Raw genomic sequence first — 56,747 nt, forward strand, 5'->3', positions numbered from 1 at the left:
GTCATCCTGTCTGGCCTCATGCTCATCGCTGGCGGACTTGCCATCGCGCTTGGCGTCTACCCACTGGTCGGAGCAGCGGTTATCGCGCTATTCTTCCTGGGCGTGACGCCGGTCATGCACGACTTCTGGACGGTCGATGACCCCGAACAGCGGCAGTCTGAGATGACGAACTTCCTGAAGAACGCCACGCTCTTCGGCGCTGCGCTCGTTCTCGCAGCATTCAGTAGCACCGCCTGGCCGTACGCGCTCAACATCGGGCTCTGAGATGTCTCCCATGACAACGCAAACAAATCCAGACGTACTCCCCCAGGAGGCACACATCGGGCGGACCGCGCTTCGCGTCAACGACCTCGAAGAGCTGACCGGGTTCTACCAGGATGTCGTCGGCCTCAGCGTGCTTCGCCGAACCGACACCGAGTCAGTACTGGGTGTCGATGACACGCCGCTCCTCGTCTTAGAGGGTGATGCAGACGCACTCGGACGACACCAATCGGCAGCGGGTCTCTTTCACAACGCATTCAGAGTCCCCTCGCGTGCGGCATTAGGTGACGCGTTAGCCCGCATTCAGGAACACTGGCAGCTCGGCGGCGCGTCCGACCACGGCGTCAGTGAGGCGCTGTACCTGACCGACCCAGAAGGCAACGGCATCGAGATCTACCGCGATTACCCCCGTGAAGACTGGCCCCGCGCTGACAACGGGCGCATCCGTATGGGTACGTATCCTCTCGATCTCGGCCCATTGGAAACCGCAGCCGCAGAAGCGTCAGGACTTCCTGCCGGAACGGACGTGGGGCACGTTCATCTCGAAGTGTCCTCGCTGGAGGCGTTCCGCGATTTCTACGTGGACACACTCGGGTTCGAGATCCAAACAGAAGTGCCAGCCGCCCTCTTCGTCGGGGCTGGCGGCTACCACCACCATCTCGGGGCGAACACGTGGCACCACAGAACGGGACCGGTCAGCGGACGCGGACTGTCGTGGTTCGAAGTGCTCCTGCCAGACGACGACTCACTCGAAGCAGTTCGGGAGCGGCTCGTAGCCGGTGATATTCCATCCACCGAAACGGATGAGGGAGTCGTTGTTCACGATCCTGATGAGATCGAGATCCGCATTCGAGCGGACTCATCGAACCAGTAGCGTAGACGCAGGCAGTATTCGACGATCGAGAACCACTCTGTAGCACGTACAGGCCGCTTGGAGCGGTGCTATAATTTAAACCGGAAGACGAGCCAAATTCTCGGCAGATCGAACTATGGACGGCCACTACGCTGATTTCAAGGAACTCCGACCGACCGGCGAAGCCTCCCACATCCCAGACGATACCCTAGACGACGGCGGAGGGGAAGAAGCCCATCAACAGCGAGTAGCATCGAGCAGTAGAGGATATCCCAACCAGGCAGCTACGGAGAACGAATGCCGGTCCTGTGGGTCATCCATTCCGGCGACGCAGACGAAGTGCCGATTTTGCCTCACCAACCACGTTGACGGCACTTCCTCAGTCAACGCGAACGACGCTCCAGAACAGACCCTCGTCGGCATCGTCCACCTGGTCGTCGAGTCGACCACGTTCTACGGCGCCGTGGCGAAGGGCGGCGCCGCGGCGACCCTCCTCTCCGCCAACGAGGCGGAGCCGGCCGTCGACGACTACACCCTCATCTACGATCTCGACGAAGCACCGGCGCGCCAGCTGGTCGAGCAATGGCCCTCACTCCCCGACGCAGTACAGGTGGCCTCAGAGGATGGAGAGCGGCTTCTCAGTGCCGCCCGTGACCGGGCTGGGTGGCACAGGCAGGGAGCGTCGGAGCGTCAGAAGCAGGCCCCGACGCGGCTCTACGACCAGCGAGGGGACGGCATCCGCGACGCGTCGCGTCTCGACGCGGCCTTCGACGACGCCGACGACGCGGTGTGGCTGGTTCCAGCGATGGCGCTAACCGAGTCCACTGGCGAGGCTGCGGCTGATCGCCAGGTGTCGTCGGTACCGACGACGCAGGAACTCGACTGTGAAACCTGTGGACGGGCGACCGACCATCGGTTCAAGACCCACGAGTCGGTCCCGGATGCGGCGTGGACGGGCCAACCGATCTGGGAGTGCCGGGTGTGTGGCTCGGCTCGCTACGGATCCAGTCTCGAGTAGCGCCAGTGCTGGGCGTCGATTAACCAACACCCTGCGAGTAGCGTCGGGGTTCGTTGGTTAAGGCCGCGGGCTCCTGCAAGCCCGACGCCAGTCTCGGTGGGGAGTCTTTTCGCGCCGGCGAGTGGTGAGGCGCTTCCGATGGAGCAAGAGTTCAAACAGGGCTACCGGATGCATCGTATACTCAGCAATCTCAACCGACTCGACGTCGACCGATTAGACGACGCGGATCGAGAGCGAGTCGAGACCGCGAGAGACCTTCTGGAAGAGGTGAGCCTTCTCACGCGGCCGGGCGACGGAGCCGGGGCGGACGCCCACGCAGACTCCTAACTGGCGTCGCCGGCCACGCCTCGGGAGGCACCTCTCACGTCGGTTTATCGCCCCCGACAGGGGTGCGGGGGCGACCTCGTGAAGTCCAGATATGGCCACACTGCAAGCTGCGACGACGTCGACCGGCGCGATCGTATCGGATCCACAGGCAGTCCGCGAGCTCTGTGAGAGCTACTGCTTCGGGACGCTCGACTGGGAGGTCACCGAAGAGGGAGAGCTCACTATCTGGGGGTACGATGACTTCGAGGTGTACGCGGCGCGGGAGAACGGCCTCCCGGACTACGAGGGCGGCATCGTAACCCACGAGTTCTTGCGAGAACTTGCCGACCACCTCGAAACCGACGAAGAGTTCGATATCCAGACGGCGGGGTTCACCAAGTGCCGCTTCCCAGTCCTGGCGAAGCGGTACGTCGTTCGCGACGGCGAAGTCCTCCACGCGGACCTCAGTTCCCCTGACCCGATCGACGAGTAGCGTTGTTCGTCCCCCGGGAGGGGTGCGGGGCGATCCAGTCGTGGGTCGTCCTGCGAGGTGATTGTTCAATGGGCCACCGCGCACTCGTTGCGTACGAACGAACTGACGGACAGTACACGCTCCACTACTCTCATTGGGGTGCAGCGAATCTCAAGCTCAAGCACCGAATCTCGGCTGAGTCGCCGTTCGGTGGCGAGGACACCGACTCCAAGTGGGCGAAACAGCTGCTGGCGGAGCTGGCCGATGGCCTCGAGGCAGATGCCGCCGACGGCTACCTCGCCGGCGAAGACCGCCCGTCGACGGTCGTCGAGCCGAAGCCCCGCGCCACCGGGCTCACCCTCGACGAGATCGTCGCGGACCACCTCGACTACCTCCATCACGAGGCGTTCTTCGTGGTGTCGACGACGTTCGAGGTGACCGCCTATCGGACGCTGTGGTTCGGGCTCCAGTACGACTCGGAGACGGTTGAACAGGGAGAGACGGTCGGGAACGGCGCGCTCGCGACGGTGCGCTGGTACGACGGCGAGCCGGTCGGCGACGGCCACCTCCAGGGACAGTTCGCGGCCCTCAAAGACGTCGTCGGCGATATGCTGGACAAGGGCGTCTTCACGCCGTCGACGGCGAGACAGTACCTGAAACGGAAGCTGGCCGAGCGAGTCGGAGACCGACAGGAGCTGCTCATTCCGACCGGAGAGTCACCCTTCGAGACAGCGAGTCTCGGCAAGTCGTAACACCAATCCCTTAGTGGATATCGGGGGACGTCTAAGTATGTCAAATCAGTCTGAAGATGACGTTCGTGTTTGGCTTGTCGAACGGACGTACTCCGATGACGAGCAGAATCTGATCATCCTCACCTACGCAACGCCCGATGGAGAACAGTACTATCGGAAGGAACGCGCACTCACGTCCTTCACCGACGTCCGAGATACGACAGCAGCAGTCGATGCTGAACCCGGCAATCTTGGCATGGTCGATGACCCCGACCTCCAGGAGCAATACGCGGCCGAAGCACAGCGAATGCAGGAAGTTCACGACCCTGACGACGTAATCTGAGATCTACTGGTCGACAACGCTGCAGGCCATGGGTTATGTCGTAGCAGGCCTTAGACGGGGTATGCGCGAACTCGTCTTCGCTCTCGAATACGAGCCCGGCTGCAACAGGGTGGCGGACGCCCTCGCCGACCACCCCGACGCTCGCGTTCGCTCGCTCTCGCTGCACGCCACTGCCGAGCGTCTCTGGCGGGTCGACCATGCCACCGGTACGCCTGAGGCGCTCAACGCCATCGAGGACGCCTTTCTCAACGGCGACTACTACGCTGACTGTCTCGCCACCGAGGACTGCAACGCCACACAGACCACCCGCGTCCTCGACCGCACGGACGACGCGCTCATCCTCTACTCAGATTGGGAGCGCACTCCGACCTGCGCCTCAGTCCCCCACATCGCTCGCGACCACCTCGGCGACGGCGTGCTGTTCGAGACTCGTCACGAGGGCCGCCACTACACGTGGCGACTCATCCACTCCGGCGATGGCGACGTGGCGGCGTTCTTCGACGCTCTCAAAGTCGCCGTCGGGGAGTGCGCCCAGATGGAGATGCTCCGCACAGCGGACACAACATCAGCTAGGGGAAGCGACGGAACACCAAGTGGATTGCCTCCAGCCCAAGAGGCTGCTCTCCAGGCCGCCGTCGAACACGGCTACTACGAATCACCCCGCGAGGTCGATGTTGGAGAACTCGCAGAGCATCTCGACGTGCCACGGTCAACACTCACCTACCGACTCCGTCGGGCGGAAGAACATTTGGCGAAGCAACATGTCGCCGGCGAGCGGGTAGCGGAAGAACGGCTGGCATCCCACTGAGGGCCGTAGTTGGAATATTCCAACAAAGACATATCGAACTCCCGCTCCTACCGTGACGTGATGACAGAGAATCCGGACGCAGCAGGAGGAACGAGCGGCGGCGGACAGCGACGTGAGCTGACCGCCCGCCTCGCCGTTCCCGAGATGGACTGTCCCTCTTGCGCCCAAAAGGTGAACAAGAGCCTCCAGCGTGTCGACGGCATTACTGACGTCACGCTCCAGCCGACCACCGGCACGGCCAACGTCACGTACGACCCTGATCGAACTAGCGAAGCCGACGTAATCAAGGCGATTGAAGGCGCCGGCTACGAGGTCGTCGGGGGCTCGGACGCCGAGGGCGATGATGAGGACAACCAGGCGGCCGATGGCGTCGACATCGCGCCACCATCGGAGGTCTGGACGAGTCCTCGCGCGAAGAAGACGTGGCTCGGCGCGGCGTTCGTCACGCTCGGCCTCCTCTTTGAGTTCCTCCTCACCGGACAGAACGCCACGGTGGCGAGCGTCCTCGAGTACCCGCTCCACATCGCAGATGTCCTGTTCCTCGGCGCCGTCGCCGCCAGCGGCATCCCGGTCGTCCGTAGCGGGTACTACTCCGCGAAGAACCGAAGCCTCGACATCGACCTGCTGATGGGGACGGCGATCATCGCGGCGACCGGTATCGGCTACTTCGTCGAGGCCGCCACGCTGGCCGTCCTATTCAGCATCGCCGAGCTGCTCGAGGACTACGCGATGGACAGGGCACGGGACTCCCTGCGCGAGCTGATGGAACTCTCGCCCGACGAGGCGACCGCCCTTCGCGATGGTGAGGAAGTGACCGTTCCCGCCGAGGAGGTCGACGTTGGCGAGACCGTCGTCGTCCGCCCCGGCGACAAGATTCCGCTCGACGGAACGGTCATCGACGGCGAGAGTGCAGTCGACCAGTCGCCGATCACGGGCGAGAGCGTCCCCGTCGACAAGACTGCCGGCGACGAGGTCTACGCCGGCGCGATCAACGAAGAGGGGTACCTCGAGGTAGAGGTCACCTCGACCGCTGGCGATTCGACGCTCTCGCGCATCATCGAGATGGTACAGGGCGCACAGGCGAAGAAGACCGAGTCTGAGCAGTTCGTCGACCGCTTCTCCGGCTACTACACACCCCTCGTCGTCGTGCTGGCAATCCTGACCGCCGCAATCCCGCCGCTGGTCATCGCCGACCCCATCTCGGTCGACCTGGCCGGGTACGGGTTCACCTTCGCGAGCGACTGGCAGACGTGGTTCATCCGGGGGCTCACCCTGCTGGTGATCGCCTGTCCCTGTGCGTTCGTCATCTCGACGCCCGTCTCGGTGGTGTCGGGAATTACGAGCGCCGCGAAGAACGGCGTCCTGATCAAGGGCGGCAACTACCTCGAGGCGATGGGCGAAGTCGATGCCGTCGCGCTCGACAAGACGGGGACGCTCACGAAGGGCGAACTCGCCGTCACCGATGTCGTCCCGGTCGGTGACACCACGGAGGACGATCTGCTCCGTCGCGCCGCCGGACTGGAGCGTCGCAGTGAGCACCCCATCGCTGCGGCCATTCTCGCCCGTGCTGAGGAGACGGGCGTGGGTAATCTGCCCGATGCGACGAGTTTCGAGAGCCTCACGGGGAAGGGCATCCGGGGCGAGATCGACGGCAAGACGTACTATGCGGGCAAGCCCGCGCTCTTCGAGGAGCTGGGCTTCGACCTCGCTCGGGCACGCCGCGAGACGGACGGCGGCGTCGTAGCGGAAGAGTCGTCAGAGTCCGACGACGGGGCGTTTGCCGAGAATGCACTCTCCGCGCTGGAGCGGGAGGGCAAGACGGTCGTCATCGTCGGGACGGAGTCGGAACTGCTGGGTGCGATCGCCATCGCCGACGAGGTTCGCCCGGCCTCGAAGCGGGCTGTCGAACGCCTACACGAGCTGGGCGTCGAGCGCGTGGTGATGCTGACCGGCGACAACGAGGGCACCGCCCGCGCCATCGCCGAGCAGGTCGGTGTCGATGAGTATCGCGCCGAACTCCTGCCCGACGAGAAGGTCGACGCAGTCGAAGAGTTACAGGCGGAGTACGGGGAGGTTGCGATGGTCGGCGACGGCATCAATGACGCCCCCGCGCTCGCCACTGCGGAGGTCGGCATCGCGATGGGCGCGGCGGGCACCGACACCGCCCTCGAAACGGCTGATATTGCGTTGATGGGCGACGACATCGGGAAACTCCCGTACCTGTACGATCTGTCGCATACGGCCAACGGTGTGATCCGGCAAAACATCTGGGCGAGCCTCGGCGTAAAGCTCCTGCTGGCGCTGGGCGTGCCGCTGGGTCTGGTCAGCGTTGCGTTGGCGGTCGTTGTCGGTGATATGGGGATGAGCCTCGGTGTCACCGGGAACGCGATGCGGTTGTCGCGAATCGCGCCTGAACGCATGGACGGTAAGACTGGCCAAGAAATGGGTGTATGAACCCATGAAGACTAGCGAGAAAGACAGTGCCACCTTATGCAGAACTGTGTCACTCGTCGAACACGAGAGCAACGAGCTCTCTGAACCCCTTCGGGCAGGTCCAACGAACACGTCGAACTGCTCGAATCCCGTCTCCCGAGAACGGGAACAAGAATAAGGTTACTCCGTTTGAAATCTTCCACAATAATGAACCCTTTCAATGCGATCCGCGAGTTCGAAGCCGATGGAACGACCTACAAAATGGCCGACCTCACCGTCCTCGAAGAGGAAGGCCTCTGTGAACTTGACAAACTCCCGGTCAGTATCCGTGTTATGCTTGAATCCGTCCTCCGTAACGCCGACGGGGAGGACATTACCGAGGACGACATCCGGGCCCTCGCTGGCTGGCAACCGGACGTTCCCGACGCCGACATCCCGTTCCAGCCGTCCCGGGTTATCCTCCAGGACCTCACCGGCGTCCCCGCCGTTGTAGACCTCGCGGCACTCCGATCGGCCGTCGAACGCAAGGACCGCGACCCAACCCTCGTCGAACCCGAAGTCCCCATCGACCTGGTCATCGACCACAGCGTCCAAGTGGACTACTTCGGCAACGAGGACGCCTACGAGAAGAACGTCGAACTCGAATACGAGCGCAACAGCGAACGGTACCGGGCGCTGAAGTGGGCGCAAAACGCCTTCGACGACTTCAGTGTCGTGCCGCCAGGGACGGGTATCGTCCACCAGGTGAATCTGGAGTATCTCGGGCAAGTCGTCCACGAACGCGAGCAGAACGGCGAGAACTGGCTGTTCCCAGACACCCTCGTCGGGACCGACAGCCACACGCCGATGATTGGTGGCATCGGCGTCGTCGGCTGGGGCGTCGGCGGTATTGAAGCCGAAGCCGCGATGCTCGGCCAGCCCATCACGATGAACCTCCCCGAGGTTGTCGGCGTGAAACTCACAGGTGAACTCCCCGAGGGTGCGACGGCGACTGACCTCGTACTGCACGTCACCGAACTGCTGCGGGATGTCGGTGTTGTCGATCGATTCGTTGAGTTCTATGGGCCCGCCGTGGAGACGCTGACTGTTCCTGATCGGGCGACAATCGCGAATATGGCGCCCGAGCAGGGCTCGACCATCAGCATGTTCCCCGTCGACGAGGCCACCTTGGACTACCTCGAACTGACGGGCCGCGACGAGGACCACATCGAGCTCGTCCGAAAGTATCTGGACGCCCAGGGGCTGTTCGGTGAGCAGAACCCCGAGTACACCGAGACGGTCGAACTGGACCTCTCGACCGTGACGCCGAGTCTCGCCGGCCCCAAGAAACCCCAGTCCCGCGTCGAGATGGGTGACATGCGAACCCACTTCCGGGAATTACTCCACGGCGAGTTCGAGGACGAACTCGACGACGCTGACGAGGAGGCGCTGGCCCGGTGGCTCGGTGAGAGCGACCAATCGATGGGGCAGACCGACGGCGGCAAGGCGGTCGTGGACACCGGTCGAGACCGCCCCGACCTCGACCCTCTCACGAAGCGCGCCTCCGTGAATATCGACGGCAACGACGTCGAAATCGGGCACGGGAGCGTCGTCGTTAGCGCCATCACCAGCTGTACCAACACGTCGAATCCCTCCGTGATGCTGGCAGCCGGGCTCCTGGCGAAAAACGCCGTCGAGCGTGGCCTCGACGTCCCGGACTACGTTAAAACAAGCCTCGCGCCCGGCAGCCGCGTCGTCACCCAGTACCTCGAAGCATCGGGGCTGTTGCCATACCTCGAAGACCTGGGTTACAACGTCGTGGGCTACGGCTGTACGACCTGCATCGGGAACGCAGGGCCGCTCCCGGAGCCGATCGAGACCGCTATCGACGAACACGACCTCTGGACGACGAGCGTACTCTCCGGGAATCGGAACTTCGAGGCGCGCATCCATCCAAAAGTGCGCGCGAACTACCTCGCCAGCCCGCCGCTGGTGGTGGCGTACGGGCTCGCTGGGCGGATGGACATCGATCTGGAGCACGACCCGCTGGGGTACGATGACGACGGAAACCCAGTCTATCTGGCGGACCTCTGGCCAGACAGCGACGAGATCCACGAAGCCGTCCACGACTTCGTCGACCCGTCGATGTTCGAGGAGAAGTACGCCGAAGTGTTCGAAGGCGACGAGCGATGGGACGCGCTGGAGGCCCCGACCGGCGAGGTCTACGAGTGGGACGAGGACTCGACATACATCCGGGAGCCGCCGTTCTTCAAAGATTTCCCGCTGGAGAAACCCGGCGTCTCTAACGTCGAGGATGCACGGTGTCTGCTAACGCTGGGTGACACGGTTACGACTGACCACATCAGTCCTGCCGGGCCGTTCGGGACGGATCAGCCGGCCGGCCAGTGGCTGATGGACCACGGTGTCGAGCCCCACGAGTTCAACACGTACGGTGCCCGCCGGGGTAACCACGAGGTGATGATGCGGGGCACGTTCGCCAACGTCCGCATCGAGAATCAGATGCTCGACGACGTCGAGGGCGGGTACACCATCCACCATCCGACTGGTGAGCAGACGACCGTGTTCGAGGCCAGCCAGCGGTACCGCGAGGAGGGAACTCCACTCGTCGTGATGGCGGGCGAGGAGTTCGGGACTGGGTCGAGCCGTGACTGGGCGGCGAAGGGGACCGACCTTCTCGGTGTTCGTGCGACCATCGCGGAAAGCTACGAGCGCATCTATCGGGACAATCTCGTCGGAATGGGTGTGTTGCCGTTGCAGTTCCAGGACGGTGACTCCTGGGAGGCGCTTGGATTGGACGGGTCAGAGGTCTACACGATCTACGGGTTGGACGACGAGTTGGAGCCGATGGCCGAGTTGACGGTGACTGCGGAGCGGTCGGACGGGTCGTCGGTTGAGTTCCCGGTGACGGCCCAGGTGGGCACACCTGCCGGGGTGCGATACATCGAACACGGCGGCATCCTACACTACGTCCTTCGACAGCTGCTAACCGAATCGTGACGCTTTCAAAGTGTCTCCTCGACCAGTAAGATCGCGAATTTCCGATTCCGTCGCTCGGAATTAGCGTAGCCCTCTGAAACGGCACACCGTGTTTTGTGCGTGAATACATATCAAGAGTGTTTCCAGTTCAATCAACGGTAAAATGACCATCGTAGCTTTCACACCCGATGCCGTAGCGATCACCGTCGAGTGGGCGAACAATATCCTGTGATCGAGTGAGGCCAGAGTTGTTTATTCCGCGCCGGTGATGGGTGCCGGCGCAGCTGGAGCGACCAACGACACCCGTGCGTCGGCGTTTCGAGGTGTCCAAGATGCATATGGTGATATACGCACTCGTAGAGGCATCGACGCACGACGACGCGCTGTCCACCGGAAAGTCGGTGTTCGACCGCCTGGTCGGCGCGGACCCACACGCCGGCGCCGTCTTCGATTACTATGTGACCTTCGACGAGGAGGACACGTCCGTTGCGGGGAAGGCACGATGGGGGGGGTTGCCGACGGCAGCCCCCGTCGACTCCGATGACGGCCAAGACCTGCTCGAGTGTGGCTGGGAGGCGACGAAGGAGGAATTCGAGCGTAATCTCGACCGGGTGAAGGAGGCCATCGACGAGCTCTCCGACGAGGAGATCATGCGCGACGAGGACCTCGCCCGGCACGCCTTCCACCAGGTCGGTGCGTACGACGGCCCGACGATCTTCCTGTACACCGAACACGGAACCGGCATTCGCCACCGTGGACAGTTGGACCGACTCCTCGAGGAGAATGAAGAGCTCTGGATCGTGCCCGCTGACGTCCACTTCTAACCAATGCCTCGCATCACCAACTGGCGACGCGAGAGCCGCTCGCCGACGCTTGCGTATCGGAACACCGAGACCGGGGCGCGAGCCGTCCTGCATCGAGCCCCGGACTCCTACCGGTACAAATGGCGTGGGGCAATCCTCATCGACGGCTACCCGGTCTGGTCGCGGGGATACGAGACGAAGGATGCGACATCGTTCCGTGACGAGCTCCGGGAGCGGCCCGCACCGGACCTCAGCTGCCCGGAGTGTCCGAACGACGACGTTCGCGTCGGCGAGAAGGCGGCAGACGGGGCGAAAGTCCAGCGGTGGTATGACTGCCCCGATTGTGGGTACGAAGCCCCCTCACGCATCGTCTACGGCGCCGAACGGTGAGTGAGCGCTGGGCGCTGTTTTTCGGCCGGGCACGAGGTAGTGGCCCGGTACGACCGGGTGAGTTAACAAATGAGTCTCGAAGTACTTGACCGACACAGCGAGGCACTGTTCGAGTTCCTCTGGTGTCCCGTCTGCGGACAGGAGGTCTTCACTCACATCCCCTTCGAGGGGGTGTTCTGCAAGAACTGCAACACCCAGGTCGAACTCCAAGAATCCCGAGAGACGCGCGGCTACGAGGAGGCCGTGCTCGCCTGCTTCGATACAACCACGACCTGGAACCTCCACGTCGACGAGAAACTGCGCCGCGACCTGCCTGATGGGTCGGCGCGCGTGAAAATCTTCGGCGCACCGGGCGCCTACAAGGTCGACTGGTGGAGTCCAGAGCCGGGTGAAGACTGGGAACCTGTGGAGCGCGGGGAGTTCGACGACGTCGAGGAACCAGGGAAGGTGTCACACCTCGCATAACCACCAGTTAGGCCGTTTTCGGTTCAAGCAGTGATTCCATGTTTTCCTGCAATTCGTCGTACCCCTCAAACTCGAATAGCTCAGGGATTCGGGCTGTCGCTTGCGCTTTTTGTACTTTTTCACGGGCTCGACCAGCGTGACTACGTACAGTCCCGGTCTTCACGTCAAGCGCATCGGCGATTACGTACTCGTTCTTATTTGCTTCACGCATCACGTAGGTCAAAAACTGCTTTTTCGTGAGGGTGGAGTTATCCAGCAGTTCCTGATACTGTTCCCGATACGCCTCCACATATTCACGGGAGAATTCAGCTGCGACGTGAAATCCACCCCCAGAGGCAACTTCGCCGAGGACCCCAGGCCCACGGTTTGTTCCGACATAGAATTCCTCTTCCTCCGCATCCCAGTGTATATCGGGGATTACAAAATCAATCCCCATCGGTGATTCACGAAGGAATTCCAGCTTTTTCTCTTTCTCAGGATTGTTCTCCCAGTTACTAACAACCTGTTCGAGTGCCATACGGGAGAGATTGGCATCAAGTCCGGGGTGACCATCACGGAGAAGAACGGCTAAATCTCGGTCAGTAATCGTGTCTTGGTCTGCACTGTCGGACATAGTGATTACTGATAGGGTAATCAAACAAAGTATTTATATTTTGGGGTGGTGCAGAAGGCGAGGTGCTACAGATCGTGGACATACAGAGTCTATTGTTGCGCCGGTGATGGGTGCCGGCGCACACGTGCCGGCGATGATCGATGTCGACACGGAGTCAACTCAGATTCGTCGAACGAGTGGACCAGGACGGCGAACCAACCGATAACGACCGCGTCGCGCAAGTGTACCGACATTCGGACGGCTACCCGGAGAGCGTGCTTCGCGATCTTGCGCAGTTGAAGGAACTTCTCGACGCGACCCGTGCCGAGCGAGGACCGGGTTACACGGCAGCGTCGTTCGTGTTCCTCGACAAGCTCTCGACAGTCGACCTGTATCTGGATGGTGACGCAGATCGAACAATCGACGCAACACAGCCAGCGGATCTCCTCGAGCCGGACAATATGGAGCACCTCGACCAGCCGATGTTCCTGCTGGGACACGGTGTCGAGAACCCGGCTGTCGGCATCCACGGCGACGAGGAGTACCTCTACGTCGTTGAACTCCCGACCCGGAACCCATTCGAGGAGCCGTCCGAGTGGACGGTCAAGGTGAGTGGTCATTCCGCGTTCCCCCGGTGGGATGGTCCGACCGAGGACGCCTTCGAGCGGGCCAGCTGGCAGTTCCACGGCCCGCTTGAGCACGCGCTCGAAGAGCTGGTCGCTGAGCCAGCGTGAACACTTAGCCTGCTCAGATGATGCCGCCGATGACGAGTAGTCCGACGACAAGCAGCACCGTCGCGACAACGCTTCCCCCGGCTAGCCACTTGTTCTCCATCGCCTTCTCGTGAAGCGGCATATCGGCGTACTCCTCGCGGAACGCCTCGAGATTCTCCTCGTCGTAGAAGTACTTCGTCTTCAGCGCGAACCGTTCCGTCACCGCACAGCCCGTACAGATCGGCTCGCCTTCCAGCCGCTCCGTTTTGATGTGGCTGGAGCAGGCGATTGCCCCGCAGTTCGGACAGTAGGTGTACGTCTCGTCGACGCCGCTCGTGTCACAGTGGACGCACTGATGGATGCCGTCCTCGGCGGTTACTCGTGACGGGCCTGCCGCGTAGTACTCGTAGGGGTAGGTGTACTCCTGGAGCTCGGTCGTCTGTCGAACCTCGGGGAGGTACACCGGCTCAATCGACTGGACGGAGATGTCCGAGCGGTTCGGCTCGCAGGTCTTGTTGTACGTGACGTTGTTGTCGCCCGTGTAGGTCACCGTCGTTGTGTGGTGCTGCTGGAGCCGCTCGACGGCCCACTCCTTGTACTCCGTCTGGGTCTGCCCGAACCGCCGCTCCTCGACGTCGTCGAACACCTCGCCGAACTGCTCGGTGTCGAGGTCGACCGTCGCGTGGAAGTTCTCGGTGACCAGCGTCGCGACGTCTTCGTCGACGACCTGTGGCTGTCCGCGCTCGGCGTGGGCTACGAATCGCGTCCGGTCGTTGATCCGGTGGATGACGCCCACCGACGTCTCGAAGACGGCGTTCGTGTCCGCGGTGACCGCGACCACCGGGCGGAAAGTCACCGACGAATGCGTTTCTGGGAGGTCGGCGGCCTCAATGTTCTCGACGTCGCGGAACGCCTCCGCGACGGCCGCGTCGACGTCGACGGCCGGGTCGTACGGGCGGAGCGTCTCGTCGCAGAGGATCTCGATGCGCCCGTTGTAGAGGTCGAGGCCGATCTCGTCGGCGATCTCCCGGAGGTCCTCGCCGTCGAGCAGCTCGATTGGATGGGGGTCGTCGTTTTGCTGGAGTCGGTTTGCGTACTCCTGAGCAGGGTTCGTGAACCGGCCGGTCGTGACGACCATCCCGCGTTTCGGGCCGTCGAAGTCGAAGGTCGCGATGGCGGAATGGAGCTTCTGGACGACCGGCCGTCCGACCGTCCCCGTGTGCTTGCACTCGACGATGATCGCACGCCGCGTGCCGTCGACGACCTCCTCCATGATGACGTCGCGACCCTCGTCAGCCGTGCGGTCGGCCTGGCGGACGTTCTCGTAGCCGAGGTTTCGGAACACGTCCTCCATCACGTCCTCGAACTCGAACCCCGAGAGATCGTCCAGTACAGCCATCCTCAATTATGTGGACAGTACGTTGCAACTGCCAAATACGTTGCCGAACGCTACGCCATCCTGTTTGTTGAACCCCTGAGAGGGGTGCGGGGGTCACCGAACCGCCCGCGAGCAACGAATGAACGGGAATGTACCTATGGCCAGTTCGGAATCGGTTCCAGTAGCATCGCCCGCACAGTCTCACCGAGACGCAGTCGAATACGTCGGCTTCCGCGTCGACGGCCAAGCCGTCGTCCTGAACCTCTCGGAGCATCGGCGACTCTCTCTCGAGCGCAGTCTGGACCTCGTCAACCACAGTCCAAGCGGGTTCGAGTGGGGGTATAGTGGTAGCGGGCCCGCCCAGCTCGCGTGCGCGCTCCTCCTCGACTACTACGACGATGAGCAGTTCGCCCGTGAGCACTACATCGCGTTCCGGAATCAGGTGGTTTCGCAGCTGGAGTGCGACGGTGCCGCGGCGTGCTGGCACCTCCCCGGCGAGGAGATCGACGCCGCGATGGCGACCCTTACCGACGACGTCGTCGCCCTCGCCGACGGCGGACGGCCGTCACCGACGCTTCCCGAGAACTGGCGAGCCGTCTCTCGCCCTGATCGAAGGGTGTTCCAGCGCGCTGATCGCGACCACTACATCGTGATCGGGGATGGAAGCGACGAGTGGCTGGTCGTGCTCTGCAGCCAGGGTGACCGGGCATATCCTGCCCCGCTCGCACATCGGACAGTTGTCGAGGGGGCTGACGTGGAACAGGTAATCCAAGAACTCGCCGAAGAGAGCAACGACCTCATCGAACCCCCGGAGGGGGAGCACTGATGGAGACGCTTCGACTGGCGCGAGCCACCCACCAGCTCCTCGAACGAGGTGTCGAGGCGCTCGAGAAAATCGGGCGCGAACTGGAGCGATACAACGACCGACAGGAGCGCACCGACGACACCGACTCGTGACCGAAACTCACTCTCTAGACCAAATACGGAGTACCGGATTCCAGTATACGCCTACCCCCGATGGGTGTTCGTGTCCCATCCATCGGGAAGGCCAGCCGGTCACGGCGCCGCTCGGTTTGGGGTTCGCAGAGCGCGTCCATATCGAATCGATCCCGCGCCACGTCGCCGGCGCGATCTACGAAGCGCATCACTCCTATATGGACGATATCCCCCGGACGAATCTCGTCCATCACGGACTCTGTTACCAGGACCAGCTACTAGGTGCGATTACGTGGCGCTATCCGCTGATTCGCTCGCTGGAGTACGACGGGACGCGATTCGAGGGTGACGAAATCGTCGAGGCAGCACGGATTTGCATCGGCGTCGACTTCCCCAATCTCGCCTCTGCCGCCCTCGCCCGGTCGATGGAACGATTCGTGCGTCGGCACGGTCGGCGACGAGGCGTTCGGCTCCTGCTGACGTTCGTGCGAGCCGACTTCGACGGCTCGATGATCAAAGCGCTCAGAGACAAGGGCTGGCACTGTGCCGGTAAAACGGACCCCGGCCAAGCGGGAAATCGCCCCGATAAGCAGATCCGAGAGCAGCCGAAGTGGCGGTTCCTCTGTGAAGTTCCTGATGAGTCTGAGCGGGAACAGTCCTCACTCGGACGGTGGGCTCCGTGACTACGAATGCTCGTCTCGATGAGTTTGCAGCAGAGGAAGACTCGGACAACCAGCCGGAGCGCGATCCATCTGTAGTCGAGCGACTGTTGGACCCGATATCACCGGCCCAGGGGCTGCGACTCATCCCCGGCCAAGGTGACCCGGTGTACCTCCAAAACAGGGGAACTGAACGCTACCTGTTCCGGGATGCCCACGAGCGGTGGTTCATCCTCCAGCCCTCGGCCAAGGAGTCGGTCGACGACTTCGTTCGCTGGGTGTATCTCCCCGACGGCAAACCCGCCGAGATTGCCCGGACAGCGATCCGTCAACGGACGGTTCGCGGCTACCGGTACGTTCAGCGAAGCGGAGCTCCCGAGCCGGTTGGGACGACGGTGACAGCGATGTACGTCAGTGAGCCCTGGCCCGACGATGTCTACGAGTGTGGATCCTGCGGAGCCGAGTTCGAGTCGCCCCATGCTCACGCCCTTCACTGCTGGGAGGACCATCCCTGGGTTCCGAACCCGGAGCAGGTTCGGCTACGCCGCTCCAGCACCGAGTAACGACAGTGCGACAGTTTCCCGACGGTGGTTCGATTAACCAACAGACAGCCGCTTCCTAGGTTAGTGTTGGTTAACGTGGTGTTGTTGTTGCGCCCGGCAGAGGGGCGCAGGGCGCGAGACGATGCAGGCAGCCGTCGATGAGCGTTCCTGCGTCGAGGTGACTACGATGAAAGACCCAGAGTCGAGAACCATCTTCGCAGGCGTCGATGGACGTACCGACACCGAACTACCCGAGTGGTATCGTCAGCGTCACGGCGGCAAAGACACCGTGAGCTTCGCTGAGGCGATCCGCGACCTCCCGCAGGCCGTCGAGACGACCGTGGCGTACCAGAATCCGTACACCGACGAGTGGGTCGAGACGGAGCGGTTCAACGCGCTCGTCGAGCCGAGTCGCGCTCGAGAGCAGGCCCGTGAGGAGGACGCCGAAACGGATTCTTTGTTCCATATTCCGACCGACTCGTACTCGATCATCAACCCGGTCGACGTCTACGGCCCTCTGGAGGAGGTCCTTCGGGAGGAGACTATCGACCGAACGCCGCTGGGTGACGTGATGTTCGGCGAGATTCGTCGCTACCGGGGCGGCGGCGAGGTCCATATGGACATCATGTTCGACGGCCTCGAAGTGCGCCTTCCCGGCCGGTCGGACCCGATCACGATGGGCGTCACGTCGGGCTACGACTTCTTCGGTGAGCACGCCGTCTACGTCGAGGGGTTCGCCCAGGACGGGTACTGTTCAAATACGATGCGTTCGCTCACCGACAAGGAGGTCATCAAACACGTCGGCGACGTGCGGAACTTCCGCACCTGGTGGGAGGAGCTTCTCGCACAGGTCGAACTCGTCGCCGACGACCTATTCGAGTTCATCCGGGACGCCCAGGACATCGACCTCGACTTCTCGGAGCTCCCGTTCACCGTCACGGAGTTTTACAGTCTTCTGGGCTTCCCGGACTACCTGGCCGAGCGCGCTGCGAGTGATGCGGAGGCCAACGCGACCTCCCCCGTCGAGATCGATATGTGGACGCTGCATTCCGGCGCCACGTACGCGCTCACCCACTTCTTCCAAGGCAAGGAGGGTGCGTCGCTGGACGGCTACGTTCGCACGGCCAACGACATCCTGTTCAACCCGGAGGGCACCATCGAGCGCGTCGAACGCGCTTACGAGGAGGAGCTGGAGACAGACGGCGATGACGGGTCGCAGGCGTCGCTCGCCGGCGAGCGCGCGCTCGCGAGCATCGAGCGCATCAGCGACGATCTGCAAGAGAAGGTCAACCAGTTCGAGGAGCGCGAGGACGCGCTTCGTGAGCGGTTCCAAGATGCCATGAGCTGATTGTCGGAGCGGCGTTCACTGATACAATCCTAAAATAGCAGTCTACGTTAGAGATTCCGGTTCCTCGTTATATTCGACTACTAATTCGACATCCTCAGGACCGAATTCATCACGTTCCGCTTCAAGCGTATCAAGAGCGTCTTTAACCGGGAAGAAATCCGGCTTCTCGAGTGCATCTTCTGTCGCCCAGGCGTATCGAATCGTTTGCTCGGAATCAATGAGAAACACGGCACGCTGCGGGACGCGCTCGTGGTTCTCCCATTCATCATAACAGATGTCATATGACTCGGCAACCCGCCCGGAACTATCACTAAGTAACGGGAAATTGAGGCCGTATTCCTCGGCGAATGCTCGATGGGCGTAGACGCTGTCACCAGAAATTGCCCAGACATCGAGAGCGGGCGTTAGCTGAAACCACTCTGCATCGCGAATCGCACACAGTTCGTTTGTACAAATAGGACTGAAATCAAACGGGTAAAATACCAGCAACGCAGCCCGATCATTGGCTGTTGACTCATCCAAGCAGTACCCGGTTTGTTCTCCGTCACGGAGACCCGGAAGAGTAAATGACGGTGCAGACGCTCCCTCGTTTATCATACGACATAGTAGCACACGAAGACAGGATAGTCATTGGGTCAGCACTCCGATCTGAATTGCTCACCACTTGATGTGGGATGAAATTCACTAAAGTCCGTACGTCAGGAGTTCGCCGTCGCCCACTCAAGAAGCGGTTCTAATCTCGAACGAATCTCATCACCCTCGTCAGTTAGCGCGTATTCGACGCGTGGTGGAATTTCGTTGTACTGCGTCCGTGAGACGAGTCCTGCCTCCTCGAACTCGTCGAGTCGTTTCGAGATTGTCGAGGTACTCGCCGTCGGGAGGTGCTCCTCAATCTCCGCGAACCGCAGCGAATCGTGTGCGCCGATGATGCTGACGAGTTGCATCGCGTATTTCCGGCTCAACGTGTCGATGACACCCGTGAGCGGACAGTAGCACGTCCCCTCGACATCGCACGCGGGCGCCGATGACGTAGTGTCTGCCATAGCTTCGTGGCCTCCAACCTACTCCATAGCTTCGGACTCTGGAGTACAAGAACTTCCCGTCGTAAAGTATAGGCACAGATGACTCAGACAGCCGACTACGATCTCGTGATTCTCGGTGGCGGCGCCGCAGCCTTCGCCGCAATCACCGAAGCGAGTCGACGCGATCTCTCGACAGCGATGGTGAATACCGGCTTGCCCATCGGCGGGACGTGCGTGAACGTCGGCTGTGTTCCGAGTAAGCATCTCCTTGCCGTCGCCGAGAGCGGAGCTGCAGCGTCGGAGAACCCCTTCGACGCCGTTCGATACCCCGAGGAGCCGACCGTCGATTGGGCCGCCGCCCTCAACGACACCGACGAACTCGTCGAGCGGTTCCGGCAGGAGAACTACGTCGACGTCGCCGAGCACTTCGAGATCGACATCTACGAGGGGTACGGCCAGCTGGTCGACGATACTACCATCGAGGTCGTCGACGGCGCCGACGAGGGCGCACACATTACTGGGAAGAAGGCCCTCGTCGCGACCGGCAGTTCACCGTGGGCGCCGCCCATCGACGGCCTCTACGACGTCGACTACTACACGAGTGAGACCATCCTCGAGGAGCGCGACCTTCCCGAGAGTATCCTAATGCTCGGTGGGGGATACATCGCGCTGGAGTGGGGACAGATCCTGCACCGTGTCGGCATCGACGTGACGGTTCTCCAGCGCTCCGACCGCGTCCTCTCGGACATGGAAGGCCAACTTGGTCGCGAGATGCAGCGTGCATTCGAGGAGGAGGGCATCGAGGTGATCACCGGCAACGACTTCCAGCGCGTCCGCACGCTAGCAGCCGACGGCGGCGCCGAAGCGATTCAGTCAGGCGTCGCCGTCGAAACGACCATCGACGGAGACGAGCGAACGGTCACCGGCGACGCGCTGTTCGTCGCGACCGGCGTCCAGCCGAATAGCGAGGGCATCGGCCTCGAAACGGTTGGGATCGAAACGAACCCCGACGGGACGATTCGTGTCGACGAGTACTTCCAGACGACGAATCCCGACATCTACGCGGCGGGCGACGTGATCGGCGAGCCCGAACTGGAGACCGTCGCCGCCAAGGAGGGCAATCACGCCGTCAAGAACGCGTTCGGCAACGAGGGCGTCAGCATCGACTACGACGCGGTGCCAGCAGTCGTGTTCACCAGCCCGGAAGTCGCCGCAGTCGGGACGACAGAACGCGAGTATATGGACGAGCACGGCACCTGCTCGTGCCGAACCGTCCAGATGGCGGATGTCCCGCGAGCGAAGGCCGTCGAGAACACGGATGGCCTCGTCCAAGTCGTCAAACACCACGAGACTGACGAGATCGTCGGCGTCCACATGGTCGGCCCCCGTGCCGCCGACATAATTATGGAAGCCACGCTTGCGGTGACGTTCGGCCTCACGGTCGACGACATCATCGACACCGTCCACCCGTTCCCGACGTTCTCCGAGGCGTTCAAACAGGCCTGTCAGGCGTTCCGACGGGACATATCGACGATGAGCTGCTGTATCGAGTGAATCTCACTCCGGGTCGGCCGGCGCAGTACTGCGGAGGAGCATCGTCTTCACACGACCAACCCCATCGAAATCACGGAGCCGATACACGAGTTCCCGCACCCGCGCCGCATCGCCATGACAGAAGACGGTCTCTAAACACCACTCGCCCTGGTGGGTATGGCTCATCGTTTCGATGACGTCCTGAAACTGGTGCTGGGCCGAATGGAGATCGTGAATCACCTCGTGGTGCTGGTAATCGAATGCAAGTACAGCGACGACCTCGCCTGAAACCTCCTCGAGTTGTGAATGTCCCTCGATGTATTCCTGCATCGCTTCACGAATCGCCCGCGAGCGGGAGTCCAACCCCTCAGCCTGCCATGTCTCGTCGAACTCCTCGAGAATGTCCTCAGACACGTTCAAGCTCGTGCGCATACTCCCCAATTGATCCCCTACTGTCTTGACCCCTCGATTATTACGGAATTCACGTTTCAGTCTTAACAACCGCTATACAGCGCAGGGATAGAGGAATATATGAATGCTCCACGGCGAGGCGTTTCCACTGTTGGTCGGCGCGATTGCGCTCGGATTCGTGCACGGCATCGAGCCCGGACACGGATGGCCGGTCGCCGCGAGTTATGCACTCGATCAATCCAATAAGTGGCTCTACGGACTCGCCGCCAGCTCGCTGATCGGCATCGGCCACCTCATTAGCAGTCTGGCGATGGTCGGCGTGTTCTTCTACGCGAAATCCTACTTTCAGCTGACCCAAGTGAACGAGCCGATCTCGATTCTTGGCGGCGTTTCCATCGGCGGTCCAGTCAGCATCGTCGCAGGCGTCTTACTCATCGGACTCGGGATTCGAGAGTACACGCACGGCCATTCTCACCAGCACGAGGACAGCCACGGACACGACCACGATGAGCATACGGAGGAGCAGTCGAGCCACCACAGTCACGGCACGCCACCCACGCACGAACACTCCCCGGATGGGCTCCTTACACGGGTGAAAATTCGGCTTGGAAAAATCGGAGGGCACTCCCACGAGCACGGGACCGATCCGGCTCCTGACGCCGACCGCGGACTCCTCGGAATCGCCTGGTTCGCATTCGTCCTCGGGTTCGCTCACGAAGAAGAATTCGAGATTATCGGCCTCTGTGCCGGTTCGACGTACTGTCTGGAGCTGATGACTGCGTATGCGCTGACGGTCATCGTCGGCATTGTCGGGTTAACGATGCTCCTCATCGCCGGCTATCAGGAGTACGAAGAAACAGTCGAGCGGTATACACCGTACCTGCCGCTGTTCTCAGCGACCGTCCTCATCGTCATGGGACTCGGCTTCATCGCCGGCGTCTTCTGAATCACGCCGAACACTCTCCAGCGTCCCATTCTCAGTAAGGTCAATAAGCGCGCGATTTAGCAGTTCACGGAGGACGAACTCCTCGTAATGCTGTGTTGCACAGTACTCGCACGGCTTCATTTCTCGTGCCACCGCTTCGATGTCGTCGCCGTGCTCCCCATAGAGCGTCTCAACGAGCCCTGCTAATTCGGCTGCCGCGGTTTCCTGCGCCCCAGCGAGCGTCTGCTCAGCGTCCTCTGGTAGGTCATACGAAAAAATCCGCGTGTTCGACTTGTAGTACTTCCGCGTCCCCCCACCAGCTTCTTCGAGCCGGGCAATCTCGACCATCCCCGCATCCTTCAGGACGTTCACGTGGTGGCGCACCGTCGTCTCCGCCTTTTCTTCGCCACGACGATGCAGTTCGTCGTGGATCTCCTCGATCGTCATTTCCTCGGTTGCGAGCATGTCGAGGATCTTCACCCGGACATCGTTCTCCAGTGCCTTCGCTTTCTCCGGGTCCGTCGTCACGACTTCGCGGATCGGCACGTCAGATTCGAGGAGCGCCATTCTTGTGACGACATAGACGGACAACGACAGTAAGAGTAACGCCATTCCAACGACAGTGGTAGTATGATATCGAGACCGCTATAACTCTCGTCATAATGGTTATCCGCGTCGCACGATAACCAACAGGTACGATGGGAACGACACACGACCAATTCAACGTCGGGGGGATGTCCTGCTCGTTCTGTGCCGAGAGCATCAAGAAGGCCTACAGTCGAACCGACGGCGTTGAGGACGTCGACGTGAGTCTCGCCCACGAGGAAGTTCTCGTCGAATACGACGACGACCTGCTGAGCGAGGTCGAGGTAAAGGACACGCTCCGAGACCTCGGGTACACCATCCGCGACCCTGACAAAGCGAAGCGGTACGAGCAACAGCAGGCCGAACTCTCCGACGGCAAGCGTCGCCTCCTCATCGCCGGTGGCGCATCCATCGTTATCGCTGCCCTGATGGGATGGATGATTTTCGTGATGGGGCGCTTCGAGTCAACATCTCTCGGGATGGATCTGGTGACTCTGGGGCTGGCACTCGGGACGATGTTCGGGCCCGGCCGCTATATCAAAGAGAAAGCCTTCCAGAGCGTGCGCCGGGGTATCTTCAACCAGCACGTCCTCCTGGAAGCGGGCGCGTTCGCCGGACTCGTGGGTGGACTGCTTGGCCTGTTCGTCTTCCCGAGCTTCCCGACCGTTCACTTCTTCGCCGTCTCCGTGTTCATCACCACCTATCACATCCTTTCGGAGTACACCAGCCTCATCGTCCGCACGCGAGCTTCCCGAGCCGTCCAAGGCCTTCTCGACCTCCAGCCCGACACGGCACGCCGCGTCAGTGATGACGGTGATGTCGAGGAGGTCCCTGTCGACGACCTCGACGTTGGCAATCGCGTCCGCGTCAAGCCCGGCGAAAACATCCCCGTCGACGGCACGGTCGTCGAGGGCGAATCGATGGTCGACGAGTCGGTCGCTACCGGCGAGTCCATTCCCGAAGAGAAGGCCGCCGGCGACGCGGTGATCGGTGGCAGCGTCAACGAGACCGGGACGCTGCTCATCGAAGTAACTGCAACCGGGGAGGACGCGTTCCTAAACCAGGTCGCCCGCGAGATCGAGGAGGCGCGGGCGATGAAGCCCGGCATCATCCAGCTCGCCGACCGCGTGCTCAAGTATTTCGTCCCCGGCGTCTTGACGATCGCCGCGCTCTCGTTCCTCTTTTGGGTGGTCGCACCACTCGCGTGGGGGGCAGCCCCCAACGTCCAGCGCGGGGCGTTCGCAGCCTTGGCGGTTCTCGTCCTCGGCTATCCGTGTGCGCTTGGGATGGCGACACCGCTCGCCCTAATTCGGGGTGGCGGGAAGGCGGCGAACCGCGGCATCCTGATGCGCTCCGGTGACGCCTTCCAGATATTTCCCGACGTCGACCACATCGTGTTGGACAAGACCGGCACCATCACCGTCGGCGAACCCGCCGTCAGTGAAGTCGTCGCGTTCGGTGCCGACGAGGTGGATGTACTCACGACTGCGGCTAGCGCGGAGGCCTTCTCTGAACACCCGCTCGCAGATGCGATCCTCGAGTTCGCCGACGAGCAAGATGTCGAGTACGCTGACCCCGATGATTTCGACTCCGTGACCGGCAAGGGCGTCCGGGCAACCGTGGCCAGCGACGACGTGCTGGTCGGGAAACCGGGATGGCTCAGCGACGAGGGGATCGACCTGTCGAAGGGGAGCGACGACATCGAGCGACTTCAGGGCCACGGCCTCACCGTTGCCGGAGTTGTTCGTGACGGTGACCTACTCGGTCTGATCGGTATCGGTGACGAGGTCAAGAGCGACGCCGCTGCGACCATCCAACGGATGCGAGACGCCGGCATCACGCCCGTGATGATCACTGGAGACAACGAGCGCACCGCAGACGCGGTCGCCGAGGAGGTCAGTATCGACCGCGTCATGGCCGACGTGCTGCCCGACGAGAAACGCGAAGAGATCGGTCGCCTGCAGGACGAGGGTCACCGCGTAGCGATGGTCGGCGACGGCATCAACGACGCTCCCGCACTCACGCAGGCCGACATCGGGATCGCCATCGGCGCCGGGACCGACATCGCCATCGAATCGGCGGACATCGTCCTGATGGGCGACCGGCTTGGTGGCGTGATGGACGCCTACGAGATCGGGAACGAGAGCTACCGGAAGACCCGTCAGAACCTCGCGACGGCCTTCGCGTTCAACGGGGTCGGTGTCGCCGCCGCGACCACGGGGCTCGTTCACCCGGTGTTCGCGATGCTCGCGATGGTGCTGTCCGTCTCGGCCGTCCTCGCCAACAGCTTCGCTGGTCAGCTCCTCTCCGGCGAGGGTGTCAACACCGAGTTCGCCCTCGACGACCGCACCGACGGCGAGCGTGGAGACGGCCGAGTGACAGCCGATTAAGCCACTACGTCGTAGCCAGCTTGTTCGATTGCCGCGTTCACGTCGTCGTCTGAGACTCCATCCTCGAGGACCACGTCGACCGTGTCAGCTTCGTGGTCGGCCTCGATCCGATTCACATCATCGAGGTTTCGCAGGGCGGTCTCCACGTTCTGTTCGCACCCGTTGCAGGACATCCCGGTGACTGAGATCGTCTTTCGCTCCATGCGGGCCTGTAAACACTCGCGGGGAATGACCATTACGGTAACCGTTGTATCGGTTTCATCTCTATTAGAGGTGGACATTATCGTCCGGAGAGTTGTTTGTGTCGGCCCCAAAGGGGTGGAGGCTCTTTGAGATGGGAACCACTGACGACGAAGAGAGCGACGAATTCCCTCCAGAGAAGCGTCTGGAAGCACCGAACACGGGCCTGATCAAGGCAGGGATCGCGACGATTCCCGATATGGAAACCTTGCAAGAGTGTGTAGCCTACGAGAACGCCCACCAAAATCGAACGCAGATTCTGCGCCGGCTCAAGTGGAAAGCTGAAGAGTTGCGTGAGGACGAAGGGTAAGCGCTGTCCTTAACCAACACACTCCGCGTGAGTTTCCCTATTGTTGGTTAATATGCTGTGCCGCGGTTTTTCGGGCCCCTGAATGGGCGCGGGGCGACCAACAGCCGCCTCGCGAGTTCCGTTATGTCCCTCGGTTTGAGTCCAGACTCCAGCACGGCTAGCGACATCGCTGTCGCCAGACAAGCGGACCATGTGGCGTTCCTCCATCGAGCCCCATTCGTCGCCGATTCTCTCGCCCTCGGATTTCTCCCCGGGTTTCGGGAAGACTGTGGGTACCAGACGGACCAGTACCTGAACCTCGAGATTCCTGTCGGGATGCTCGACAACGATTTTCGGGATCCCGATCTGGAGCGGTTCGTCGACCGCTTTTTCGAGTACGAACCACGTGTCGGGGTCATCGGGGACGTCGACGAAATCGACGACGTCGACGCCCACGTCGCTGCTGCTCGTGAAATCCAAGCGAGCTACCCCGAAGCTGAGCTCATCGTCGTTCCGAAGTCGCGGGCGGTGATCGACGCGATACCTGAGAACCTCGTCCTCGGGTATTCACGGGGATACGCCGACCGCCTGGCCCACGATTTCTCCGATCCAGCCGATTGGAGAGGGCGGCGCGTCCACATTCTCGGCGGGAGTCCGCCCAAGCAGCTCGACGCTATTCGACAGTTGACCCGACCGACACTCACTGACGAGCCACCGGCCGATATCGTCGGCGTCGACTGGAACGGGCTGCATCGCGGCGCACAGTTCGGTGAGTTCTGGACGGCCGACGGCTGGGACGACAGCGGTCGCGACGCCGACCACGTCACCGTCCGAAAGACGGTGCGCCACAGCCTCGCTCGGGTCCGTGAGTTCTGGAGGGCGCACGGAATCTGGCCCGAAACGACACCGCAAGACGAGGGGCTCAACGTCGAGTACGAGGGACCGAGCCCTGCCGATCTCGAGGACGCCGCCTGTACCGAGTGCGGGACGAACGTCTGGCGAACCCGCCGCGGCCCGTACGTCGCCGAGTACGATACCGGCGCAATCTGTGGATACTGCAGCTACGAGTGCTACTTCAGCCACCGTCATCGGAACAATCTAGAGGAAATCGCCGGCGATCAGAGCGTCTACCTCCCGCCGGCGTGACTTCGCGACCTGTTTTTCGTGCCCCCAGAGAGGGCGAGGGCTCCTTCGAAAGCTCTCAGAGGTGACTTCCAGTGAGTCAACAACAGAGTCCCGACAACGTCTCGGTCGACGATATTCCCGTCGATATCGACAACACGCAATCAGCGGAGGTCGATCCAGCCGACGTCCCCGACGAAATCGAATCCATCACCCGTGGGCTCGCCGGTGAGCAGCCGCCGACGAATCCCATAGTGGTTCTCAAGGCGGCCCGGTGGTGGTACATTCACGGCAAGGGCGGCACGGATCCCGCCTTCCAGTGGGCCATCGAGTGGGCGCGTCATCTTGCGACCGACACGCCCAGTGACGTCGAGCAGTTCGACGAGTTCCTCGAGTACCTCGTTACGGTCGGCTTTGCAGACGAACGTCACGAGCTCCGCTAACCGACAGAGCGGTTTTTTGGACGCCCCTGAAGGGTGCGGTGCGGTCTGAACAGACGCAGTCGCCGTGAATTCGATTCGGTGATCACGATGTCTACGACCAGAGACTCGTCGGTCTCCTTCGACCAGACCGACACGCGATCAGACGAGATGAACAGTACCATCGAACAGTGGATCGACGACCTTGTCGCCGGCGTCGACGACGCGCAGGCCAGCGAAGAGTTCCAAGAGTGGCTCGATGTCCAGAGTCGTTTCCACGACTACTCCTACCGGAACACGCTCCTCATCAAGCGACAGTGTCCCGAGGCGAGCCGGGTGGCTGGCTACCGGACGTGGCAGGAGGAGTTCGACCGCCACGTCAAGGAGGGTGAGTCGGCCATCTGGATCTGGGCGCCGATCATCACCAAGCAGTGCCCGGAATGCGAGAACTCGCCGAGCTACCACGAGGACAGTGACTGTGAGTACGACGAGACGCCGCCCGAGGAGTGGTCGAAAGGACTGGTTGGATTCAAACCAACGGCAGTCTTCGATGTGTCTCAAACCGAGGGCGAACCGCTCCCCGAGCTGGAAACCGAGGCAGCTGGTGACGCCGACGACCTGGTGCCAGCGCTCCTTGATGCAGCAGCTACGCTCGATATCGACGTCCGTGTCGTCGACGCTGCCGAGTGGGAGCATGGCGACGCGAAAGGCGTCTGCAAACACCGGACTCTCCACGGATGCCAACCCGTCGTCGAAGCGAAAGCCCGCTCAAATCAGGCCGATCTCGCCGTGACGTTGATTCACGAGTACGCCCACGCACTGCTCCATTTCGATGTCGACGACGAACCCGAGCGTGCAAAACGCGAGGTCGAAGCCGAAGCCGTTGCGTACATCGTCGGGCGGTATTTCAACCTAGATACGAGCGGATCAGCGTTCTATCTTGCCGCGTGGCAGGACGACGATGCGGAGAGCATTCAGGAGCGACTCGGCCGGATCAGTTCGACCGCGCAGGAGGTCATCGGGACAGTTGTAGACGGCTGAACACCTCCTTCCCGGCTGTTAACCAACGCCGGAGGGTACTATCCCACTCTGTTGGTTAATTCGTTCGGCGTCCGACCCTGCGTGTTTCGATCGGTCTCAAGACATACCCCACCGGCAGTCGATGTTATAGTTCAGAATCGATTCGGCGCTGCTGGTCACGAAGGAACTCAACGACGGCATCGATATCCTGTTCGGGAACCGTTTGCTGTTCGAAGACCCCTTTGAACGCGTCCGCAAAATCTTCCGACGTGAGCCGGTCGAGAACAGTCTCGATGCGACCAGCGAGCTTCTTGGACACCCCGCGATGAAGATGGGTCGCGATCCGGTCGAAATCCGCGTCAGCAGCCAGCACCACCAGATCCCGGGAGTCTGCCTTGCGGCCACTGTGAAGTTTCACGGCAAACAGCAACTCCCGTTCCGGAATCCTGGCTGTTACCGGGCGCCCGGTTCGCAGTTCCTGGGTGACGGAGTGCTGGGCCAGATAGCGATACGACCATTCAGCTTCCGTCTGGCGACAGCCCAGCGCGTCCACCATCGCGTCGAACCGAACCGGATTCCCGATGTCTTTCGTGAATCGAATAGTACGGCCCTCGTAGAGCTCGTTTCGCTCGACGTCGGCCGTTTTCTCGTAGCCGCGGGCGGTGAGAAGGTCGGTGTAGTCGTCGACCGCTTGTGCCGGAATGACGACGTCGACGTCCGTGGTGAAGCGCTGATTGAACGCCGCGATCGCCCACCCACCGACGAGCACGTACGGCAGGTCAGCGTCAATGACTGTCTCCAGGGTGTCCAGCAGCTCGTCTTCGCGTTCGCCGAGGCTCATGCATTGAGACGCGGATCCTCGTGGGACGCGTCGATATCGCGGTCGTACTCGTCGGCGATCATCTCCAACGCCGGTTCGTAGTTCACCCGGTACTCCAACATGTGCTCGATTGTCTCATCCAACGGAATGACCGGATTGCCGTCGACCCACTCGCGAGTGATCTCCCCACTCGTCGGGAACAACACGTACGAGACAGTCGCATCGTAGTCGGTCGCGTCCGGCCGCTCTTCGATCCGGCTCGGAATCCCGAACTCGTCGAAGAACGCCGTCCACCGTTCGACGTCCTGGTCGGCGACCTGGATGAAGATCGGATAATCGTCGTGGCCGCGGGCGATCTGATAGCCGCCGTGGGTCCAGACGTAGACGCCGTCGATTTTCGTGTACGCAAAGGGCATCCCGGCGAAGTGTGGAATGACGTAGCCGTCGTCGATCGAGGGGGGGACAGCGCGAGAAATGGCCGCGACGAGATCGTAGTAGCGATCCCTGACAGCGTACTTCTCGATGTAGACGCCGTCTTCACGCCGGATGAAGCCTGCGTCCTCCAACCGCTCGATCCAGTCGTAGACCCACGAGTAGGAGCCGTCGATCTTCTGGGCGATTCGCCGGATCGAGTCACCCGGCCGGGCCGCGACCATGATCTTCGCCGCGGTCTCGTCGACGTACTCCATCATCGTTAGTTATCGGTATCGCATCTAACTGTATTAGTCTTGTCCCTCATATTCTCTATAGAGTTATCTTTATACAGATATACTATTCTTAGCTCCGGTAGTCCGATCCGGCTCAGCATTCGAGCAGAGAGGGGTTAACCAACAGAGGATACGATTGATCGGTATTTGTTGGTTAAGTTTTTCCGCTCTTATGTAGAACTGCGGAAAGCCCCGATAACGAGACAGTCAATGACTGACTCGGTAGTTTCACCAGCTAGGTTGAGTGAGCGAACGATGCCGAAGGTGTGAGCGGCCTGCTCCAAGCCCTGCTTGGACAGGCCGCGGAACTTCCGCAACCACGGCTGAATGAGCGAAAACAGACACTCGACCTGGTTAATATGGACGCCGCTGGGCGATACGTATCGCTCTTTGTGGACGACTGTTCGGTGGTCACGCTCCATCTCTCGGTAGGCTTGGAGTCCGTCCGTCCAGACCTCTCCCAGCGGCTGGGAGAGGTCTTCAGCCTCCTGAATCACTGGTTCGAGATCACCGCTGTAGTCGATGCCGAGTTGCCCGCGAATCACACGAAGCGAGTCGCGGCACGCCGCGACGAGCGTCAGCTGATCACCGTGACGCCCTCGCCAGCGTGAGCGTCCAGACCGGGACGAGCCGCCGCGAGAACGGCTGTTCCGCGGCGTCTCTTGGCCTTTGTAGCCCGAACAGACCTTCCCTGATTCGTCGACTTGCGTCGGTCCGTCGATGGTCTGGGCGAGGAGGCTCCAAACGACGGGGAAGCCGCGCTGAACCGCGGCTTCCACCTCTCGAATTGCCGTGTAAACGGTTCTATAGGCCCGTCCGAGGAACGGCGCGATCTGGTTGATACTGAGCAATGTGTCCGCGTAGAGCGTGAACGCGAGAAGCACCTCACCGCCGGAGAGGTGCTTCTCGTGAAATGGCGTGCCGTAGGTGTAAACCGGCTTAAAATTGCAGTCACGGCACCAGATACGGTCGAGTGCATCCCAGGTTACGATGCTCTGGTGGCCGCAGCGTGGACAGGACGTATTCTCCCAAAATTCCTTGAGTCGCCGCTCGATGCGGGCATCGAGCGGCTCCGTGTCTATTTCGACGACGCCCAGCTCGATCAGCTGTCGAAACATCCCGCCGAACGCTGGCTGAGCAGAAACCATATCGCCAAATTAGCGTCGGCTCAGTGTAACTATACGGTCTTTCCGCAGCTTTGCATAAGAGCGACACAGATCGGCCCATGTCCTACGAACCCCCGACGCCGCCAGCGGAACTCCCCACCGACGTCATCGACACGCTCAACGACTATTCGCCAGAATTACTCCGAGACGTTGCCCACTATGCCGAGGACCTCTCAGAGTATCGCGAGCGCGAGGCCCGTCTTTCCGAAGCAGAGGAGGAAGACGAGAACGACGAGCGTCCCGATGACCTCCCGGATGATGTCCCGACGAAGGCGACAATCACGATCAAGAAGATCAACGACAACCGCTACTACTACTGGCAGTGGCGGGAAGGAGACCGCGTCACGTCAAAGTACAAATCCCCAGTGAATCCGGACGAGTAGACGAGATAGTACTTCAGTCGGATGGCCAGTTGTTCGGGATGACACCGCGTCTGCGAAGTGAAAGACGCGGAGCGTTTCGCTCAAATGCGCATCGGTTTGTTGCGAATTGATCGAACCGACTGTCTGTATCGGTAGCATCGTTAATACAGGAGGCCAGATATCGAGATTTCTGAACTCGATTGAAAGGTTAAGGAGACGCACCCCTATCGACTTGTTCAACAAAACCACCTGCATGCGGAGAGTCACCTCTATCGATTTGTTCAGTGGGAAGTCGTCCACGGAAGACCAGTATTGAACCACTGGAGCGGAAATGCCGAAATTGAGTATAGAGCCGCCCCTATATGTGATCAGATGCATCTATCGTGACCGTGTCGGTAGGACCACACACCCACCCCTATCGATTTGTTCTGGCGAGAAAGGGTGGGGAGGGGAGAGTTGATCACGAGGAACCGGCAAGGAAATGATACTTCAGGGTGAGGTCCTTCGGCTGTATCGGTCTTTATTAACTTGGTTACTACTGGATTCGATAGAAAGGAGTGGAGTCAAACAAATCGATAGGGGAGAGGGTAGAGTAGTTTATTTGGTAAACAGAGGGGATACAAGACGTCCGGCTATGGTGCCTACAAAATACCCGAAACCGCTCTTGTTCTTCTGATTTCTCGATCATTGTTTATATACTCAATTAGGAGAGAAATAGAGGAGAGGATGTAATTAGAACAAGTCGATAGAGGTGCGTTCTACTAGCTAGCTAGTAGCTAGAACTAGAAAGAAGAGAAGAAGAAGGTGAAAGCAGCTCTCAATCCCATGCTAATCGTGACGTAGATGGGGCGTTAGTCCGTCCGGGAATTCTCTCACCCCACCCCTCCTTTGTGGTTAGAACAAATCGATAGGGGTGAGAGGGTGTTCGAGAGTTCTCCTGGATCGACCGAGAAGGGTTCCTAACAAATCGTCGGAGGTCGCGGAGGATAACGGTGTAACCCTCTGATATACCTGTTCTGAACGTCATACCGGTAGAAAAGAAATCGACAGGGGAATCTTTTAGTATCCTGATAGAGTGGGGTTCGGTATGCCCACGGATCCTGGTCCCGAGGAGACCCCCGAGTCCACGGGTTCTATCAAAGATCTCATTCTCGAGCAGGAAGAAGCCGCGAGTCTCATCAAGAACCGGTCACTCCTCGAACCGAACGAGATCGTCGACGAGGAACGTATCGTCGGTCGTGACACCCAGCTCACCGATATCACTCAGCACCTCCGCGTCGCGATTAGTAACGAGCGGCCACCGAACCTTCTCCTCTATGGCCCCTCCGGGACCGGGAAATCGCTCATCATCAACGCCGTCTGTCAGAATATCATCGAGCTCTGCGAAAGTCGTGATATCCGGTTTGGCGTCATCCAGATGAACTGCCAGAACGTGGGAACCCTCGGCGCAGCCGTCTACGAACTGGCACGAAAGGTATCGAACGATATTGGAACGACTGTCGACGTCCCAGAGCATGGGGTTCCAAACAAGAAAAAATGGCGCGAACTCTACCGTCTCATCAACGAACACTACGACACAGTCGTGTTCATCCTCGATGAACTCGACATGCTCGTCGGTCGTCGCGACAAGGACGAGCCAGCCTTCTCCCGCCTTCTCTATCAGCTCTCTCGTGCTGGAAGCACCGACGAGATCACCGCCCAGGTCTCCGTAACCGCGATCACGAACGACACGAAAATGATGGAGAGCGTGGGAAGTCGCGCTCTCAGTTCGTTCACCCCCGAAGACGTTCATTTCAGTGACTACGACGCCAACCAACTCCGAGAAATCCTCCGGGCTCGGGAGGACGCTTTTCACGAGGATGCACTCAGCGACGATGTCATTCCCCTCGCAGCGGCATTCGCCGCCCAAACCAACGGAGACGCACGGAAGGCGATCGACCTGATGCGAACAGCGGGGTCGATCGCAGAAAAAACAGGTGCCGATAAAGTTCGTGAGGAGCACGTTCGACAAGCCCAAGATAAGGTCGAGAAGAACCGCGTGTTAGAGGTGACTCGTGGGATTAGTACGCAAAAGAAGCTCTGTCTGTTCGCGACTGCAGCTGTGGCACGCGAGACTGGAACTGGTGCAGCGAGAAGCCCGATCGGATATCGGGTGTATCAGTACTTGACGGGCACCTTGGATTCGGATCAGTATCACCAGGAGACGTACGTGAATAAGATGAAAGAACTCACGACGTATTCGTTGGTCGAGACAGAACGGAAGAGTCAGGGGCCACATTCGGGCAGCTATCTCGAGTTCACGTTTGGTGAGAACCCGGAGACAATTATCGAGACGCTTCGGGAAGATTCGCGACTTGATGACGTCCACGATGACGAACTCCGTACCGTCGTGAATGCACAGCTCAACCAGTAGGCTGTTCCTCGAACAAGTCGATAGGGGTGAGGGTGTTATCGATGACTCAGTTCCATCACTGACAAGAACAAGTCGATAGGGGTGGGTCTACAAATCGTGGTGGCCATTCACACAACAAATCGATAGAGGCGAGTGTCCAAGAGTTCGTGTCACCGATATTCTGCAGTTGTTGTGACACTGAGCTCTTCGAACTGGTCGACCTCGTCGAGGAAGACGACGGAGAGGCCGTCGTCATAGGTAATGCATCCTACGTTTTCGAGACGGTTCACGGCCTGTTTCACCGTCTCCTACGGCGTGTGGTGGGGGGCGACACGGCAGATGGGGTCACCACTCTCGATAGCGAGGATGACCTACGCCGCCGTATCGTCGAGCACCTCGTACATCTAGTAGTTGACAATACTCTGGCAATAGCTAAAAGTATAACCTAACTGTGGGCTTCGATGTGCTCACTGTTCAATCAGAAGGGTGTGGCGATACCGCAAACTGCTCAGCCAATTCAACCACATCGTAGACATGAACCCCGGTTTTGAACCACAACAGCCGATCAGAGGCACCCCCAAACTCCTCACTTGCGCAATCTAGCCGCTCCGAGACAGCCAGCACGAAATTGTCGGCCTCCACCTGTCGGATCTTCTTTAGCTTCCCGTCCAAGTACTCGGGCGTCCAGAAGCCGACAATCTCGAGAATTGCACGCCGACCGTCCGGATGTTCGATCGCGAAGTCGGGGATCATCACCTCGGCACCCAGATCGAAGACATCGTCTTCCCGCACCAACTCCCAGTCCGTATTCGCTCGCTCCCACTTCCGGGTAAGCGTCCGCTCCACGTCGCTATCGAACTGGTCGCCGGCGCTGTAGTGCGAATTGAGGCCCTCCGTGTGGTCGAGCGCGAACTGTCGGGTCCCGCCGGTCGTCTCGTCGACGAGGATCTCGGCAGTCATCTCCCACCGGTCACAGAGTGGTAACGCCGGCAGGAAGTTCGCCAGCCGGATTCCATACTTCTGCGATTGCGAGAACAGCGACGCCGGGCCGTCCAGTACGGCCTCGTAGCCGGCGGCTTGGTCCGTGCTCGCGACGCGCTCACCATCAGCGTCGATCGGATAGATCCGATGCATCAACCCGAACAGCTTCACGTAGCTGAACACCGTCCCGAAATGGTCCCACACCCGAATCCGCATTTCTGTGGCGTCGTAGAGCACCGCCTGGGCGAGCGCGAGGTTGTAGCGCGTCAACAGCCAGTCAACGGTGAGATCCGTATGTTCGTAGGCCTCGTCGCTGCTGCCGGTCAGGTTTGTCGTCGAGGTCGACGTATCGTCCTCACTGGCGTACTGGTCGGCTGTCCGCGTACCGATCCGGACGAGTCGCTTGTTGTCCTCCAAATCGGCGTACATCCCTCGATAGCACTCCTTGAGCGACACCCCGAGGTCGTCGGCGACCGCGCTGTACACCTCCAGTTTCTGTGTGTCCTCGCCGAGCGTCGGTTGGCGGACGATAGGATAGCGCTCGTTGGCTTTCTCGAAGAGTCGCCGGCGAATCTCCCGTGGGTCGACGGCGGCCATGACCTCGAACTCACACTCGTCTTTGAGGAGCTTCGCGAGCCCCTGGACGATCTTGTAGTCGGTATCCGCGACGGTCAGCTCGTCAATCGCGTCCTCGAGGTCACCTTTTGGCTCGTCGAGATGGGCTTCGAACAGGTGGATGAGTTCCCGGGCCGTCTCCCGGTAGCGCTCCTCGTCGGGATCGATGAACAGCGGGGTGACCGTCTCGTCGGTCGTGCGCGACCGCGCGAGATCAGCCGTCAGCACTGGCACTCACCCCCTCCCGGCGGCGCTGGGAGACGTACGTCTCCATCGTGTCCTCGGTGATAATTTCGTAGAGACGAGCCGGCTGGCGGTCGTCCGTGGGTCGCAGGATACGGCCGAGCCTCTGGGCGTACTGACGTTTCGAGGCGCTCCCCGAGAGGATGATACCGACGTTCGCCGCCGGGACGTCGATCCCCTCGTCGAGGACTTGGGACGTCACGAGCATCGAGTAGTCGCCCGTGCGGAACCGCTCCAGAATCTCGGTGCGTTCGTCCGTCTTTGTCTGGTGGGTGATACAGGGGACGATGAACTCCTGGGAGATGTCGTAGGCGAAGTCGTTGTTAGCGGTGAAGATGATCGCGCGGTCGTCGTGATGGCGCTTGATGAGATTATCGAGCGTGTCGAGCTTCTTCTCTGCTGTTCGGGCGATCCGCTCGGCGCGTTGCTTGGCGATGAGCGCCCGCCGACCCTGCGGGTCGTAGGAGGTGCGCTTGAGGAATTCCGCGTAGCCTTCCTCTTTCCAGAGGTCGAATTCGTGGCTGTCGACGTAATCACGATAGATCTGGTACTCTTCGTCGTACGTCTCCCGTTCGTCAGCCGTGAGCTCGACCGACATGTGGATCGTCTCGTACTCGCTGAGGTATTCGCCGGCGAGTTCGTCGACGTCCTCCCGATAGACAACGGGGCCGAGGAGGTCCTCGAGGAGTTCGTGCTTGCCGTCGGGCCGCTCGTAGGTCGCCGTGAGGCCAAGGCGATACGGCGCGATCATCATCTCGGGGATCTGCCGGTAGGTCGGTGCTGGCAGGTGGTGTTCCTCGTCGACGACAAGTAGGCCGAACTGATCGCCGTACTCGCTGACGTAGCGGTAGGCGCTGTCGTAGGTGGTGACTGTGATCGCGGTGACGTCGTGGCTGCCGCCCCCGAGGACGCCGACCGGCTCGGCGAGTTGGTCGCCGAAGGCGTTGGTGAGCGTGGCGTGCCACTGGTTCATCAGGTCGATCGTCGGCGTCACGACGAGCGCACTGACGCCGGCGTCGGCAATGGCCTGGAGTCCGAGAAAAGTCTTCCCGCTGCCCGTCGGGAGGACGACACTCCCCCGTCGGTCGTGGTCGATCCAGGCGTCGAGGGCGGCCTGCTGGTAGTCACGTGGTTCGATGTGGAGCGCCGGCGTGAGGACGAGATCGGGATAGGTTCGGGCGGCGTCTTCGAGGGCGTGAGCGAAGCCGTCTTGCAACGTTGCCTGCTCGTTTCCGTCCGTCCACGCGCCGGCCCATTCGAGGAGCGATCGATATCGATACGCTTGGGCGCGGTACTCGTCGACGCGGTCATCCCACTCCGCAAAGGGCACATCGTCGGGGGGATCTTGGAGCAGGAGCGTCCCGTCGTCGAATTCGATTCGCATTCAGTATCGGGACAGAGGTCCCCGACCGGATTCAATATGTGGGTTGTCCGGGATCTAGTGAAGCACGTCTCTGTCCTTCTGTGGTTGAGGTTTTCTATCGAGGGCCAACGGTTGTTAGCGGTTGAGCCAGTACTGCCAGTCTGCGATCGCTTGTTCCGTGTTACTACTGGCTTCGACAGGCTCCAGTTGCTCCAGTGGCACGCCAAGCTCCCTTCCCATCCACTCTATCGTCACGAACATCTGGCTGAGAGTCGGGTCTGTCGGGGACATTCCAACCACGCGAACCGTTTCGCCTTCCTCTAGTGGTGACTCCTCTCGCTCGGTGACACAGCACGCTTCGAACGGGAAGTCCAGCGTATCGCCCAGATAGGCGTACCATCCCCACGCCTGTTCTTCAGGGCTGTAGTTGTCGACGATGATCCGCATCTTGATGCGCTCTTCCCGCTCTTCGTCCTTCTCGGCCCGTGTCATGCTGACCAATACTCATCCCGCCTTCAAGTGCTCGGGGTGGCCGAAACCACCTATCGACCGATGCAGGTCGCACTCAATCCTGGCCGTAGAACAGATCCGAGTTGCTGAACGAATTAACCAACGAACCCCCGATGAATCTGTTTACTGTTGGTTAAGATGGAGGATAGGATTGTCCGATGACGAACGTCGACGGCTCACGGCGTGCATCAGTCGACAAAGACCGCCTATTCCTCTTGTGACTCGGACGTGTCCATATTAGCCAATCGACGTTCGAGTACGTCGATTCGGTCAGAGACGGTCGATGGCTGTTCGAGGGGATCTTCGGCGTTTAGCGCCTGTTCGTACAATGTCAAGGCGCGTTCCAGCTCGTCAGCTGTTGGCTCGTCAGCTCCCTCCCGCCAGTAGCTATCTGCGAGTTTCTTGTACGCCCAGGGATCTTCGGGATAGTCTCGAATGAGCTTCTCGAACTCGTTTCTGCTCTCGGTCACCCGTCCCAGCTCTGTCAGCGAGTCAGCGACAAAGTGGCGGAAGTCAAGAAGAAACTCGTCGGATGCATCCGGGAACTGGGTACAGATCTCCCGACAGAATTCGAGGCGTCGTTCGTGATAGGTCGGGTCGTCCGCTGCCAGGGTGGCAAGGTCGTTGTCGAGTGATCGCAGGAACGCTTCCAGGGAGAGCACATTCGGGAGGTGATCGTCAGCCGCCTCGATTGTCGTAATGTCGTCCGGCGTGACGGCGACGATGATCTTCCAGGCACTCAGCCACTGTTCGCAGGCTTCGGCGTCGTCCCCCTGCTCCCGGAGTTCTCGACCGTCCTGTACCAGGTCGTAAATTCGCTCCTGATAGGGGAGATCGGGTGCCCACCGACTCCAGAGGACTTCAGCTGCCATCCAGATGAAATCCTGATCGTACCCCGACGCGTCGACGTCGTGGTCGTCCTCCCACTGGTCGGCGAGTGCCATCGCCGAGTCAACCGCGGCCGCCCGGTCACGGAACGACGCTTCGGTCGTGTCGATACCGTGCTCGGCAAGCTTGTCCGTGATCTCTCCCGTCGATAGTGCTTGTACGTCATGTAACTCCCACCGCTCATCCGACTGGCGGTCGGTCCCCAGGGACATGTCTACCGCTTCGTCCGTGTCTTGCTGGGCATGGGTGGTATCGTCGTCGCTTTCTTCGAGGTCGTGGTCGTCGATGTACTGCTCAACCCGCTTGGTGTCGATCCGACCGAGTTCGTCGGATTCGTGGTCTTCGTAGAGATGTTTGCGGATACCGGATTCGTCCGCGAAGGATTGCTCGCAGTACGGGCAGTCGGCCATTGGTCGAGTGTTCGAGGAGTCCGGTGAAAAAGTGCGGGGCAACCGTTTGCTCGTGTCTATTGTTGGGGTCGTTTCTCGTCGATGATCGCGGCTGTCTCGGTCGCTGCGAACGGGTCACGTTTTTCGAGGAGGTTCTCGATCTCCTCTGGATCGTACACCTCCTTCACGATGCAGTAATAGCGCGAGGGAGTTCCAAAATCGCAGACCATGCTGAGTCTATCTCCTTCCCAGAGCGTCGCACGTTCGGCAATGTCGGAAACCGTCATCTCGCTTGCGGTCGTGTATGCTGGATCGTTGACCGCAGTGAACTGGTGATCCGGGATGACGTTGAGTGTCGAATCCATGTACTCGTCTTCGAGCCCGTACATCCGAAGATGCAAATCATCGAGCGTCGTGAACCGGCAGACGAGCCTGTCGAGTTCTGTTATGGTTGTTTCGGGCCGGACGACGATGTCGTACCACTCTTCGTGGGCCCGGCCCTTCTGCTTCCATCGCAAGCGATATCCGACTGTCCCGATGCGTTCGCCGACGCCATCGCGTTCGTGCTGTTCTCCTCGCTCAGCGTGTTCTACTACCGCTGTCCAGCAATACGAACATACCTCGTCCGGCGCATCACCTTCGAATGCCCGCTTGTCGAACCCTTTCCAGTTGGCGTAGTCTCGAAGTGTGATGTACTCGCTTGCGGGTGAGCGCGTACTCCGGTCACACAGCTTTTCGCCCGGTAAGTCCTGTCGAGATGTGTACGGCGATCTGTTCGCTGAGTCTGCTTCGAGGTCGACGATGTGGTCGACTGTGCCCACTTGGCTGACTTCGATGACAAATCGATCTGTGGTTGCTGTGTCAGTCATGATCGTCGTTGTGCTATCGATCGTCAAACTCCTCGAGTAACTCTTCCAACATCGGTCGGAGCTTGTACTTTTGAGAGTGTTCATCCCGGAGATCCTGTACGTAGGCCCGCCACTCGTTGAGCTCGCCGGCAGCGTCGGCTGCCTTTCCGGCTGTCGCTAGCCAGTCTACGGCGTGTCGATACTGCTGTGATTTCCCTTCCTCGATGATCGGTTCGGCCTGGGCTTTGCAGGCGTCGATCGTCCACTCCGGGCGCTCCTCGAAGACGGCGTCGGCGACCGGTTCGACCACTATGTCGTCCGAAAACCGGTCCGCGATGGCGATGGCCTCGTCGTATCGCTCCGCGTACAGGAATATCTCGACATGTCGTTGCGCATTTCGCTTGGTCGTGTCTCGGTTCGCAAGCGATCCCAGTATCTCCTCGCGAACAGCCGGCCAGTCTTCACCAGCGAGTTCTTCTGTCGCCTGGTAGGCCGCGAGTGTGGGTGCGGCTTCGAACGCGGTGACGGCCGCCTCTAGCGCCACCTCTGGTTCGTCCAAGTTGCCGGCTCTGTCGCGGAGCCACTCGGCCAGATCTGCCTTCCCGTTGTCGTCCAAGGACAATCCGTGCTGGGCTATCCCCAGCGCTGCCTGTGGTCGGTCGTATTCTCGGAGTACTCTGGCCAGCGTGAGTGCGTTGTCGGGCGCGTGCAGGTTCTGCTGGCCATACTCGATCGCCTCGTCGATACGGCCCTCCTCGATGAGCATCGTCGCGTACGCGTCGATTTGCTCGGTGGCGGCCGCTAGAGCAAGATACTCGTCGACGCGGTTCTGTCGTTCGAGGACGTTGAGTCTGGCTTTGACGACGTTCTCGGCGTACCACGGCGGGTTATCGTCCCAGAGGGTAGTGTACCTACTGTCTGCTCTCATCTCTCGCTGGACTACGTCGAGGGCGACGCTGTACGGTGGTCGGTCCGTATAGCTCTCCATCTCACGCTGCCACGTTCGCAGTCTCGCCTTCCAGTCATCGCGTTCGGCGTCGGAGAGATCAGCCGTGAGTAGTGCCTCGGCCAGCGCGGTGTCGACCTCATCAAAAAACTCGAAAATGGCCTGTGAATCGTCGTACGAGAGCGCAAGCCATGCTTCGTTCATCAGCTCATCTGCGAGTGGTTCGAGAACATCTAGGGCCGCCTTGCCGTCATCTGCTTCGATGGCTGCCCATGCTTGATCGAGTAGGTCGCCAAGCTTCTTGACGTCGGTTTCGACTGCTGTATACGGATCCTGCGTTCGGCCTCCACGTTCCTTCGGGGGCTGGAGGACATACTGAACTTGCTGTCGAATCGAGTCCCGATTTATGTCTGGGCTCTGGTCACGGGAGTCGTCAACAGTAGCGTCCGATTGGGCTGTCTTGAGCCGCGATTCGATCCACTCTCCGAGGTCGGGCTGGCGTTCGACGAGATCAACGAGGAGGTCTCGGAGCTCGGCTGGATCTGCGTCGGCGACCTGTTCGGAGATAGGTGGGCGCTGGTTAACCTCGTCGGGATTGCGGCTGTACGTCAGGAGGACGGCCACACGATGCTTACAGATTCCTCCCTGATCGTACGGACAGGAACACGCCGTGTCCACGACGCCAGTCTCATCCAGATTGATTTGGACCTGATAGGGCTCGTACTGACTGCCGTCGACCGACGCTCGCAACTGGTCGCCCCGACGCGTGATGTCACGGACAGCCCCCTGATCGTAGTAGTTCTCGCCTCGATCGTATGACTGCGGTCGAGCGAGGGTGCGGATCGCTGCCTCGGTAATCGTCGGTGCCTGTGCCATCGGCTCCTCTTCCGTCTCGCTTCTACGATGTCGCTCGATAGAAAAGGCTAGGAATCGTGCTCGCCGATAGCCTCCCACAGTGGGCGGAATTCAGGATTCAGTGCGAACTGCATCGGTTGGTGCCAGTAGCTCATCGAGGAACGCTGTGACGAGATCATCCGGGTCGCGAGGAAGGCCGTCCGGTGGCTCTTCCCAGAGTTCGACTGTAAATTCCCGCGCTGCCGTTGCCCGTCCTTCACTGGCGATAACCATCAGAATCGCGTGCTGATAGATCACGATCGTTCGCTGGTCGTCGACATCGAGATACTCGATTGCGGCCGCCTCGAGTGCTGCTGGGATATCCACCGGCACGTTCAGCGTGCAATGCTGGACCGGCTCATCCTCATCCGTCATAGCCGATTTACCATCCGTTCGTACAAGTATGCGCCGACGGCGTGACTCTGACCGTTCACCCGTTTCGTTGCTGATGCGTGGTCATGCGTATTGACGGCATGATAGGGCGGATTGTGGTGAGTGGGTCGCTATCGGGATGTCCGCCAGTATGACGAGCTTCTGCCGACAGCTCTGTCCACCCTGCAATCTGGACGAACTGGGGATTTTAAGCTCTCAGCAGCGAGAGTATAGATATGTCGTTCAGTGAGAACTGGCACACGCTCCTCGAAGCGGCCGAGGAGCGTTCTCCAGAGGCCACTCTCATTACACCGCTTTCACACACCAAGTTTCGTATTACCGACATACAGGAATTCCGCGTCATCATCGAAATTCTGGACTCGGACGATTCTCAGCCGCTCCAGCGCGACCAGTTCGAAACGCTCTATCGACGCGTTCAGGATGCGGGTGGCGGCTTTGAGCTTGACCGGCTTCCCCCGGATGCCGAACCCTATGCTGCCGTGCTAACGCTTCATCCGCAATTCGAGATAGACGAGGACGCTGGGATCCTCGTTGAATCGGACGCCTCGACTGCCACTCAGGTGATTGGTGAGGGATCTACCAAGAATGACGATAGAACTGAGCCGGATGTCGGCGTGTATGCTGATGCGCTCCTGTTGATCGATGAATTAGAACGCCACGATCCGACCAGCATGGATACCCCGGATACGGAGGCACTCATCGACCTTTATACGCTGCTCTCGGACGTGCAACGTGGCGCGAACGACCTTCGGAAAGACATCGCCGACACCCTCCTTGATCGAGTCGATCACGACCAGCCAGTTCATGCCCAGTACGGCTCTGTCCAGCGAACTTCGCGCCGGTCGAAGTCACTGAAAGACGACACGGAGGTCCTCGCTGCGTTGGAGGACGCCGGTATCGATCGGGATCGTGTCCTCGGCGTAGACCCGGACAAGGTTGATGATGCACTTGAGGTGACTGACCTCCACGAGCAGGACGTCTACGACATCGATGAGCGGGCGTACGTCAGGAAAGCCGACGTCAACGAGGACGTGAAAGAGACGCGATTGCAGGGATTGAAGGACCGACTCGCGGCCACTGAAAGCGAGGAGGCAGACGTACTCCGAAGCGAGATCGAAGACTTGGAAGATCGAATCGACGAACTCACGAGCTTTCGCACTGGCTCCGAGGTGCAATAAGAATGGGTATCGCTGTCGGGTGACTCTCGCAGCAGATCCGGCGACGTAGTCTTCCCGGGCTGATCGCGAGTCCGATCAGTCCAGACGGTCGAGCGATCCATAGAGCTCCTCGTTCTGAATGTGGGTACAGAACTGTGCACAGAGCCGACAGCAGTCCGCGGCATCGGTGAACGTCCGAACACTGGCGTCCCAGCGCGCGTGGACGGCGCCAAGCATCGCACTTCGAACCGATGGTTCGGTCGCGACCATAACCCGTCGCGCACGCGTTGGTGGCGTTGCATCGGCTGCCGGCCCCTGCATTCCAGCTGTCGACAGAAGATCTTCGAGGACGCTCCCGATCTCGATCCCAACACCGAGGTTGTCGCCGACCTGTGGAGCGATAAAGATCGTTGCATTACTCGCCTGCGCAAAGGCGAGACTCTGTGTGGCGGCATCCATATCGTCGAGCGGAATCCCGACGTCGATTGCGAGAAAGGCATTAAACCCGCGGTCGCGGAGGCAGTCCCGCGTTTCCTGCAGGAGCCGCAAGACCTCGTCTTCGGCGTACTCGCCGCTGGTCTCGTCCCACGTCGCAAATGACGGGGCATCGGTTTCGACATCGGCGTCCGCCGGCAGCAGCGCGTCCACGTCGAATGTCCGGTATGGCCCCATCAGATAGACGAGAAACTGTTCCCGCTGGACTGGGGCGAGCGCATCTGAATCACCGGCGGCACGGGGGAGATTGTCGATAATCCGTTGCCGCATTCAACTCGTCGGTTCGAAACGGTAGTATATAAATATCGGTGCTTTCAAGAATATTCTAGTCGAGAACGACTAAGTACGTGGCGTCCCAACGTAGAACCTGAGGCACCCCCAAATGTCCGAAACTGATCGCCAACCAACGGAGGAGGTTCGCCAGCCGGAGCCGCCGCTTCCCGAGGATAGCGGGCTGACGCTCGAGGAATATCTCGCTATGCAACAGGCGATCGGCCACCCGACGCGGTTCCGAATCCTCCGCACGCTCGTCGCCAACGACGAACTGAGTGCTGCCGATCTCAAGGCCACGGTCGATGTCGAATCCCACAATTTTCACTACCACCTCGACGAACTGGTCGATGTCGGGCTTGTCGACAAGCGCCAGCGACGGACCGCCGACAGCCAGGGCTTCTATACGTACTATCGGCCGACCGCAATGGGCCGCGGCATCCTTGAGCACGGTGTCGAGGAACTGATGCGCCGTGAACGCGAGTTCAACGACGCTTATTCGTAAGCTGTCGTGGGTTTTTTCTGTCTCGATCGATGATCCAGTTACCCTCTCGGATATCGATGCCGGAAAATCCTCACATCATTCGAGATTCTGTGAATCAGTGACTCACTGATCGCCGTCTTGTTTGGCGAGTTCGCGAATCTTCTCCTTCGTTTCCTCCTGGTGCTCGCCAAAGGCCACCTCGAAAACCCCGCGGTAGAAGTGCTTGTTTTTCTCCAGCGTGATGTCCTCCCGTTTGAGCTGCTTTTTCAGGCGAGTGAACGTGATCTCGATGTCCTCGCTTTGCTCCGGTTCAACGTATATCGTGGCTGAATCCCAATCTTCGCGGATGTTCAGCGGTTCGTCATCTGTCTCTCCTGCCTCACTGGTCGACGAATCAGTCTCGGTCGTGGATGCGGTTCTCTGCTGATCTGATCGATCCTCGGTCGCTGCCGCAGTTTCACGACCCTGTTCTTCCGATTCCTCTGACGTCTCTGCGGTCTCCTCGTCTGCGACCGCGTCCTCCTCTTCCACCTCGTCTGAAGGATCCTCGAACCGCTCGTCCATTCCCCGGGGCATTCTTACGCCTCCACCTGTGTTTTGTCAAACGCTCGCTCCATCGTCTCCGCAACCTCCAGGAAGAGGTCGCGCTCTACTTGCTGGTCGTTCGCGTCTTCCCATCCGAAAATATCTCGTCCGTTGTCCCACGCACGCTGGATTGCTACTCGCATCGGGAGTTTGAAAATCGGTGCCATCGACGCGAAGGACTCGTCGAAGGAGCTGAGGAATTTCTGTGACTGACCGTCGTCCCGGTACATATTCGCCAGGAGTCCGACGATTGCGATCTCGATCTGCTGGTTGTCCTCGATGGACTCCAGCTGGTCCCACAGATCGTCAAGTGCATCCCGTGATGTTGCTTGGGTCTGTGCAGCCAGGAAAACGTTCTGAGCCGCGATGAAGGCCGCGTCCGTCAGGACTGAGAGGTCGGGAGGACAATCGACTACGATAAAATCGTAGTTGTATCCGTCGTCAACCATCTCTTCGAGGGCGAGTTTCAGTGAGAGGCGGGCATTTGCATCATCCATCCAATCTCGAGCAAGGCCCATGTCCTTGTGACTGGGAATCAAGTCGAAGTTCAGATGGTCGTACTCGTCGGCTTCGATCACGATCTCTGAGAGACTAGTATCGTGCGTGCGCGGGTTGTCGACGAGTACGTCGAGCAGGTTCTCGTCATCGGTGACTAGTGTGTTAGGGAGTTCGTTCTTCGGGCTTGATGGATCGTTGTCGTCGCCCGGACCCAGTCCAAGCCCTTTCGTCATATCGGCTTGTGGGTCCATATCGATTGCAAGAACATCGTGGTCGCGAGTGGCCAGCGCCGCGGCACTGTTGATCGTCGCGGTTGTCTTTCCCGTCCCGCCTTTCTGGTTGCCGAAGGCGATCGTGGGGATACCAGTCGATGGTGTGACGCCCCATCCACGAGGTGTCTCGGTCATAGTTCGATCATTGAATCAATGACTCATAAATCCATGTCAGACACTCAGTTGTATCTCTCCCAATGCGATTCTGTCGAATATGGGCGTTTGAGGGGCTAAGGGCTATGATTACCTCTTTCCCGAGCACTGTCTTTGAATCATTGACTCACAGACTCAATGATTCATAACGTCAGGACTTCACTGATTCATTGATTCAGTGATTTCGAGATGCGAATCTGGTGTTCCTGAATCCTCAACTCAATGCTTCGGGCGCTCACTGATTCAGTGACTCAATGAATCTCTGAGTCAGTGAATTCACTATCTCCATTATGGCAAATGACGCTATAGATCATGGACTCTTTGATTCTTAACTTCCAGAAATCAATACTTCATTGAATCTGTAACTCTGTGACTCATTGATTCAGTCACCAACCGAGGACGGACATTTGGAATGGCTCGACAGATGGGTTGATGTTACGTTCTCTCTCCGAAGGCTGCGTTAAGTTGGTCTCGCATGAATTCTCGTCGGACTCGGCGAGCACGCGAGTCAGACAGGTAGTTTTGCATCACTACCCGAGGATCGCTACTACCTTGCTCTGCAGCGATTTCGTCAACACCTTCGAGAACGCCTTCGAGGACTGCTGTATAGGTATCGTACCAGAATCGTCGACAGAGCTGTGGACTCGGTCGTTCACCCTCGATCCGCTCGGGGAGATCTGCTTCCATTGCAAGATTTTGGAACCAATTCCGGATTGTATCTCGGGTCACGTACGGCGTTTCTCCCTGAGAGGAGGGGAATAGGTATCCAGTCCACGTATCGTCTTCCGCTAGCTCGTCGATTCGGGAGTCGAGCACGTGCATTCCGTACAGGAGAGACACCTCACCGGGCCCGTTCTTGCGGCTCTCGAACGTGATGAAGGGGATGTCGTCTTCGGGAACGTCACGCTGGAACTGCGATACATGGAGTGCGGCGACCTCACTCGCTCGAAGTCCCCAGCCAGCTAACGCCACCACGAGCAGCTGTTCTCGTGTTGTCTCCGACGCCTGCATCAACTTCCGAATCTGATTCGCTGAAAGCGAAGGTGTGGGGGAATCTTCGACTTCCCACTTGAATTCGTCGTAGAGGCCGCTCGCAGGGTTCATCGAGGCGATCCGTCGACCGACCAGATGCTGATACCAGGCGTCGACGACGCGCCGCACACGCTGGAGAGTCTGGGCGCTGTATTCGCGTTTAGTTCCCTCGTTCAACCAGTCGAATGCTGCATAGCACGCGTCAACGGCTTCGTAGTCTGGATTCTCTTGATCTCGTTGAATTGGTGTAAGGAGGTCATCTGTCCCGTTTGCCTCTCGATAAGCACGGACGTAAAGATTCAGTCGCGTTCGCAGCGCGTCGACGGACGACGTCGCAAGGCTGTATCGTGATTTCCGCCGGTTGAGGAACTGTTCAAGGGCGTCGATTGTTGCATCATCCGTTGTTGCCCATGTGTAGCCCTCTTCATCATCACCGAGCTCGAGGTCCTCGTTCCAGAACTCCCCGAATGAGCGGTCGTGATGGCGACGGAGAGCCGCGAGGAATGACCGCGCATCGTGATCCCGAAACCACTGGTGGGTCGGCTTCTCGCCTCTCGGATCGATACTCTCTGCTTCGAGGCAGGGGGCAATCTCGTCCCAGTACAGGCCCGTGAAGTCCTCGAGCGAGCACGAGGTCCATCGGACACCATCGAATGATGGCACCCGCTCAGCGTCGGTCTCGCCCTCCTGCTCGGCATCCGACCGACTCATTGTAGCGATCTCTGGGGGACTTGATCGTCCGAAATTGGATTGGTGCAGAATTCGGTTAGAAGCCTAGTCGCAGCCCAGTATGGCGATTCTAAGAGTGGCATATTCGAGTTGTTCAGCGTTTCAATCGGATTCCTTATCAGTTTGTGGGTTGGGCAGACCAATTCAGTCTGCTAAACCCACGCAAAATTGTGCGATGAAATGAGCAGTGGGAATAAACTATATGCCGCTATACACATATCTCGGGCTGAAGTTCAGCAATTTCATGAGGAACACCGTGTTAGAACACTCAGCGGCGTTTTCTAACACCCATTATGGAATGGAATTATCCCTCGGAATCACTCAGAACAGGCGGTAACCCTATTTCGTGAAAGGTGGAGTGGAAATTAAGGGGTGGTTCTAAGTGTTGCCACTAACCGTTTAGCGGCCACGAGGAAGGGAGATTAGTCAGTCGGGAGGGTCCAGCCCGATGATTCGGTAATCCTTAGCGATCGTCAGGAACAAGTCTGCCGACACGAGCGGTTTATCCTCAAACTCCGCCTCAGCCTCTAACTCCAACTTCACGAGAATGTCGGTTAATCGCCAGACGTTGTAGAGCGTGCAGGCGTACAGGAAGTTGAAGAACCGGTATTCGTGGTCCATCGATGTCGTGCGGACGCGGAAGCTCTTGACCTGTTTGAATCCGTTTTCGATGATCCAACGCTTTTTGTACAGTCGCAGGACGCGACTCACCATATGCGTCTGCTCCTGCTCGGAAGGTTCGTCATCGCCGGGAACGTCGATGTCGGGGTGGTTCGTCTCAAACAGCATGTACAGCTGCGTATCCTCTTCGTTTCCTGGAAGGTCACGCTCGGCCTCATCTTCACGAACCTCATCGAGAACTTCACCAAACATCTCCCCGACTTCTTCCGTATCCGACTCCGTCGCCTCCTTGAACTCGTGAAGTAACTCCTGCCGCAACTCATCCTCGTCTTCTTCCTCGTCGCTGGCCAACTCCCGGTCAGGCTCGTCTTCGTCAGGCTCGTCCGCCGTCCGGTCGGCGTTCATCGCCGGCACGTACACCTGCTTTCGGACCAACCCATCACCGTCTCCATCATCCCGATCGTCTTCCACGAAGTCGCTTAGCGTCCGTCGCTCACGCTGAGCCGTGCTGCTGGGCGACTCGTCCCGTTCAATATGGACGAGTTCCCCTGCCTGTCGGAGGCGTGTGCACGTCGCTTTCTCGCTCGTGCGCATCACGCCCGGATTCAAGTACCACACATCGTGGTCTTCGCACACGTCTTTCACCGCATCGTGCGCGAATTCACGATCCATCAGTAGCAACTCCACATCAACCATGTCCGTCGCCTTCTCTAGTAACTGGTCAACGATATCGGCACGCCGCATCCCGCGGAACACCGGGAGTCCATCCAACACGATCGGCAGGTCGAATTCGACGACCTGGATGCTTGCCCACTGGAAGTAGAAGTCCGCAGACGTGTCCTCATCATCGTCCTTGTACCCCAGCAACCACGGATTCGTCACGTTCCCGTCCTCGTCGAATTCGAGTTTCGCCTTCGTCCGATACGGGTTCGACTTCGTGATATCGATTGCGACGGTGACACCGCCGCTAATGCCAGCCTTCCGCTTCGCCTTCTCGATCAGGTCTTTCGTTGTCTCTCGGTGCATCTCTCGGGCCTGGTCCGGCCCGATTTTCTGCACGTGATGGCGGTGTGTACTACCGGTCTGGACGCGGTCGCGTGTCGTTTCAGCTGCGAAGTTCCACGTCCCGTTCTCGGCGTACATCTCCTCGCGCGAGCCGACGAACGCATGCCCTTCCCAGAACGCGTTCTCGTGGATTTCGGTGTTCTCCGCACGGGGAAGGTGGTAGTTGTCGGTGATAAGCGGCTTCGAATGCTTCCAAATCTCACGAGTCTTCCCGATCGTTCGGTCACGCACCGTTCCATCATCCTGTTCGATGGCTTCCGGAGCGTCCACAGTCGGGTCAGGGTGGAACACTTCGTCTGGCGCGGGAACGTCGTGTTCCCGGGCAACGTTCACGATGATTTGCGCGATGGTTCGAAGTATTTCTTTGTGCTCAGCCCTGATCCGGTCCGTGTTCCAGACGCGCCACAGCGTCGTTTTCGACGCGGTCCCGTCCTCGAACCCGAGCGCGTCTACGAGTTTCGACTGGTCCGTCAGGTAGTCGTGTAGCGCGGTTTCTCCGCTCCAGCCTTTCACGATGCGGAGGATGTGCGCTTTCAACAGCGCTTCCGGCGGCTGCTTGAAGTGCCAGTCTGTCACGTCGTATCCGAACTGTGACGCGTCCAGCTCTAGGTACGCGATCGCGTTTTCGACGTCGTCGTGCTCGGGGTGGTCGAACCATGCTTCGATGAACGCGGCAGCATCCCACGCTAGCGGCCACGGGTCACTGTGTACGGTGTCGTGGTCTGGGGCGTACGGCCACTCCGGATGCGACTCTCGAACTGCATCGAGCGTCGCTCGCTTCGTGTCCGGGGTGGCCGTCATGTGCTGTGGGGAAATGTTCTTTGATTCGAAGTATATTCGTTGGCGTGTCGTTTCCGAATCTTCCGAATAAGCGTACGTACGGGAGTGATTTAGTCAACCACCCGTTGAGCCAACCCCGGGTAACGGAGTGCTTCGATTCGAATTTGAATATGGTTCGAAGCTGGATTCGAGTTAAGCGGAACTTTCACTACGGCAGACAGTGATACGCTGCGTACTGCATGGCTGACACCGTGAGGGAGTTCTGCAACTCCCGCGGCGGGCTCGGGGTTTTAATCCTCCTGTACAGCGACGCACAGCGGTTCACTGATCTCGCAGACGTGCTGCACATCAGCGACTCTACGCTAACGTACCGGCTTGCAGAGGCCCGTGATCTCGGGCTGGTTACTCCGGAGATTGATGAGCAGGAAACGTCGGTTGGCGACCGGTATCGGTTGAGCGAGCGCGGCGCGCTTATCGTGAAGAAATTGGAGCAGTTTGGTGTCGTCCACGCGTACCGCACGATGCTGGATATGCATCAACAAGTAGAAGATGGTCGTAGTGACCTCGATGAGTGGTTAGAGGGTGAGGAGACAAAGAAGAAGTTAGCGCGGTGTAGCGAAGAAGATCCATACGTAGATCAATTCGGGCAAGATGTGACAGGGTACTCAGAGTGAACCAGCCGGTAGGTTGGTAGGCGAGTTTAGCGAGAACCGCTCAGTTAGTTCCGTCGAAAGCCTGATACGACTATCCTCGTAATTTTGGATATGGGCATGTTCTCCACGTACGGCGACCGGATTGCAGCGATTGCACTCGGTGGCTGCTTGCTGGTGGCGTATCTCCTCGTGAATCCGTTCGAACTTACATCAGACGTGGTTGCGACCGGTCTGAGCGGTATTCCCGTCACACTGCTCATTTTTGGCGTGGCAGGCGTTTCGCAACGCTCTGCCATCCGCATCGGTGGAGCGAGTACGCTGGGACTGATGATTGGCACGTACCTCCAAACGGCCGGAATTGTTGGCTAACGCTGACTGCTGCCCTATCGAGGAGCCAACAGGGCCGCACCTAAATTGGTAGACTCACTCCCTGTACTCCCGAAGCTATGCATCACATCGAGGTGGATTCTTACCAGCAAATCTGGAGTGAAACACCCGGTAAGTAGGTATGCTTATTGAGCGACCACTTTGAGGCACATCAGGTGTACTCTGACCGCTGGCCGACCCAAAACCCGAATAGCATTACAAGTAGTAGACTGGCTACGATACCCCAAAATACGGAACTTGTGAATAGTCTGAGAGAGAGCATTTCAGGGTAGAGAACAGCCATCCAAAGTGGAATCCCAATCAATAGCCCTGTCGTAGCTGCGAGCATGAATTTAGGATAAGAATTCATTCCTGTTTCCAATTTATATTTATTCACCTATATATTTATTCGCTGTACTCATCGCTCGTCGGGTAATCACAGAGTGGGTATGCGAAACGTTCTATGAATCCTCTGACACTCTCAAAAAAAGTTACCCACAGAACTCTTTCCTAATATCATTTGAACGAAGGTATAGACACTACCGATTATGATGGCAAGTGCCCATAGGTACATCAGTATCTCTAAGAGGCCCATATGACAAATATGACACTGGTCTTTAAAAATCTATGCGTGATTGTTGGCGGCTAGCGAGAAAATCGATAAGTTACCGACAGCTTCTTTGCCTGTACTAACCGGTAACTACGTGTGCGAATTGAATATGGGCTTTCCATTACTAACAATGTATAGATATATGACCTTCTGGGAAGTACCAATAAATGAAAAATTATTTTTCGCCCCGATGACAATAGTACACATGAACAACATTCGACAAGTGTATAGACGCCTCGACAGTTGGGCGTGTGGACTATCTCGTGGTAAATATGCCATCCTTATTGGGGTCTCAGCCGCTCTTGGTGCGCTCGCAGTTACCTTGGCCCTCGGGGACCCGGATTATGCTTTCGCAACCGGAATCAGTCTCACAATGACTGTTCTCTATTATTGGTCCAATCCGAACCAAAAAGAGGAGTGAAGTGCTACGTCGCTTGACAAAATTTTATCGTAGAATACTCTACGGTCACTACACATCCTGTACTGAACGATCAAGGCCCGGACATCCATTCACGTTAAGAACCATTATGGACTAATGAAATGAGCGGGAGCTAGTGAACTCGTCGCAATATGAAAGGTACCAATACAACTCCCACAAGACGAACAATCCTTGCTAGTATCGGTGGGTCAAGTATCGGCCTCGTCGGAATTGGATCTGCGAAAAAGTCCACTGACGATATAGTAACTATCACGACAGTAAAGGCAGGTGACACGCCTGTTGTTACCAAAGAGGTTCCAGCTAGCTGGTACCGACATGAATTGCGCGCACGCGAGGCTCGGTCAAGGTTACTCAGCCAATGGGAAGATAAGGCTGGGGTGACTGGGGTTGGTATTGGGACCTCGAAGGACCAAATTGAGGGTCGAAAAGTAAGTACAGTGGACGTATACGTCGACCCAGCTGGTGCCGATATCGCAGTCCCGAGTAATATCGACGGTGTCGGAGTAACACTTCAGGAGACGGTCCAAGTGGAGCCCTCGACGTGCAATGTGGGCGATTTCAGCATTATGCCTGGTGGTGTGGTGATCGAAGAAGCCAATGGTAGTAGCGGTGGAACGTCGACGTGTGAGGTCTCTCGAACCGTCAGTGGGAACAAAAGATACTACATGATGACTTCCGCTCACCTATTCACCTGCTCGGGCAGCAACATTGCCGGTGACGGAGTCAATCAGAGTGGCCGCTCCTTCGGTACGGTAGCGGATTACGACTTCGATCAGGACTGGGCAATTGTGGAGCGGGACCCCAATGGTGCTGTTAGCGACTTCGATAATGGCATTGAGGATACCGCTGGTATCATGGCTGGACACGTTACAGAGAATGGGTTAGCTGACCTCAAGGGTACGGACACCACCGTCTATAAACAGGGTATTACTACGTGTAATGAGAGCGGACAAGTTGACCAATACGACGTGTCGGTTAATACATCCTGTAACAGCATTTCGTCGAACGATTACGTTCGTTTGACAACCGATGAAGACAATGGGGATTCTGGAGCACCACACTACCATCAGTACACGTACAACGGATGTAATTACCTGGCCCTCATAGCTCCGCATACTGCTGGTGCCTGCTCGTCGAGTCCGTGTGCTGACTCCGTGGGCTGCGCGGCGTTTCACATCAATAGTGATCATAACATCAACTTCGATCCGGAATTCCAGTTTGGTCACTGTAAGTGACTGAGGGTCGAACCCACACTATACGTCCAATCTCTGTTATCATATGGTTTTAGCGGGGTTGAGACTACTCAGAATAGACCATTAATCCATTCTAATGGGTGTCAGAGAACATACAGAGACGGCGATATTTGGGAATGTTTAGTGACCTCTACACGTTCCCTCCGTGGGCATCCGTCTTTAGCTAAGAGGCGAACCACGTGACTGCGGCGGCTTATCGGGGGTGCTTTTCGAGAGGAATGAGGAGGTATCCGCTGTGCACACAGACACCTCCCCATCGAGAATTATATGTCGGTATACTACACTGCTTCCCTCTGAGTTCCTCGAAGAGTACGCCGAGGAACTCGGCGTGGTCGAACGTAAGGGGAAGCTTCAGGTTCCAGTCCTCGTGTGGGCACTCGTGTTCGGCTTCGCCGCAGGCGAGAGTCGAAAACTCGCTGGGTTCAGACGCTGCTACAACGCCACAGTCGACGAGACAATCTCTCCCGGTGGCTTCTATCACCGGTTGACGCCGACGTTGGCGGAGTACCTCCGCGACCTCGTCGAGGTCGCTGTTACCGACGCTGTTGACGTTGATATCGACCGATTCAGGAACGTGATGATCACTGATGGAACCGTGTTGCGGTTGCACGAGTTCCTCGCTGATGAGTTCCAAGCTCGTCACGAGGAGCAGGCTGAAGCGAAGCTCCATAACGCCACCGACCAGACGATTGAACGGATCGACGTGACCGACGAGAAAACGCACGATAGCACGTTGTTCAAGACGGGGTCGTGGCTGCAAGGACGACTTGTTCTATTCGACCTCGCGTACTTCAAGTACCGCCGCTTCACGTTGATCGATGAGAACGACGGCTACTTCGTGAGTCGGTTGAAGCAGAACGCAAACCTGGTGACAACGGAGGAACTACGGGAATGGCACGGCCGCGCCATTCCCTTGGAAGGCAAGCAGATCCAGAATGTGGTCGATGCCCTCTCGCGGAAGTACATCGACGTGGAGGTCGAAGCGGAGTTCAAGTGCGGGCAGTATGAGGGAACGCGGTCGTTGGACACAGAGCGGTTCCGCGTCGTCGGCGTCTTCGTTGCGGACGCCGACGACTACCATCTATACATCACGAATCTGCCGAGAGAGGAGTTCTTGCCCGCGGATTTAGCGACATTGTATCGGTGTCGGTGGGAGGTAGAGACGCTGTTCCATGAGTTGAAGACGCAGTACGAACTGGACGAGTTCGACACACGCAATCCTGTTGCTGTGGAGATTTTGCTGTACGCAGCGTTGCTGTCACTGCTTGTGAGCCGTGATCTGTTGAATCTAGTCACCGAGTACGCCGATGTCGAGATCGTGTTTCCGCCGGAACGCTGGGCGACAACCTTTCGGTCGCACGCCCGGCTCATCCTCCATGAACTCGGTGAGTACCTCGGCTACTCGCCACCACCACTGTTGAAGCGGTTGATCGAAGACGCACAGAAGATCCACAAGCAACGACCGATCATACAGGAGACGCTCGCTACGGCTATACAACCGGGGTGTGAGGCTTAGCTAAAGACGAATGCCTCCGTGGGTTAAAAGCTGTTTTAACGCTACAGAAAGCATATGTAAGTCACAGTAGTAGTAACTTCTATGCGACGAAGAACTGCCCTCTCACTGGTAGCAACCACACTTTCGGCTGGATGTATTGGTGCGGCATCAAGTAATAGTTCAGATATGAGGACCTCAATGCCAGATCATAAGCGGGTTAGTGTCATCGACCAGCGTGACCTCCCGAATGACGTACCGGTCACGCTATCAGCTACGACATCACGTGAAGAAATCACTGCGGAGCATCCAGCCAGGCTCCGGATTGTATTCGAAAACACCGACAAGAATCCGCGGACGTTCAGTTTCGGCACAAATCCTCCGTTCACCCCTAAGCTGAGCCAAACCCAGAGCCCTGGGTTGATGCTGCTGCCTCTCGATACTAGATACGACCCTGTGACTGAGAGCTGTTGGCAACCCACCATTTCAGACGATACTGAGTACGTCGTGCCGTCGGTTCTCAATCAAGTGACGCTAGATGCTGGCGAATCTATCGCTACTGAACTTGATGTGTGGGGAAGTTATCGGAACGACGACGACATCTGTGTCCCCATTGGTGAGTATCAGTTTGAGGAGTCCTACGGCGACTTCACGTGGAATTTCACGGTAGCGGTTTTGGGGAATACCTGATCACGACGGATGCGAAATCTAGAGTTAGAACCCAACATGGCGAATTCGAATGATAAGGCTTATTTACTCCAGATAACGGACGATGCAGCAGACAATATTCTCGAGAATCTGTCCTCAGAGACAACCCGTAGCGTTGTCCAGTACCTTTCTGAGACCACAGCGACTCCAAGTGAAATCGCTGACGCCACCGACAATAGTATACAGAATGTGAATTACCACCTGACGAAACTCGTAGATGCGGACATCGCTGAATCCGTTGGGTCGCAATACTCTGAGAAACGAACCGAAATGGAAATTTACGGGTTAAAATACGATCCACTCGTGATTGTTGTTGGTGAAAAAAACCCGATTCTCCCGTTCAAACGTATACTGAGTATTGTTGGAGTTTGGGTAATCGGGTTCCTCGCCGCAACCGGAGGTTTCAAATTGCTTATCAACTATCTACCGGAGATACTCTCGTCCAAATCCTCTGAAGACGCTATTTCATTAAGTTCAGTTTCAGCTGGCCCACTGATTTCTCCGGTAGTCGCGTTTGCTTTTGGCGGGTTTGTTGGGGTTCTGTTGGCCATTTTAGTAGTAACTAGACTATATAGAAATTAGATTTCTATCCACCTATTTCATATGATTGCTCTTCGGAAGCAGATTGTTGGTCGGGTAGAGCTGACGCTGTGAAAGCGTAGCGGGCAAGGGTGACGCGGCAGCGTCACCCGAATGCAATGTTCCCATTTGAATTGCTGAGTTCAGAGGCGAGCGCCGCGAACCTGCGCCAGCAGGTTCGCTGGCGCGAGGGCCTCCAGTGCCCGCACTACCGGTCTGAGTCGGTGATCAAACACGGCAGCTATCGAGAGTATCAGCGGTATCTCTGTAAGGATTGCGACCGCACGTTCAACGACAAGACCGGCACGATCTTCGCGCACGCGAAGATCGGCCTCGACAAGCTCTTGTTCGCGTTCTACTCGTTCCTCCGGTTCAACACGAGTATCCGCCAGTTAGACGCTGAACTCGACGTTTCGTATCGCTCGCTTCACCGGCGCGTCGAGCAGTTCGCCAGAACGCTCGACGTGCCAGCCATCTCTCTCGTTGGCCCGAGCGAGATCGACGAGTTCTACGTCTCTGCCGGAAAGAAAGGCCGCGAGCGCGACCGAGAGTCGCGCTCACGTGGCCTCTCGAAACTCGGACAAGGAACGTACGAGGGGGTACAAGCCACCGGTGTTCACACTCGTTAATCGCGGCAGCGGTCAGCGATACGTCGTCCCGGCGAAATCCGCCGACGAAGCGACCGTGAGACTCCTTCTCGGCAACCGCGAGAAGGAGTCGCTGACCGTCTATACTGACGGATTTCGGGCCTACGGTCCACTCGACGATGACGAGAGCTTCCACCGAGAATCAGTAATTCACGGTAACGGCGAGTACGTTGATGGAGACGCGCACGTGATCACCTGCGAGAGCCACCGTCGCGCCAGCGACGCGTGGCTCTCGCCGCACCGAGGCGTCTCAAAGGACAAACTGACAGCGTATCTCAGACCGTTCCAGCTTCGGCGACAAATCCTCCGCAAACCGGGTCGAGAGGCACTGAAAGAGATCGTCCGAGCAGTTCTCTGAC

At 58.9% G+C, this 56,747-nt stretch carries 58 protein-coding genes and 2 pseudogenes (1 of these 60 only partly in view); 37 read left to right on the forward strand and 23 right to left on the reverse strand.

The genetic code is table 11. The annotated features are described in order from the left end of the window. The 13 genes from NO978_RS15990 to NO978_RS16050 form a co-directional block, all read left to right on the forward strand. Positions 1–264, forward strand: the 3' portion of a protein-coding gene (locus NO978_RS15990; protein ID WP_222923614.1) for a DoxX family protein. 156 nt of this gene lie to the left of the window's left edge; the window shows 264 of its 420 coding nt (coding positions 157–420); the start codon falls outside the window, past its left edge; its stop codon occupies positions 262–264. A gap of 10 nt (positions 265–274) precedes the next feature. Further along, positions 275–1,135, forward strand: a complete 861-nt coding sequence (locus NO978_RS15995; protein ID WP_225935249.1) for a VOC family protein — start codon at positions 275–277, stop codon at positions 1,133–1,135. 115 nt (positions 1,136–1,250) lie between these two features. Next, positions 1,251–2,132, forward strand: coding sequence for a hypothetical protein (locus NO978_RS16000; RefSeq protein ID WP_257300585.1), 882 nt, complete (start codon positions 1,251–1,253; stop codon positions 2,130–2,132). A 138-nt stretch (positions 2,133–2,270) separates the two neighbouring features. Beyond that, on the forward strand, positions 2,271–2,459 hold the full coding sequence (locus NO978_RS16005; protein ID WP_049908471.1) for a hypothetical protein: 189 nt from the start codon (positions 2,271–2,273) through the stop codon (positions 2,457–2,459). A 91-nt stretch (positions 2,460–2,550) separates the two neighbouring features. After that, on the forward strand, positions 2,551–2,931 hold the full coding sequence (locus tag NO978_RS16010) for a hypothetical protein (protein ID WP_257300586.1): 381 nt from the start codon (positions 2,551–2,553) through the stop codon (positions 2,929–2,931). A gap of 68 nt (positions 2,932–2,999) precedes the next feature. Further along, positions 3,000–3,662 (forward strand): DUF6735 family protein, encoded by a 663-nt coding sequence (locus NO978_RS16015; RefSeq protein WP_257300587.1) that lies wholly within the window; start codon positions 3,000–3,002, stop codon positions 3,660–3,662. A gap of 37 nt (positions 3,663–3,699) precedes the next feature. Beyond that, positions 3,700–3,984, forward strand: a complete 285-nt coding sequence (locus NO978_RS16020) for a hypothetical protein (protein WP_006183450.1) — start codon at positions 3,700–3,702, stop codon at positions 3,982–3,984. A 61-nt stretch (positions 3,985–4,045) separates the two neighbouring features. Then, positions 4,046–4,792 (forward strand): helix-turn-helix domain-containing protein, encoded by a 747-nt coding sequence (locus NO978_RS16025; protein WP_050051691.1) that lies wholly within the window; start codon positions 4,046–4,048, stop codon positions 4,790–4,792. Between the two features lie 60 nt (positions 4,793–4,852). Beyond that, positions 4,853–7,246, forward strand: a complete 2,394-nt coding sequence (locus NO978_RS16030) for a cation-translocating P-type ATPase (RefSeq protein WP_257300588.1) — start codon at positions 4,853–4,855, stop codon at positions 7,244–7,246. A 186-nt stretch (positions 7,247–7,432) separates the two neighbouring features. Continuing rightward, positions 7,433–10,222 (forward strand): aconitate hydratase AcnA, encoded by a 2,790-nt coding sequence (gene acnA / locus NO978_RS16035; protein ID WP_049983736.1) that lies wholly within the window; start codon positions 7,433–7,435, stop codon positions 10,220–10,222. A 311-nt stretch (positions 10,223–10,533) separates the two neighbouring features. Continuing rightward, entirely contained in the window at positions 10,534–11,025 is a 492-nt protein-coding gene (locus tag NO978_RS16040; protein ID WP_049983737.1) for a hypothetical protein, read from the forward strand. Between the two features lie 3 nt (positions 11,026–11,028). Next, the gene (locus NO978_RS16045) at positions 11,029–11,394 is read left to right on the forward strand and encodes a hypothetical protein (protein WP_135830759.1); all 366 of its coding nucleotides are present in this window, start codon (positions 11,029–11,031) and stop codon (positions 11,392–11,394) included. Positions 11,395–11,463: 69 nt separating this feature from the next. After that, positions 11,464–11,859, forward strand: a complete 396-nt coding sequence (locus tag NO978_RS16050; RefSeq protein ID WP_135830758.1) for a hypothetical protein — start codon at positions 11,464–11,466, stop codon at positions 11,857–11,859. Positions 11,860–11,866: 7 nt separating this feature from the next. On the opposite strand, the gene NO978_RS16055 is transcribed toward NO978_RS16050, so the two are convergent. Continuing rightward, on the reverse strand, positions 11,867–12,472 hold the full coding sequence (locus NO978_RS16055) for a hypothetical protein (protein ID WP_229774170.1): 606 nt from the start codon (positions 12,470–12,472) through the stop codon (positions 11,867–11,869). Positions 12,473–12,612: 140 nt separating this feature from the next. On the opposite strand from NO978_RS16055, the gene NO978_RS16060 reads away from it, so the two are divergent. Beyond that, entirely contained in the window at positions 12,613–13,185 is a 573-nt protein-coding gene (locus NO978_RS16060) for a hypothetical protein (RefSeq protein ID WP_135830757.1), read from the forward strand. 13 nt (positions 13,186–13,198) lie between these two features. Here NO978_RS16060 and NO978_RS16065 read toward each other — a convergent pair whose 3' ends face one another. Beyond that, on the reverse strand, positions 13,199–14,563 hold the full coding sequence (locus NO978_RS16065) for a restriction endonuclease (RefSeq protein WP_135830756.1): 1,365 nt from the start codon (positions 14,561–14,563) through the stop codon (positions 13,199–13,201). Between the two features lie 136 nt (positions 14,564–14,699). Between NO978_RS16065 and NO978_RS16070 the strand changes: the two genes are divergently transcribed. The 5 genes from NO978_RS16070 to NO978_RS16090 all read left to right on the forward strand — a co-directional run bounded on the left by NO978_RS16070 (position 14,700) and on the right by NO978_RS16090 (position 18,027). Then, entirely contained in the window at positions 14,700–15,368 is a 669-nt protein-coding gene (locus NO978_RS16070) for a DUF6166 domain-containing protein (RefSeq protein ID WP_210425048.1), read from the forward strand. Further along, on the forward strand, positions 15,368–15,499 hold the full coding sequence (locus NO978_RS16075; protein ID WP_008458061.1) for a hypothetical protein: 132 nt from the start codon (positions 15,368–15,370) through the stop codon (positions 15,497–15,499). The genes NO978_RS16070 and NO978_RS16075 overlap by 1 nt, the downstream gene beginning before the upstream one ends. A 116-nt stretch (positions 15,500–15,615) precedes the next feature. Continuing rightward, the gene (locus NO978_RS16080) at positions 15,616–16,161 is read left to right on the forward strand and encodes a hypothetical protein (RefSeq protein ID WP_257300589.1); all 546 of its coding nucleotides are present in this window, start codon (positions 15,616–15,618) and stop codon (positions 16,159–16,161) included. Further along, positions 16,149–16,700 (forward strand): hypothetical protein, encoded by a 552-nt coding sequence (locus NO978_RS16085; protein ID WP_103992926.1) that lies wholly within the window; start codon positions 16,149–16,151, stop codon positions 16,698–16,700. The genes NO978_RS16080 and NO978_RS16085 overlap by 13 nt, the downstream gene beginning before the upstream one ends. 166 nt (positions 16,701–16,866) lie before the next feature. Next, positions 16,867–18,027, forward strand: coding sequence for a hypothetical protein (locus tag NO978_RS16090; RefSeq protein ID WP_240728576.1), 1,161 nt, complete (start codon positions 16,867–16,869; stop codon positions 18,025–18,027). 42 nt (positions 18,028–18,069) lie between these two features. Here the strand turns inward: NO978_RS16090 and NO978_RS16095 are convergent, their stop codons facing one another. Together NO978_RS16095 and NO978_RS16100 are read right to left on the reverse strand one after the other, a co-directional pair. Continuing rightward, on the reverse strand, positions 18,070–18,624 hold the full coding sequence (locus tag NO978_RS16095; RefSeq protein WP_089649945.1) for a peroxiredoxin: 555 nt from the start codon (positions 18,622–18,624) through the stop codon (positions 18,070–18,072). A 101-nt stretch (positions 18,625–18,725) separates the two neighbouring features. Then, the gene (locus tag NO978_RS16100; RefSeq protein ID WP_089649946.1) at positions 18,726–19,070 is read right to left on the reverse strand and encodes a helix-turn-helix domain-containing protein; all 345 of its coding nucleotides are present in this window, start codon (positions 19,068–19,070) and stop codon (positions 18,726–18,728) included. Between the two features lie 78 nt (positions 19,071–19,148). Here NO978_RS16100 and merA point away from each other — a divergent pair, with 78 nt between their 5' ends. Then, positions 19,149–20,603 carry a mercury(II) reductase gene (gene merA / locus NO978_RS16105; protein WP_103992927.1) on the forward strand — a complete coding sequence of 485 codons (1,455 nt, stop codon included), beginning with the start codon at positions 19,149–19,151 and terminating at the stop codon, positions 20,601–20,603. A 3-nt stretch (positions 20,604–20,606) separates the two neighbouring features. Here merA and NO978_RS16110 read toward each other — a convergent pair whose 3' ends face one another. After that, positions 20,607–21,014 carry a CopG family ribbon-helix-helix protein gene (locus tag NO978_RS16110; protein WP_011222470.1) on the reverse strand — a complete coding sequence of 136 codons (408 nt, stop codon included), beginning with the start codon at positions 21,012–21,014 and terminating at the stop codon, positions 20,607–20,609. 103 nt (positions 21,015–21,117) lie between these two features. Here NO978_RS16110 and NO978_RS16115 point away from each other — a divergent pair, with 103 nt between their 5' ends. Beyond that, complete coding sequence (locus tag NO978_RS16115) at positions 21,118–21,939, forward strand: hypothetical protein (RefSeq protein ID WP_103992928.1); 822 nt, start codon at positions 21,118–21,120, stop codon at positions 21,937–21,939. Here NO978_RS16115 and NO978_RS16120 read toward each other — a convergent pair. Further along, on the reverse strand, positions 21,886–22,485 hold the full coding sequence (locus NO978_RS16120; RefSeq protein ID WP_103993006.1) for a winged helix-turn-helix domain-containing protein: 600 nt from the start codon (positions 22,483–22,485) through the stop codon (positions 21,886–21,888). The two genes, NO978_RS16115 and NO978_RS16120, sit on opposite strands and share 54 nt — an antisense overlap. A gap of 131 nt (positions 22,486–22,616) precedes the next feature. On the opposite strand from NO978_RS16120, the gene NO978_RS16125 reads away from it, so the two are divergent. Beyond that, complete coding sequence (locus tag NO978_RS16125; RefSeq protein ID WP_103992929.1) at positions 22,617–24,893, forward strand: cation-translocating P-type ATPase; 2,277 nt, start codon at positions 22,617–22,619, stop codon at positions 24,891–24,893. Here the strand turns inward: NO978_RS16125 and NO978_RS16130 are convergent. Beyond that, positions 24,890–25,096, reverse strand: a complete 207-nt coding sequence (locus NO978_RS16130) for a heavy-metal-associated domain-containing protein (protein ID WP_049938502.1) — start codon at positions 25,094–25,096, stop codon at positions 24,890–24,892. The genes NO978_RS16125 and NO978_RS16130 overlap by 4 nt on opposite strands. Before the next feature lie 131 nt (positions 25,097–25,227). On the opposite strand from NO978_RS16130, the gene NO978_RS16135 reads away from it, so the two are divergent. From NO978_RS16135 to NO978_RS16150, 4 genes are all read left to right on the forward strand, one after another. Further along, complete coding sequence (locus NO978_RS16135; protein ID WP_089649990.1) at positions 25,228–25,443, forward strand: hypothetical protein; 216 nt, start codon at positions 25,228–25,230, stop codon at positions 25,441–25,443. A 123-nt stretch (positions 25,444–25,566) separates the two neighbouring features. After that, complete coding sequence (locus tag NO978_RS16140) at positions 25,567–26,568, forward strand: DUF6610 family protein (RefSeq protein WP_011222476.1); 1,002 nt, start codon at positions 25,567–25,569, stop codon at positions 26,566–26,568. 71 nt (positions 26,569–26,639) lie between these two features. After that, positions 26,640–26,987 (forward strand): hypothetical protein, encoded by a 348-nt coding sequence (locus NO978_RS16145; protein WP_089649951.1) that lies wholly within the window; start codon positions 26,640–26,642, stop codon positions 26,985–26,987. An 87-nt stretch (positions 26,988–27,074) separates the two neighbouring features. Continuing rightward, positions 27,075–28,004 carry an ArdC-like ssDNA-binding domain-containing protein gene (locus tag NO978_RS16150; RefSeq protein WP_136689359.1) on the forward strand — a complete coding sequence of 310 codons (930 nt, stop codon included), beginning with the start codon at positions 27,075–27,077 and terminating at the stop codon, positions 28,002–28,004. Between the two features lie 124 nt (positions 28,005–28,128). On the opposite strand, the gene NO978_RS16155 is transcribed toward NO978_RS16150, so the two are convergent. From NO978_RS16155 to NO978_RS16165, 3 genes are all read right to left on the reverse strand, one after another. Next, a complete protein-coding gene (locus NO978_RS16155) occupies positions 28,129–28,824 on the reverse strand; it encodes a hypothetical protein (RefSeq protein WP_103992930.1) in 696 nt (231 codons plus the stop codon). After that, positions 28,821–29,492, reverse strand: coding sequence for a helix-turn-helix domain-containing protein (locus NO978_RS16160; protein WP_369684157.1), 672 nt, complete (start codon positions 29,490–29,492; stop codon positions 28,821–28,823). Before NO978_RS16160 ends, NO978_RS16155 begins: the two co-directional genes overlap by 4 nt. 188 nt (positions 29,493–29,680) lie before the next feature. Further along, on the reverse strand, positions 29,681–30,658 hold the full coding sequence (locus NO978_RS16165; protein ID WP_257300591.1) for an IS1595 family transposase: 978 nt from the start codon (positions 30,656–30,658) through the stop codon (positions 29,681–29,683). 77 nt (positions 30,659–30,735) lie between these two features. Between NO978_RS16165 and NO978_RS16170 the strand changes: the two genes are divergently transcribed. Together NO978_RS16170 and NO978_RS16175 are read left to right on the forward strand one after the other, a co-directional pair. Next, complete coding sequence (locus NO978_RS16170) at positions 30,736–31,059, forward strand: hypothetical protein (protein ID WP_257300592.1); 324 nt, start codon at positions 30,736–30,738, stop codon at positions 31,057–31,059. 1,066 nt (positions 31,060–32,125) lie between these two features. Beyond that, the gene (locus tag NO978_RS16175) at positions 32,126–33,451 is read left to right on the forward strand and encodes an orc1/cdc6 family replication initiation protein (protein ID WP_257300593.1); all 1,326 of its coding nucleotides are present in this window, start codon (positions 32,126–32,128) and stop codon (positions 33,449–33,451) included. Between the two features lie 212 nt (positions 33,452–33,663). Here NO978_RS16175 and NO978_RS20040 read toward each other — a convergent pair. The 8 genes and pseudogenes from NO978_RS20040 to NO978_RS16210 form a co-directional block, all read right to left on the reverse strand. Continuing rightward, positions 33,664–33,798 (reverse strand): annotated as a pseudogene (locus tag NO978_RS20040) (RNA polymerase subunit sigma-70); the annotation flags it as partial. A gap of 106 nt (positions 33,799–33,904) precedes the next feature. Then, complete coding sequence (locus tag NO978_RS16180) at positions 33,905–35,254, reverse strand: DUF790 family protein (protein ID WP_257300620.1); 1,350 nt, start codon at positions 35,252–35,254, stop codon at positions 33,905–33,907. After that, positions 35,241–36,653 (reverse strand): DEAD/DEAH box helicase, encoded by a 1,413-nt coding sequence (locus tag NO978_RS16185; RefSeq protein WP_257300594.1) that lies wholly within the window; start codon positions 36,651–36,653, stop codon positions 35,241–35,243. Before NO978_RS16185 ends, NO978_RS16180 begins: the two co-directional genes overlap by 14 nt. Before the next feature lie 114 nt (positions 36,654–36,767). Then, complete coding sequence (locus NO978_RS16190; RefSeq protein WP_257300595.1) at positions 36,768–37,124, reverse strand: calcium-binding protein; 357 nt, start codon at positions 37,122–37,124, stop codon at positions 36,768–36,770. A 224-nt stretch (positions 37,125–37,348) separates the two neighbouring features. Next, positions 37,349–38,440: a tol-pal system YbgF family protein gene (locus NO978_RS16195; protein ID WP_257300596.1), complete on the reverse strand. Its 1,092-nt coding sequence runs from the start codon at positions 38,438–38,440 to the stop codon at positions 37,349–37,351. A 56-nt stretch (positions 38,441–38,496) separates the two neighbouring features. After that, positions 38,497–39,288: a hypothetical protein gene (locus NO978_RS16200; RefSeq protein ID WP_257300597.1), complete on the reverse strand. Its 792-nt coding sequence runs from the start codon at positions 39,286–39,288 to the stop codon at positions 38,497–38,499. 13 nt (positions 39,289–39,301) lie between these two features. Beyond that, positions 39,302–41,089, reverse strand: a complete 1,788-nt coding sequence (locus tag NO978_RS16205) for an SWIM zinc finger domain-containing protein (RefSeq protein ID WP_257300598.1) — start codon at positions 41,087–41,089, stop codon at positions 39,302–39,304. 90 nt (positions 41,090–41,179) lie between these two features. Next, positions 41,180–41,482 carry a hypothetical protein gene (locus NO978_RS16210; protein WP_257300599.1) on the reverse strand — a complete coding sequence of 101 codons (303 nt, stop codon included), beginning with the start codon at positions 41,480–41,482 and terminating at the stop codon, positions 41,180–41,182. A gap of 233 nt (positions 41,483–41,715) precedes the next feature. On the opposite strand from NO978_RS16210, the gene NO978_RS16215 reads away from it, so the two are divergent. After that, positions 41,716–42,678, forward strand: a complete 963-nt coding sequence (locus NO978_RS16215) for a hypothetical protein (RefSeq protein ID WP_257300600.1) — start codon at positions 41,716–41,718, stop codon at positions 42,676–42,678. A gap of 75 nt (positions 42,679–42,753) precedes the next feature. Here NO978_RS16215 and NO978_RS16220 read toward each other — a convergent pair whose 3' ends face one another. After that, positions 42,754–43,422 (reverse strand): hypothetical protein, encoded by a 669-nt coding sequence (locus NO978_RS16220; RefSeq protein ID WP_303647348.1) that lies wholly within the window; start codon positions 43,420–43,422, stop codon positions 42,754–42,756. Positions 43,423–43,534: 112 nt separating this feature from the next. Between NO978_RS16220 and NO978_RS16225 the strand changes: the two genes are divergently transcribed. After that, positions 43,535–43,927, forward strand: coding sequence for a helix-turn-helix domain-containing protein (locus NO978_RS16225; RefSeq protein ID WP_144262362.1), 393 nt, complete (start codon positions 43,535–43,537; stop codon positions 43,925–43,927). A gap of 102 nt (positions 43,928–44,029) precedes the next feature. Here the strand turns inward: NO978_RS16225 and NO978_RS16230 are convergent, their stop codons facing one another. The 4 genes from NO978_RS16230 to NO978_RS16245 all read right to left on the reverse strand — a co-directional run bounded on the left by NO978_RS16230 (position 44,030) and on the right by NO978_RS16245 (position 49,662). Continuing rightward, positions 44,030–44,470, reverse strand: a complete 441-nt coding sequence (locus NO978_RS16230; protein ID WP_363463574.1) for a hypothetical protein — start codon at positions 44,468–44,470, stop codon at positions 44,030–44,032. Between the two features lie 14 nt (positions 44,471–44,484). Continuing rightward, a complete protein-coding gene (locus tag NO978_RS16235; RefSeq protein ID WP_257300603.1) occupies positions 44,485–45,396 on the reverse strand; it encodes a ParA family protein in 912 nt (303 codons plus the stop codon). Between the two features lie 453 nt (positions 45,397–45,849). Then, positions 45,850–47,157, reverse strand: coding sequence for a hypothetical protein (locus NO978_RS16240; protein ID WP_257300604.1), 1,308 nt, complete (start codon positions 47,155–47,157; stop codon positions 45,850–45,852). Between the two features lie 444 nt (positions 47,158–47,601). Further along, a complete protein-coding gene (locus tag NO978_RS16245) occupies positions 47,602–49,662 on the reverse strand; it encodes a transposase (protein ID WP_257300605.1) in 2,061 nt (686 codons plus the stop codon). Between the two features lie 218 nt (positions 49,663–49,880). Here NO978_RS16245 and NO978_RS16250 point away from each other — a divergent pair, with 218 nt between their 5' ends. The 7 genes and pseudogenes from NO978_RS16250 (at position 49,881) to NO978_RS16280 (ending at position 56,746) form a co-directional block, all read left to right on the forward strand. After that, positions 49,881–50,315: a winged helix-turn-helix transcriptional regulator gene (locus tag NO978_RS16250; RefSeq protein WP_257300606.1), complete on the forward strand. Its 435-nt coding sequence runs from the start codon at positions 49,881–49,883 to the stop codon at positions 50,313–50,315. 90 nt (positions 50,316–50,405) lie between these two features. Continuing rightward, positions 50,406–50,663 (forward strand): hypothetical protein, encoded by a 258-nt coding sequence (locus tag NO978_RS16255; RefSeq protein ID WP_257300607.1) that lies wholly within the window; start codon positions 50,406–50,408, stop codon positions 50,661–50,663. 1,483 nt (positions 50,664–52,146) lie between these two features. Next, a complete protein-coding gene (locus tag NO978_RS16260; RefSeq protein WP_257300608.1) occupies positions 52,147–52,944 on the forward strand; it encodes a hypothetical protein in 798 nt (265 codons plus the stop codon). 283 nt (positions 52,945–53,227) lie between these two features. Continuing rightward, positions 53,228–54,478 (forward strand): IS4 family transposase, encoded by a 1,251-nt coding sequence (locus NO978_RS16265; RefSeq protein WP_257300621.1) that lies wholly within the window; start codon positions 53,228–53,230, stop codon positions 54,476–54,478. Positions 54,479–54,559: 81 nt separating this feature from the next. Then, complete coding sequence (locus NO978_RS16270; protein WP_257300609.1) at positions 54,560–55,144, forward strand: hypothetical protein; 585 nt, start codon at positions 54,560–54,562, stop codon at positions 55,142–55,144. Positions 55,145–55,180: 36 nt separating this feature from the next. Further along, on the forward strand, positions 55,181–55,744 hold the full coding sequence (locus NO978_RS16275) for a helix-turn-helix domain-containing protein (protein WP_257300610.1): 564 nt from the start codon (positions 55,181–55,183) through the stop codon (positions 55,742–55,744). Between the two features lie 116 nt (positions 55,745–55,860). Next, positions 55,861–56,746: pseudogene (locus NO978_RS16280) on the forward strand (IS1595 family transposase). Position 56,747: the final 1 nt, after the last annotated feature.

The organism is Haloarchaeobius sp. FL176, assembly GCF_024609245.1.
Classification (GTDB): domain Archaea; phylum Halobacteriota; class Halobacteria; order Halobacteriales; family Natrialbaceae; genus Haloarchaeobius.

Coding starts and splice junctions, on each gene's coding strand:
- NO978_RS16140 (WP_011222476.1), top strand. CDS start 25,567: ATGTCCCTCGGTTTGAGTCCAGACTCCAGCACGGCTAGCGACATCGCT.
- NO978_RS16220 (WP_303647348.1), bottom strand. CDS start 43,422: ATGCGGCAACGGATTATCGACAATCTCCCCCGTGCCGCCGGTGATTCA.
- NO978_RS16000 (WP_257300585.1), top strand. CDS start 1,251: ATGGACGGCCACTACGCTGATTTCAAGGAACTCCGACCGACCGGCGAA.
- NO978_RS16055 (WP_229774170.1), bottom strand. CDS start 12,472: ATGTCCGACAGTGCAGACCAAGACACGATTACTGACCGAGATTTAGCC.
- merA (WP_103992927.1), top strand. CDS start 19,149: ATGACTCAGACAGCCGACTACGATCTCGTGATTCTCGGTGGCGGCGCC.
- NO978_RS16045 (WP_135830759.1), top strand. CDS start 11,029: ATGCCTCGCATCACCAACTGGCGACGCGAGAGCCGCTCGCCGACGCTT.
- NO978_RS16215 (WP_257300600.1), top strand. CDS start 41,716: ATGTCGTTCAGTGAGAACTGGCACACGCTCCTCGAAGCGGCCGAGGAG.
- NO978_RS16235 (WP_257300603.1), bottom strand. CDS start 45,396: ATGACCGAGACACCTCGTGGATGGGGCGTCACACCATCGACTGGTATC.
- NO978_RS16165 (WP_257300591.1), bottom strand. CDS start 30,658: ATGGTTTCTGCTCAGCCAGCGTTCGGCGGGATGTTTCGACAGCTGATC.
- NO978_RS16245 (WP_257300605.1), bottom strand. CDS start 49,662: ATGACGGCCACCCCGGACACGAAGCGAGCGACGCTCGATGCAGTTCGA.
- NO978_RS16120 (WP_103993006.1), bottom strand. CDS start 22,485: ATGGCGCTCCTCGAATCTGACGTGCCGATCCGCGAAGTCGTGACGACG.
- NO978_RS16275 (WP_257300610.1), top strand. CDS start 55,181: ATGGCGAATTCGAATGATAAGGCTTATTTACTCCAGATAACGGACGAT.
- NO978_RS16010 (WP_257300586.1), top strand. CDS start 2,551: ATGGCCACACTGCAAGCTGCGACGACGTCGACCGGCGCGATCGTATCG.
- NO978_RS16125 (WP_103992929.1), top strand. CDS start 22,617: ATGGGAACGACACACGACCAATTCAACGTCGGGGGGATGTCCTGCTCG.
- NO978_RS16160 (WP_369684157.1), bottom strand. CDS start 29,492: ATGGAGTACGTCGACGAGACCGCGGCGAAGATCATGGTCGCGGCCCGG.
- NO978_RS16250 (WP_257300606.1), top strand. CDS start 49,881: ATGGCTGACACCGTGAGGGAGTTCTGCAACTCCCGCGGCGGGCTCGGG.
- NO978_RS16065 (WP_135830756.1), bottom strand. CDS start 14,563: ATGGCTGTACTGGACGATCTCTCGGGGTTCGAGTTCGAGGACGTGATG.
- acnA (WP_049983736.1), top strand. CDS start 7,433: ATGAACCCTTTCAATGCGATCCGCGAGTTCGAAGCCGATGGAACGACC.
- NO978_RS16205 (WP_257300598.1), bottom strand. CDS start 41,089: ATGGCACAGGCACCGACGATTACCGAGGCAGCGATCCGCACCCTCGCT.
- NO978_RS16005 (WP_049908471.1), top strand. CDS start 2,271: ATGGAGCAAGAGTTCAAACAGGGCTACCGGATGCATCGTATACTCAGC.
- NO978_RS16030 (WP_257300588.1), top strand. CDS start 4,853: ATGACAGAGAATCCGGACGCAGCAGGAGGAACGAGCGGCGGCGGACAG.
- NO978_RS16150 (WP_136689359.1), top strand. CDS start 27,075: ATGTCTACGACCAGAGACTCGTCGGTCTCCTTCGACCAGACCGACACG.
- NO978_RS16015 (WP_257300587.1), top strand. CDS start 3,000: ATGGGCCACCGCGCACTCGTTGCGTACGAACGAACTGACGGACAGTAC.
- NO978_RS15995 (WP_225935249.1), top strand. CDS start 275: ATGACAACGCAAACAAATCCAGACGTACTCCCCCAGGAGGCACACATC.
- NO978_RS16270 (WP_257300609.1), top strand. CDS start 54,560: ATGCGACGAAGAACTGCCCTCTCACTGGTAGCAACCACACTTTCGGCT.
- NO978_RS16025 (WP_050051691.1), top strand. CDS start 4,046: ATGCGCGAACTCGTCTTCGCTCTCGAATACGAGCCCGGCTGCAACAGG.
- NO978_RS16175 (WP_257300593.1), top strand. CDS start 32,126: ATGCCCACGGATCCTGGTCCCGAGGAGACCCCCGAGTCCACGGGTTCT.
- NO978_RS16110 (WP_011222470.1), bottom strand. CDS start 21,014: ATGCGCACGAGCTTGAACGTGTCTGAGGACATTCTCGAGGAGTTCGAC.
- NO978_RS16255 (WP_257300607.1), top strand. CDS start 50,406: ATGGGCATGTTCTCCACGTACGGCGACCGGATTGCAGCGATTGCACTC.
- NO978_RS16190 (WP_257300595.1), bottom strand. CDS start 37,124: ATGACACGGGCCGAGAAGGACGAAGAGCGGGAAGAGCGCATCAAGATG.
- NO978_RS16090 (WP_240728576.1), top strand. CDS start 16,867: ATGAAAGACCCAGAGTCGAGAACCATCTTCGCAGGCGTCGATGGACGT.
- NO978_RS16115 (WP_103992928.1), top strand. CDS start 21,118: ATGCTCCACGGCGAGGCGTTTCCACTGTTGGTCGGCGCGATTGCGCTC.
- NO978_RS16230 (WP_363463574.1), bottom strand. CDS start 44,470: ATGGACGAGCGGTTCGAGGATCCTTCAGACGAGGTGGAAGAGGAGGAC.
- NO978_RS16185 (WP_257300594.1), bottom strand. CDS start 36,653: ATGCGAATCGAATTCGACGACGGGACGCTCCTGCTCCAAGATCCCCCC.
- NO978_RS16020 (WP_006183450.1), top strand. CDS start 3,700: ATGTCAAATCAGTCTGAAGATGACGTTCGTGTTTGGCTTGTCGAACGG.
- NO978_RS16040 (WP_049983737.1), top strand. CDS start 10,534: ATGCATATGGTGATATACGCACTCGTAGAGGCATCGACGCACGACGAC.
- NO978_RS16210 (WP_257300599.1), bottom strand. CDS start 41,482: ATGACGGATGAGGATGAGCCGGTCCAGCATTGCACGCTGAACGTGCCG.
- NO978_RS16060 (WP_135830757.1), top strand. CDS start 12,613: ATGTCGACACGGAGTCAACTCAGATTCGTCGAACGAGTGGACCAGGAC.
- NO978_RS16225 (WP_144262362.1), top strand. CDS start 43,535: ATGTCCGAAACTGATCGCCAACCAACGGAGGAGGTTCGCCAGCCGGAG.
- NO978_RS16155 (WP_103992930.1), bottom strand. CDS start 28,824: ATGAGCCTCGGCGAACGCGAAGACGAGCTGCTGGACACCCTGGAGACA.
- NO978_RS16130 (WP_049938502.1), bottom strand. CDS start 25,096: ATGGAGCGAAAGACGATCTCAGTCACCGGGATGTCCTGCAACGGGTGC.
- NO978_RS16240 (WP_257300604.1), bottom strand. CDS start 47,157: ATGAGTCGGTCGGATGCCGAGCAGGAGGGCGAGACCGACGCTGAGCGG.
- NO978_RS16200 (WP_257300597.1), bottom strand. CDS start 39,288: ATGACTGACACAGCAACCACAGATCGATTTGTCATCGAAGTCAGCCAA.
- NO978_RS16075 (WP_008458061.1), top strand. CDS start 15,368: ATGGAGACGCTTCGACTGGCGCGAGCCACCCACCAGCTCCTCGAACGA.
- NO978_RS16095 (WP_089649945.1), bottom strand. CDS start 18,624: ATGATAAACGAGGGAGCGTCTGCACCGTCATTTACTCTTCCGGGTCTC.
- NO978_RS16050 (WP_135830758.1), top strand. CDS start 11,464: ATGAGTCTCGAAGTACTTGACCGACACAGCGAGGCACTGTTCGAGTTC.
- NO978_RS16100 (WP_089649946.1), bottom strand. CDS start 19,070: ATGGCAGACACTACGTCATCGGCGCCCGCGTGCGATGTCGAGGGGACG.
- NO978_RS16135 (WP_089649990.1), top strand. CDS start 25,228: ATGGGAACCACTGACGACGAAGAGAGCGACGAATTCCCTCCAGAGAAG.
- NO978_RS16170 (WP_257300592.1), top strand. CDS start 30,736: ATGTCCTACGAACCCCCGACGCCGCCAGCGGAACTCCCCACCGACGTC.
- NO978_RS16195 (WP_257300596.1), bottom strand. CDS start 38,440: ATGGCCGACTGCCCGTACTGCGAGCAATCCTTCGCGGACGAATCCGGT.
- NO978_RS16070 (WP_210425048.1), top strand. CDS start 14,700: ATGGCCAGTTCGGAATCGGTTCCAGTAGCATCGCCCGCACAGTCTCAC.